The sequence below is a fragment of the Streptomyces sp. NPDC057474 genome (assembly GCF_042802555.1).
Classification (GTDB): Bacteria; Actinomycetota; Actinomycetes; order Streptomycetales; family Streptomycetaceae; genus Streptomyces.
The window spans coordinates 1-40,886 of the sequence record NZ_JBHVDX010000076.1 but is presented as its reverse complement, the minus strand read 5'-3'; the positions used below and the strand labels follow the sequence as shown (position 1 = coordinate 40,886).

General features: G+C 69.4%; 33 protein-coding genes and 11 pseudogenes. 18 read left to right on the top strand and 26 right to left on the bottom strand.

Annotated elements, in window-relative coordinates; genetic code table 11:
- Positions 1–98: 98 nt before the first annotated feature.
- Positions 99–721 (top strand): annotated as a pseudogene (locus ACFU53_RS22170) (NAD-dependent epimerase); the annotation flags it as partial.
- 47 nt (positions 722–768) lie between these two features.
- Here ACFU53_RS22170 and ACFU53_RS22165 read toward each other — a convergent pair.
- Both ACFU53_RS22165 and ACFU53_RS22160 read right to left on the bottom strand, forming a co-directional pair.
- Positions 769–1,152: a hypothetical protein gene (locus ACFU53_RS22165; protein WP_383994938.1), complete on the bottom strand. Its 384-nt coding sequence runs from the start codon at positions 1,150–1,152 to the stop codon at positions 769–771.
- Positions 1,149–1,355, bottom strand: a complete 207-nt coding sequence (locus ACFU53_RS22160; RefSeq protein ID WP_383994935.1) for a hypothetical protein — start codon at positions 1,353–1,355, stop codon at positions 1,149–1,151. The genes ACFU53_RS22165 and ACFU53_RS22160 overlap by 4 nt, the downstream gene beginning before the upstream one ends.
- Before the next feature lie 1,219 nt (positions 1,356–2,574).
- On the opposite strand from ACFU53_RS22160, the gene ACFU53_RS22155 reads away from it, so the two are divergent.
- Complete coding sequence (locus tag ACFU53_RS22155; RefSeq protein WP_383994932.1) at positions 2,575–2,961, top strand: hypothetical protein; 387 nt, start codon at positions 2,575–2,577, stop codon at positions 2,959–2,961.
- A 242-nt stretch (positions 2,962–3,203) separates the two neighbouring features.
- Here the strand turns inward: ACFU53_RS22155 and ACFU53_RS22150 are convergent.
- Positions 3,204–3,416: pseudogene (locus tag ACFU53_RS22150) on the bottom strand (transposase family protein); the annotation flags it as partial.
- 113 nt (positions 3,417–3,529) lie between these two features.
- Between ACFU53_RS22150 and ACFU53_RS22145 the strand changes: the two are divergent.
- Entirely contained in the window at positions 3,530–4,279 is a 750-nt protein-coding gene (locus ACFU53_RS22145; protein WP_383994929.1) for a hypothetical protein, read from the top strand.
- An 83-nt stretch (positions 4,280–4,362) separates the two neighbouring features.
- Here the strand turns inward: ACFU53_RS22145 and ACFU53_RS22140 are convergent.
- Positions 4,363–4,653: pseudogene (locus tag ACFU53_RS22140) on the bottom strand (DUF6193 family natural product biosynthesis protein); the annotation flags it as partial.
- A 465-nt stretch (positions 4,654–5,118) separates the two neighbouring features.
- Between ACFU53_RS22140 and ACFU53_RS22135 the strand changes: the two are divergent.
- The 4 genes from ACFU53_RS22135 (at position 5,119) to ACFU53_RS22120 (ending at position 7,554) form a co-directional block, all read left to right on the top strand.
- Entirely contained in the window at positions 5,119–6,027 is a 909-nt protein-coding gene (locus ACFU53_RS22135; protein WP_383994926.1) for a class I SAM-dependent methyltransferase, read from the top strand.
- 372 nt (positions 6,028–6,399) lie between these two features.
- Complete coding sequence (locus tag ACFU53_RS22130) at positions 6,400–6,903, top strand: TnsA-like heteromeric transposase endonuclease subunit (protein ID WP_383994923.1); 504 nt, start codon at positions 6,400–6,402, stop codon at positions 6,901–6,903.
- Between the two features lie 124 nt (positions 6,904–7,027).
- The gene (locus ACFU53_RS22125) at positions 7,028–7,195 is read left to right on the top strand and encodes a hypothetical protein (RefSeq protein WP_383994920.1); all 168 of its coding nucleotides are present in this window, start codon (positions 7,028–7,030) and stop codon (positions 7,193–7,195) included.
- A gap of 92 nt (positions 7,196–7,287) precedes the next feature.
- Positions 7,288–7,554, top strand: coding sequence for a hypothetical protein (locus ACFU53_RS22120; protein ID WP_383994944.1), 267 nt, complete (start codon positions 7,288–7,290; stop codon positions 7,552–7,554).
- Between the two features lie 34 nt (positions 7,555–7,588).
- Here ACFU53_RS22120 and ACFU53_RS22115 read toward each other — a convergent pair.
- Together ACFU53_RS22115 and ACFU53_RS22110 are read right to left on the bottom strand one after the other, a co-directional pair.
- A pseudogene (locus ACFU53_RS22115) lies at positions 7,589–7,932 on the bottom strand (class I SAM-dependent methyltransferase); the annotation flags it as partial.
- Between the two features lie 191 nt (positions 7,933–8,123).
- On the bottom strand, positions 8,124–8,639 hold the full coding sequence (locus tag ACFU53_RS22110; protein ID WP_383994917.1) for a hypothetical protein: 516 nt from the start codon (positions 8,637–8,639) through the stop codon (positions 8,124–8,126).
- 1,084 nt (positions 8,640–9,723) lie between these two features.
- On the opposite strand from ACFU53_RS22110, the gene ACFU53_RS22105 reads away from it, so the two are divergent.
- Positions 9,724–11,790 carry a SpoIIE family protein phosphatase gene (locus ACFU53_RS22105; RefSeq protein WP_383994914.1) on the top strand — a complete coding sequence of 689 codons (2,067 nt, stop codon included), beginning with the start codon at positions 9,724–9,726 and terminating at the stop codon, positions 11,788–11,790.
- Positions 11,791–12,197: 407 nt separating this feature from the next.
- Here ACFU53_RS22105 and ACFU53_RS22100 read toward each other — a convergent pair.
- Positions 12,198–12,565 (bottom strand): annotated as a pseudogene (locus ACFU53_RS22100) (glycoside hydrolase family 6 protein); the annotation flags it as partial.
- 383 nt (positions 12,566–12,948) lie between these two features.
- On the opposite strand from ACFU53_RS22100, the gene ACFU53_RS22095 reads away from it, so the two are divergent.
- Positions 12,949–13,806, top strand: a complete 858-nt coding sequence (locus ACFU53_RS22095; RefSeq protein WP_383994910.1) for a hypothetical protein — start codon at positions 12,949–12,951, stop codon at positions 13,804–13,806.
- A 371-nt stretch (positions 13,807–14,177) separates the two neighbouring features.
- Here ACFU53_RS22095 and ACFU53_RS22090 read toward each other — a convergent pair whose 3' ends face one another.
- From ACFU53_RS22090 to ACFU53_RS22080, 3 genes are all read right to left on the bottom strand, one after another.
- Positions 14,178–14,309 carry a hypothetical protein gene (locus ACFU53_RS22090; RefSeq protein WP_383994906.1) on the bottom strand — a complete coding sequence of 44 codons (132 nt, stop codon included), beginning with the start codon at positions 14,307–14,309 and terminating at the stop codon, positions 14,178–14,180.
- 1,372 nt (positions 14,310–15,681) lie between these two features.
- Positions 15,682–15,855, bottom strand: coding sequence for a CsbD family protein (locus ACFU53_RS22085; protein WP_383994903.1), 174 nt, complete (start codon positions 15,853–15,855; stop codon positions 15,682–15,684).
- Between the two features lie 262 nt (positions 15,856–16,117).
- A complete protein-coding gene (locus tag ACFU53_RS22080; protein ID WP_383994901.1) occupies positions 16,118–16,465 on the bottom strand; it encodes a helix-turn-helix domain-containing protein in 348 nt (115 codons plus the stop codon).
- A gap of 146 nt (positions 16,466–16,611) precedes the next feature.
- On the opposite strand from ACFU53_RS22080, the pseudogene ACFU53_RS22075 reads away from it, so the two are divergent.
- Positions 16,612–16,945: pseudogene (locus ACFU53_RS22075) on the top strand (aldo/keto reductase); the annotation flags it as partial.
- Between the two features lie 64 nt (positions 16,946–17,009).
- A pseudogene (locus ACFU53_RS22070) lies at positions 17,010–17,432 on the top strand (winged helix-turn-helix transcriptional regulator); the annotation flags it as partial.
- A 110-nt stretch (positions 17,433–17,542) separates the two neighbouring features.
- Here ACFU53_RS22070 and ACFU53_RS22065 read toward each other — a convergent pair.
- Positions 17,543–18,240 (bottom strand): annotated as a pseudogene (locus ACFU53_RS22065) (XdhC family protein); the annotation flags it as partial.
- Positions 18,241–18,359: 119 nt separating this feature from the next.
- Here ACFU53_RS22065 and ACFU53_RS22060 point away from each other — a divergent pair.
- From ACFU53_RS22060 to ACFU53_RS22035, 6 genes and pseudogenes are all read left to right on the top strand, one after another.
- A pseudogene (locus ACFU53_RS22060) lies at positions 18,360–18,849 on the top strand (hypothetical protein); the annotation flags it as partial.
- 124 nt (positions 18,850–18,973) lie between these two features.
- Positions 18,974–19,381 carry a YciI family protein gene (locus ACFU53_RS22055; protein WP_161066178.1) on the top strand — a complete coding sequence of 136 codons (408 nt, stop codon included), beginning with the start codon at positions 18,974–18,976 and terminating at the stop codon, positions 19,379–19,381.
- 8 nt (positions 19,382–19,389) lie between these two features.
- Positions 19,390–20,535 (top strand): RNA polymerase sigma factor, encoded by a 1,146-nt coding sequence (locus ACFU53_RS22050; RefSeq protein ID WP_383994897.1) that lies wholly within the window; start codon positions 19,390–19,392, stop codon positions 20,533–20,535.
- Between the two features lie 74 nt (positions 20,536–20,609).
- Positions 20,610–21,140 (top strand): annotated as a pseudogene (locus ACFU53_RS22045) (DUF6924 domain-containing protein); the annotation flags it as partial.
- A gap of 10 nt (positions 21,141–21,150) precedes the next feature.
- Positions 21,151–22,050 carry an LLM class flavin-dependent oxidoreductase gene (locus ACFU53_RS22040; RefSeq protein WP_383994894.1) on the top strand — a complete coding sequence of 300 codons (900 nt, stop codon included), beginning with the start codon at positions 21,151–21,153 and terminating at the stop codon, positions 22,048–22,050.
- A gap of 129 nt (positions 22,051–22,179) precedes the next feature.
- Positions 22,180–22,272, top strand: a pseudogene (locus ACFU53_RS22035) (peptidase inhibitor family I36 protein); the annotation flags it as partial.
- Between the two features lie 239 nt (positions 22,273–22,511).
- Here the strand turns inward: ACFU53_RS22035 and ACFU53_RS22030 are convergent.
- Both ACFU53_RS22030 and ACFU53_RS22025 read right to left on the bottom strand, forming a co-directional pair.
- Positions 22,512–23,018 (bottom strand): hypothetical protein, encoded by a 507-nt coding sequence (locus tag ACFU53_RS22030; protein ID WP_383994891.1) that lies wholly within the window; start codon positions 23,016–23,018, stop codon positions 22,512–22,514.
- A gap of 30 nt (positions 23,019–23,048) precedes the next feature.
- Positions 23,049–23,954: a trypsin-like serine peptidase gene (locus tag ACFU53_RS22025; RefSeq protein WP_383994889.1), complete on the bottom strand. Its 906-nt coding sequence runs from the start codon at positions 23,952–23,954 to the stop codon at positions 23,049–23,051.
- Between the two features lie 720 nt (positions 23,955–24,674).
- On the opposite strand from ACFU53_RS22025, the gene ACFU53_RS22020 reads away from it, so the two are divergent.
- Positions 24,675–25,244, top strand: a complete 570-nt coding sequence (locus tag ACFU53_RS22020; protein ID WP_383994887.1) for a hypothetical protein — start codon at positions 24,675–24,677, stop codon at positions 25,242–25,244.
- Positions 25,245–25,350: 106 nt separating this feature from the next.
- Here ACFU53_RS22020 and ACFU53_RS22015 read toward each other — a convergent pair whose 3' ends face one another.
- The 13 genes from ACFU53_RS22015 to pqqB form a co-directional block, all read right to left on the bottom strand.
- Positions 25,351–26,595, bottom strand: coding sequence for an SWIM zinc finger family protein (locus tag ACFU53_RS22015; RefSeq protein ID WP_383994884.1), 1,245 nt, complete (start codon positions 26,593–26,595; stop codon positions 25,351–25,353).
- Entirely contained in the window at positions 26,592–29,483 is a 2,892-nt protein-coding gene (locus ACFU53_RS22010) for a DEAD/DEAH box helicase (RefSeq protein WP_383994941.1), read from the bottom strand. Before ACFU53_RS22010 ends, ACFU53_RS22015 begins: the two co-directional genes overlap by 4 nt.
- 368 nt (positions 29,484–29,851) lie before the next feature.
- Positions 29,852–31,954: a PQQ-dependent sugar dehydrogenase gene (locus tag ACFU53_RS22005; RefSeq protein WP_383994881.1), complete on the bottom strand. Its 2,103-nt coding sequence runs from the start codon at positions 31,952–31,954 to the stop codon at positions 29,852–29,854.
- Positions 31,955–31,985: 31 nt separating this feature from the next.
- Complete coding sequence (locus tag ACFU53_RS22000) at positions 31,986–32,957, bottom strand: hypothetical protein (protein WP_383994878.1); 972 nt, start codon at positions 32,955–32,957, stop codon at positions 31,986–31,988.
- A gap of 36 nt (positions 32,958–32,993) precedes the next feature.
- Positions 32,994–33,791 carry an ABC transporter ATP-binding protein gene (locus ACFU53_RS21995; RefSeq protein WP_383994875.1) on the bottom strand — a complete coding sequence of 266 codons (798 nt, stop codon included), beginning with the start codon at positions 33,789–33,791 and terminating at the stop codon, positions 32,994–32,996.
- Positions 33,781–34,554, bottom strand: coding sequence for an ABC transporter ATP-binding protein (locus tag ACFU53_RS21990; protein ID WP_383994873.1), 774 nt, complete (start codon positions 34,552–34,554; stop codon positions 33,781–33,783). Before ACFU53_RS21990 ends, ACFU53_RS21995 begins: the two co-directional genes overlap by 11 nt.
- A complete protein-coding gene (locus tag ACFU53_RS21985; protein ID WP_383994870.1) occupies positions 34,535–35,647 on the bottom strand; it encodes a branched-chain amino acid ABC transporter permease in 1,113 nt (370 codons plus the stop codon). The genes ACFU53_RS21990 and ACFU53_RS21985 overlap by 20 nt, the downstream gene beginning before the upstream one ends.
- Positions 35,648–35,657: 10 nt before the next feature.
- Positions 35,658–36,515, bottom strand: a complete 858-nt coding sequence (locus ACFU53_RS21980) for a branched-chain amino acid ABC transporter permease (protein ID WP_383994867.1) — start codon at positions 36,513–36,515, stop codon at positions 35,658–35,660.
- A gap of 38 nt (positions 36,516–36,553) precedes the next feature.
- Positions 36,554–37,816, bottom strand: coding sequence for an amino acid ABC transporter substrate-binding protein (locus ACFU53_RS21975; RefSeq protein ID WP_383994864.1), 1,263 nt, complete (start codon positions 37,814–37,816; stop codon positions 36,554–36,556).
- Entirely contained in the window at positions 37,813–38,970 is a 1,158-nt protein-coding gene (gene pqqE / locus ACFU53_RS21970; RefSeq protein WP_383994861.1) for a pyrroloquinoline quinone biosynthesis protein PqqE, read from the bottom strand. The genes ACFU53_RS21975 and pqqE overlap by 4 nt, the downstream gene beginning before the upstream one ends.
- Positions 38,967–39,248, bottom strand: a complete 282-nt coding sequence (gene pqqD / locus ACFU53_RS21965; RefSeq protein WP_383994859.1) for a pyrroloquinoline quinone biosynthesis peptide chaperone PqqD — start codon at positions 39,246–39,248, stop codon at positions 38,967–38,969. Before pqqD ends, pqqE begins: the two co-directional genes overlap by 4 nt.
- Positions 39,245–39,979 (bottom strand): pyrroloquinoline-quinone synthase PqqC, encoded by a 735-nt coding sequence (pqqC, locus tag ACFU53_RS21960; protein WP_383994856.1) that lies wholly within the window; start codon positions 39,977–39,979, stop codon positions 39,245–39,247. The genes pqqD and pqqC overlap by 4 nt, the downstream gene beginning before the upstream one ends.
- A partial coding sequence (pqqB, locus tag ACFU53_RS21955) for a pyrroloquinoline quinone biosynthesis protein PqqB (RefSeq protein WP_383994853.1) occupies positions 39,976–40,886 on the bottom strand: 911 nt, incomplete at its 5' end. The genes pqqB and pqqC, both read right to left, overlap by 4 nt.

Genomic DNA, 40,886 nt, shown 5'->3' with positions numbered 1-40,886 from the left:
ACCAGGCCAGACCCTTCAAATGGACCAAGACTGCCGACCAGATCCTCGACCGCATCTGCCGCTACTGCTCACGCATCTCCGAACCAGATCACTAGCCGACTCTCCCCACGCCGCGATCCAGCTACGGGATCCAGAAGCTCGTCTGCGAGCAACTGATCGCGGACTGCACCCGCCGCGGGTGCATCGACGGACGCGTCGCCCGCCCGATGCCCGTGTCGGTGCGGCCGGGCACACCGAACGCGGCCGCTTCCGGATTCCTGTCCGCGATCATCCGCGATCATCCGCGAGCCTCTCGCGGGCCTTGCGGCCATCTGCCTCGTAGGTCCCGCCCTGAGGGTGGCCCTGGCCTCGCCGCGACGCACCGTCGAGGCAATCCTGCGCATCGCGAAAGTAGAGGGTGGGGTGGAGAGGGGTCGGCTCGACGGCGGACTGCCGGTCAACCTTCCGGCACTCACGGTCTCGGGCGCCGGGATGATGGCCACGCTGCGGCAGGTTGCCGACGACGCTGTCGCCGACCTGGTGACGGTCGCGACGACCCCTGCCGTCGAGGCCATTGTGGGCTCGTGGTCCTCCGCCTTCGACAACGCGCGCGCCGCCGCGCTCGGACTGGCTCCCGACCTGAGCTTCGCATCGGTGGTGCGGGACCACCCTCGCTGACTACCCCGACGCAGTCCTGGCCGACCCATCGCTCGCGGCGGGACAGCCGGTCCAGGGTCTGTAAACCGACTGGATCCGTTTTGCCGTACTTCCCGAGTCGGTAGTGCGCGGTTACGTGGCGCGCCAGGCGTCCAGACGCTGGGCGACGATTCTGAGATCGGCTTCCTGACCCCGCACGGCCTGGGCGAGCTCGTACAGTTCCTCGTCCTTCGCCTGGACCGGCTGGCCGGAGAGGTGCATGTACTGGTGGGTGCAGCCCCAGCCGATGACGAGGTTGTAGTCGGTGAAGGGACGCAGCAGCAGGGCCGAGTGCAGGAAGGTGGCGGCCCGGGCGGGTACCTCTTCGTAGTAGAGGGTTCCGCGCTCGCGTTCGAACTTGTGGCGGTCGGCCATGAAGCCGAGTGCGCCCCAGTCGGAGATCGGCACATTGAGCGGGGAGATCGCGGCCTGGATCTGCAAAACCCATCCGGTGTCGACGCGGATGATCGGGCTCACCGCATGCCTTCTGGGAAGCGCTCCGTCACACCGGGCAGGATGCGGGTGGCTTCTGCGACGGCGCCCTCGACGAAGGCGATCCGGTCGGCCTCCTGCACGGTGACGTCGTGGACGTGCTGCTTCAGGCTCTTGCCGGTGATCGTCGCTCGCTCACGGAGGCGTGCCATCTCGGCCTCGGAGAATTCGATGTTGAGTGCTGGCATACCCCTACGGTACCCGGGTTGGTACCAACTTGGGTACCAACCCGCAGGTAGGCCGGTTCCGCTCATATAGACAGCTGGGCACTCCGCGTGCGGCGGGTGCGGGTCGCAGGCCGCGCCGGTCTGGGTCGCCCAGGTTCTTGTCCCGGATCGCTGGGTGGCGTTCGTAGTCGTCGATCGCGACGGTCACCTCCACTGCACGGCAGGGACAGTCCGGGCGGTAGGAGGCGTCAGTGAGGTCTCCCACCGCGGCTGTGCAGTGGTTCTGCCCCTCGGTCGCGAGCAGTGCACGGAAGGCCGCGAGGTAGTCGGCTGGCCTCGATCGCAGGTGCCTGTCGAGCAGTTCACGGAACTCCAGGATCGCAACGGCGCGCCCCGCCGGCAGTTCGTCGCAGCTATACTGTCCTGCCGCACGCGCCATGATGTCGCTGGCCAGTCGGCGTGCGTCCGTCCTGTCGGGGGCAGGGCGGCGATGCCGGCGGGGGTACGAGGTCGTGCTCAAGGAGCAGTCTGTACTCCAGCTCTTTCACGCACGCGTCGGTGTCGCCCTCGCCTTCCACCTGGTCCAAGAGTCTGGGGACGCGGTCGGTGTCGAAGCGACAGTCGTACGTTTGCGCCCAGTCACCACCTGGGTGTGCAACCGCTCGCCGGGTGCCGAGGCGACTGTGTGCCCGGTGTCGTAGGCGGGACTGCGGTAGGACAAGATGGGCTGCGGCTACGAGATCGCGACCGGCACCCCTGTCGATCGGCGGGTTCGGGCGTGGGCGTCGTCTCGTAGCCTGTCGACGTGATCCGCCATACACCGCCGCGCCCTGTGGACGTTGAGAAGCTGTTTCCGGAGGTTGTGCCCTTCCGGAAAGAAACCGTGAGGCTTCACCCGCGTGCGGGCGAACCGACATACCGAGACAGCTCGGTGGGTGGTCCTCTGTTGTGGCCGGCCGAGGAGTCCTGGCCGCTGTGCCCCGAGCATGAGGGGGCGCCGATGGTTCCTGTCGTGCAGATCTACCGCACCAGCGTTCCTGGCATCGTTCCGTTTCCCGAAGGGTGCGACCTGCTCCAAGTCCTTTGGTGTCCGCGGAAGCACAGTGACCATCGCTGGGTCCTTCCTCACATCCAATGGCGGAAGGCCGAGGCGGTCCGGAGGGTGTTGGAGGCCCCACCAAGGCCGGCCGAGAGGTGGGAGAACTACGTCCCGCGTCCGTGCTTGGTACACCCGGAGCTGGTGACGGAATACCCCTACTGGGACCTGCGTGGCGACATGTGGGACGAGTTGGAGTTTCGGTTCTTGGAACTGGATCAGGAGACGGGCTGGGATTACCAGACCCACCTCTCCACTGCTCCCGGCACAAAGCTGGGCGGTTACCCGGGCTGGTGTCAGGAGCCGGAGTGGCCGGACTGCCCCGGGTGCGGGGACCGGATGGAACATCTGCTGACAGTTGAGAGCACCGAGGCCGATGCCCTGTCCCAGCACACCTGGACCCCGGTCGAGGACCGTGACCACGAGTACGACGGTCCTGGGCTGGTGCTCGGTGACCTGGGCGGGGTGTACTTCTTCGAGTGCCTCACCTGCCCCGGACGCCCATACACGCACCGATACGACTGCTCGTAGCCGGCAAGGTCCCGGCGCCCGGCATGGGTTCGGCGCGGCCTTGTCAGCGGTGGGTCGGGTCGGCGGCGTAGTGGGTGCGGCCGGTAGCGGTCTCGAGGAGCCGGATTCGGCGCCGGCCCTGCTGGAGCAGCACGGTGCGGATGTGGAGTGCCGACGGCAGGCTCAGGACGAGGCGATCAGTGACGCGCCGAGTCCTTCACCTCACGGCCCAAGGTGCGTCGGCACCTTGAGCCCTTTCAACTTCATGCTGCGCTGGCCAGACGCAGGCAGAGGATGGCTTGGACGGACCGGTGATGCGGGTGGTCGAGCACCGGACCTTGCGGAGGATCCGCCAGGCCTTGAGGGCCGCGACGGTCTGTTCGACGAGGGCGCGGATCTTCGCGTGGGACCGGTTGACTGCCTTCTGACCGGCGGAAGGCGTCTCTCATCCCGCCGCGGTAGGGAACCCGGACCGAGCGGCTCCGAGACACCCAATCCGCTTGTGTGATGGGATGCCCACCGGCGCTCACAGCGGGCACGCGGGTACGTCGCGACGGCCGCAAGAACGAGGGAAGAGGGAGAGGGGGCCATGACGAGCGGGCACGAGACTGACGCGGCAGCCTTCGGCCCGTGGCCGCTGCAGACGCGCGCCCTGACCCGTGAGGTCGGGCAGGCACGGCAGCTCCTGGCCGCCGGGGAGTGGCGCCCTGCCGCGGCGGACTCCGAAGCAGCAGCGGCCGTCCTGGACCGCCTCGCGGCCCCGCTCCCTGCCCGGCGGGCAGCGACCGCACGGACGCTGGCAACGGACCGGGACCGGCGACTCCAACGACTTTTGCGCACTACCCTCCACCACCTCGACGCAGGCACCGTCAGCTCGCCCGCAGCCGCCCTCTTGGCCGCCGTCGCCCGAGCTTTCCTGCCTTGGCACGCCACCCCGAACCGACCGGGCGCGGCGGCGGCCCCGAGATACGGGACCCCGGCGGGAACGGCAGACGGCCTGGCCGTGCCGGCGACAGAGGCCGGCGAGGCCCTGCTCCCCGATTTGATCGCACTGTTCGCCGTGCTGGCCTCGACGAGCCTGCCCGGGACTCTTCCGCTCACGCCCCCGGTCGAGCCCTGGCAGGTCCGGTACGCGGGCCGCTTCCGTCGTTATGGCAGACCCGCTTTCGGGGTGTGGACAGCTGAGACCGTCGCTTGCCCGGCGTGCGGGGGTAAGGCCGGCCCGTGGACCGTGACCTGCGACTGGCGCCTTATCTCGCTGGGCTGCCCGTGCGGGGTGGTGACCCACGAGCACGGCCTCGCCTTCTCCGAAGTCTGGCTTCTTCTACCGGACGTGTGACCAGGCGTCGTGGCCACCTCAGCCGACCAGACGCGCGGTGCCTTCGCCTGAGCTGCCCGCTGATCGCGGACCAGACGGGCTGCGAACGCGACCGCCTCGGCGGGATCGGCAGTCTCGAAAGCGACACGGTCTCCAGGATCCGAGCGGCCCACTACCACATAAGAATCCGGATGGGCGAACATCGCCGGGAGTGGTTCATGGCCCCACTCCTCCCAGCTGTCCGATGCCGACACGCTGAGCTGCTGCATCGAGATCCACGGATACATCGCACTCAGCAACGACTCACGCCTGGCAGCCTGAAGCAACAACCACAGGGACGGCGAGGACTGGTCGTCCTCAGCCGCCTGAGGACGATTCGCCTCCAGGAGTTGCATCCAAGCCTCTGCGTGACTGCGCTTCGCGCCTTCAGATCCCATAACCCCGACGATGTGGCACCTTCACTACCCCGTCAACGACGAAAGACCCCGGGGCACGGCCACGCAAGATGCGCGATCACCGTGCTTTTCCTGCTCCCCGACGAGTTCATGGCGGAACAGGAGGCCGTGAAAGAGGTCCCTGCAGTTCAGGTCGACTGAGACGAGAATCGTGCCGCTGTCTCAGTCAACCTGAACCAGCGCTGGTCACAGCGTTCCGATGGCCACCTTCACTGCGACAGGACAGGAGCACATCGACATCGAGCTGTAGTACAGGTGTCCCGTCTCTGGCGACCTGATTTCCGCCTCAGATGATCTGGTCTGATTCGTCAGTGGCCGCAGGTGATCTGGTCCACCGATGACGGCCGCTCGAAGTGCCGGAAAACCGGTGGAGCCGTCGGAGCATGAGTCCGTACCGTCCGTGGGATGACCTATCTGAGCCCCCTGGGATATCTGCTGGGCATCGAGGGTGCTGCTTTGCTGCGTGGCATCAGGGAAGGGAGGGCCGACCGGGCGTTCGTCGAGGCCCGGATCGCCGAGATCCGCACCCTGCTGGATGTGCCCGCCCTCGCGCATGCCGAGGGAGTCACGGCGAGTCCGGGCACGATCAGCGCGGCCGACGTCTACCAGGAGTGGGCGCCGCACTATGACGCCCCCGGCAACCAGATGATCGACGTGGAGCAGCCCGTTGTCCGGCGCATCCTGGACAGCCTGCCCGTCGGCGCGGCTTTGGACGCGGCCTGCGGGACCGGCCGCCACACCATCTATCTGCATGAACTCGGCCACGATGTGATCGGCGTCGACGCCTCGCCCGAAATGCTCGCCCAGGCCCGCAAGGGCCTGCCAGATGTCGACTTTCACGAGGCCGAGCTGCACCAGTTGCCGCTTCCCGACAACGCGGTCGACACTGTCGTCTGCGCACTCGCCCTGACTCACGTCCCCGATCTGGCCGCCGTGCTGGCCGAGTTCGCGCGTGTACTGCGCCCAGGCGGGAACCTTGTGATCTCGGATGCCCACCTGCTGGTGTCCTACCTCCGGCCGACCCTGGCCCGCCGTCCCGGCCCGGACGGCCGCCCCTCCCTCCTCGCCGAATACCACCGCCCGCTCAGCGCCTACCTCGCCGCAGCCCTCCCACTGGGCTTCCAGGTCCGGCACTGCGAGGAACCCCGCCGCCCGCGCCACTCCCTCGACTCCGGCACCGCCCCGGACCCACTCCCGACCTACATGTCCTGGGACCTGTTGCACTGGTGCTCGGAAGCGTCGGCCGCGGCCTTGGACGATTCCCCGATCGTGGTCATCTGGCACTTCCAACTCGACGGCACCGGGAAGGGCTGAGCTCGTTTGTCAGTGGGTTTGAAGCGGGCCATCCCTCGTTAGGTGACGCCTCCGCTTTCTGGACCTCGGAACGCTCGAAGTTGTTCCACGCTCGCACTACGGCCAGAGTGCTGGGGAGGGCACATGGGCGAGCCTGCGGAGGCGGTATCCGCCCGGGAGTACGCGTCGGACGTCCAGGTGGGTTCGTCGGTGCCGACGGCGCCCGTCGGCTCGGTCCGCTGACCCGCTACTGGGGCGAGCCCCTCCAACTTGTCTCACCGGCCCGGAAGTTCACGGCGTTCAAGGGGCAGAAGAACTTCACGGGTGAGTACTGGGCGGTGACCTCGCGTTCCCTGGTGGGCTACGAGTCATGGGGTGGAGCGGGACGCGGCGATGGCTCTGGACTTCGAACCCGCCGTCGTGGCTCTGGCCACCCAGCCGTTCCGCCTGGTCTGGCCGGATGGTGACCGGGAACGCGAGCACACCCCGGACTACTTCGCGCGGCTGGCCGATGGGACCGGCGGTCGTCGATGTCCGGCCGCAGGATCTGGTCGACCAGGAGGCCGCCGAGGTTTTCGCGTGCACCGCGCGGATCTGCGAGTCGGGGGGCAGTTCCGGCTGGTCGGGGACCTGAGCCACCCCTTGCGGGTGAATCTGCGCTGGCTGGCGCGCTACCGGCATCCGCACTGCTGCCGGGCGCCGGTGGCGGACCGACTGCGGGAGGTGTTCTGCGAACCGCGGCTGCTTCTTGCTGGGGCCGAGCGGGTCGGAGACCGGTTGGCGGTGCTGCTGGTGCTCTATCACCTGCTCTGGCAGCACGAACTGACGGCAGATCTGGTCTCGGCGCAACTGGGTGCGGGGGCGGTCGTCTGTCTGGCGGGCAGGGGGCGACCGTGAGGTCCGCGCGTCCGGGGCAGCTGCAGCTGGGCGACCGTGTCCGGTTCCAGGAACACACCTACACGGTGGTCGGGCTAACCGGGATGCAGGTCCGTCTGGCCGACGTCCACGGCACCGGCAGCTCTTGGACCAGGTCCATCTCCAGGCCGCCGAGGACTTCGCCGTCCTCGGCGCCGGTGAACGGGCTGGATTGGGGTCGGCCGCCCCCGCGATCCGCACCTCGCTGTCCGGGCAGACGAACCGCACCCTGGGGCACCTGCCCAAGGAGGTGGCGGACCGCGCACTGTGGTGACAGCGGCACCTCGTCGAGTTGCTGACCGGGGTGCCGCCAGACGCCCCGGCGGGCACCTGTCCCCGGCCCGAGTACGATCCGGCCACCCGCTCGTGAGCACCGGCGAGAACGACAATGGTCAGCTCCGGCTGCTGCCGGTCCGCCCCCGTCCAAGAACCGGGGAAGGTACGGACTCCTACGTCCGCCGACTGGCCCGCGCCAACCACCTCAGGCCCAGCTACCTACGCAGATACCTCGTCGGCTTTCCGGACTACGGGCGCGGCAAACGCCCGCCGACCGGCTCGCAGCAGTCACCGGACGCCGCCAAGACGCGCTGGAACGGGCATTGTCCGATCTGGTGCGGCAGAAACGCACCGTGACTCGATCGGGTTCGTGGTCCGCAGATGGATCAGTGTCGGCGCAGACGACGGTGTCGAACAGGGCATCGGAAACGGGAGGCGTCGCATGTCGTCGGCGGCGGCCGCGCGCAGGCTCAGGCTCCGGCAGGCGGCCTCACGGGCAGCGCGGGCAACGGCGCGGGGGCTGAGGTCGGTTCCGGCGATGCGGTGCGCCCGCGCAGCGCCAGGCCGATGGCCTGCGTGCCGATGCCGCAGGAACAGTCGAGTCGAGCACCGCGGCGCGATCCTGGCCGATCAGGGCGTCCCCCTGCCGACGGATACTGGCGTCCAGTCTGTGTAGATCAGGTGGTAGTCGTCGGCCAGTTCGTCGTAGAAGTGCGCCACCGATGTCTCGGGCATGGCCCGCGACTACTGTGTCTGATTCCCCGGACGCCCTCGTCGCCCTGTGATCGGCGCGAACCTCCTCGTTTACGTCAGCGCCGTCATTTCCCGTGAACATCTGCGAGCGCGCTGATCGCCGACTGCTGTTGAAATGAGCAATTGTCAGTATCTGTGGATGAGTTCTGATCCAAGCAGGGACCCCGCCGTCGCTAGTCTGCGGTGAGGTTGCTTGGTTTCTCACCTCGATACGGCATCCAACGGTATCCGGGCTGGAACGGAACGTAGTCGTCGCCAAGGCCAAGCTCGGCGTGGAGCCCCTCGCAGAGGACGAGTCCGTGGAGGCTGCCATTGGTCAGTTCCTCCGACCACTCAGTCTTGAGTTCAACGGGGTCGAGCAGCGGTTCCGGATCCCAGCCGACCCGTGCGGTGACATATCCGTCGAACTTTGCAAGCAGCTCGTATAGCTGGCGTCCCAGGTCGGTGAGCTCGGCTGCGGTGAGCCGGAATTTGGGGAGGCTACCGTCGAGGCCGACGCCCCAGCCGACGGCAACCGGCAGGATGGAGAGCTCGAGGTATGAGCCTGCCGTTCCGAGCATCGGGCGGTGGAGAGGGATGCGATGGGCACCCGCGTGAAGCACCCCTGGCTTGGGGGCGGTGAGAGCGGCACTTTGTGCTGACTCGATGTTGGCCCCGAAGTTCACTACGAGCTCGAAGCAGATAGCCACGGTTCGTCTTCCCCCTGGTTTCCTGTTCAGGACAACCCTGTTGGGCCCCTGTCCGGATACGCGCCAACGCATTTGCGTCCCGTTTGAACTTTTCCGAAAACCGCTTCGAGCGCTGACTACCCACCTCAGCACTACTTCCTCTGGAATCTCAAGTCCCAGTCTCCGGGTGTCCAGTCACAGGGGGAAGCTTCACCACCAGGGTTGCGTACGGGCGGGGGAGTGGGGCTCGTTACGATGCGCTGCGCGTCGCCCGCGAGGCGGCGCGGGTCCGTTTTCGGAGGGGGATACCTGTGTTCGTGCTGTCTATGCTGCTGTTCATAGCGGCGGTCGTGGTCTTTCTGGTCGGTCGTGGCCGTGACGGCGGGGGCTGGAAGCTCGGGGCGGTGTTCAGCGCGGTGGGGGGCGTGCTGGCCGGCGTCTTCGCCTGTGTCCATGTGGTGAGCGCCTGTTTCCCCGCACCAGGTGCCGGCCGGTCTTCGGCGACGGCGAACTCATCCGCACCCGCCCCTCCCTCGTCATCCGCCCTCGGCACAGGCGCTTCAAGCTCAGCGGAAAGTGCCTGCTGTGAGCGTTGACAAGCTCGCCGTGATGAAGCCGTCCACCGCAGCGTGGCGTTCGGGGATCAGCGCGCCGTCGTACCCACGATCGGGGCAGGGACCCTCCTCCAGAGTGGTCGGTACACAGGACCAGCGGGCTGAGGAACTCCGTCATCAGCGCTTCGATGCGTTGGAGTGTGGCTGTTCCTCGCCGACTGGATCAGCGCCTACCCCGCTGTCGGCTACCCCCTCGGCCACGACGTCACTGTGTGTCTGATCGCCGTCCCCTTCGCGCTGAGCTATGACGACATGGCCGAGGGTGACGCAGCATGTGTAGCGACAGCGTGCCCGTTTACCTCGCTGCCGCATCCCTCGCTCCGCTGTCCGCCCCGCGCTCGCGTTTCTCTCCAGGAAACTGCGCTGACTCGTGCGGCACAGGTGGCCAGGGTGTGCGGTGTTCGGTCGGTAGAGGTATGACTGACATAAGCCCGGCGGTGGGGAGGGGCCCAGAGCGCGCCCGTGTGCTGCCGCAGAAATGGAGCCCCGGAATGCCTGAGCAAAAGGCCCGGACCGGGAGCGGCGGGCAGGACCAGGTCACTGCCGCGCCGGGTGGGCTGCTGGACGTGCTGCGAGTGGCGGCCCTCGTCCTGGGGAGCGATGGCCGGATCGTGCTGTGGAGTCCCGAAGCCGAGTCGTTGCTCGGTTTCTCCGCCGCAGAAGCGCTGGGTCAGGACGCGGGTGCACTGCTGGTGGCCCCGGAGAACCGGTCCCGGGCACACGAACTGTTCGACCGCGTGCGCACGGGCGCGCGCTGGGCGGGGGTCTTTCCGGTGCGGCACAAGGACGGCTCCACGCGCCGGGTGGAGTTCCGCACCATGCAGCTGCGCGATGCCCGTGGCGACGTCCATGCCCTCGGTCTGGGTACCGACGCCGAGACCGTACAGAACGTGGAGCGGGACCTGGCCCTGTCCCACATCCTGGTCAGCCAGTCGCCGGTGGGCATCGCGGTCTTCGACACGGACCTGCGGTGGGTGCGTGTCAATCCGTCACTGGAACGCATCAACGGCGTCCCCGAGGAAGCGGTACTGGGCCGGCGCGTCGGCGAGGTGCTGCCGGCTCTCGACGTGGAGGCCATCGAGTCGCGGATGCGGCAGGTCCTGCGGACCGGTGAGCCACTGCTGGATCAGCAGACGGTCGGCCGGACGGCCGCCGACAGCGAAGATCACGCCTACTCGGAGTCGTACCACCGGATCGAGGGTGCCAATGGGCGTGTGCTGGGCCTGGCGATGGCAATCCTCGACATCTCTGAGCGGCAGCGGGCGGCGGCCGAGATCGCGAAAGCACGCGAGCGCCTGGCGGTGATAGCTGACGCCGGCGTCCGTATCGGCACCACGCTCGACCTGCGCCGGACGGCATACGAACTCGTGGATGTGGCCGTTCCCGAGCTCGCCGACCTCGCGGCCGTCGACGTACTCGACTCGGTGGTCAACCCTGGCGGCACGGCAGCACCACGGGCGGACGGTTCCCTCGACTTCTCGGCGCTCGCCCTCAAAGCAAGTCATCCCGCCGATGCGATCGAGGCCGCGGACCCGGTCGGGGAGCCTGCCCTGTACAGCTCGTCTCGGATTGTCACCCAGTGCGTACGTGAGGCACGGCCGATCCTGCTGGAACATGTGGACGACACTGCGATACGGCGTATCGCGAGGGACGATTCAGCAGCCGAGACGCTGCGGCACGCCGGTGTCCACTCCTATCTGGCCGCTCCCCTGATGGCCCGCGGCGAGGTACTGGGCGCGCTCAGCCTGTGCCGCACGGTCAGCCCCCGGCCGTTCGACGACCAGGACCTCACCCTCGCCACCGAGCTGGCCGCGCGCGCCGCCATCTGCATCGACAACGCGCGGCTGTACGGACGCGAACGCGACACTGCTCTCACCCTCCAGCGCAGCCTGCTGTCCCAGGAGCCGCCACCGCATCACGGCGGCATCGAGGTCGCCTCCCGCTATCTGCCCGCCGTCAGCGAGGTGGGTGGGGACTGGTTCGACGTGCTCCCGCTCAAGGACGACAAAGTCGGACTCGTCGTCGGCGACGTGATGGGCAAGGGCGTTCACGCCGCGGCGATCATGGGCCAGCTCCGCACGGCCACTCGCGCCCTCGCCCGGCTCGACCTGCCTCCGGCCGAGCTGCTGCACCACCTCGACGGCCTCGCCGCGTCCCTCGGCGACTCCGACATGCTGGCCACCTGCCTCTACGTCGTCTGCGACCCCCGGCACGGCCGGTGCGAACTCTCCCGCGCGGGCCACCTGCCGCCGGCCCTGGTCGACCCGGACGGGAAGGCCGAACTCCTCGACACCGTCGGTGGAGTGCCACTAGGGGTGGGCGGCGTGCCGTTCACCGTCGAGGAGCGGGAACTCGCCGAAGGGGCAATGCTCGCGTTGTTCACGGATGGCCTGGTGGAAAGCCGTGCAACACCCGTCGAAGCAGGACTGCAGCGCCTGCTCCGCCTGCTGGAGGGCACCCGCCTCCCCCTGGAGGAGACGTGTGACATGCTCCTCGGCGCCCTGGACCGTGAGCCTGAGGACGATGTGGCGCTGCTCCTCGCCCGGTACGGGAGCTGATGCCCGTCCCGTACCCCGGACTGGCTCCCGACAGCGCCTGACCGACGCCGGGGTGCCGCTGTACGACGTCGCAGACAGTGTGGTCACGAGCACCTTGCAGGGTATTGGTGCAGAACCGGTCAGCCACCATCCAGGCAGGACGCGAGACCCGTGTGTAGATCCGGATGCGGAGGCATGAGGTATCCGCATCACTCCCAGGGACCCCCATGCCTCAGCCGGAGAAAGAGCTCAGCCCAGACGCCTCGCCACAAGACTTTTGGTGCGGAACTACGGGGAACGCGCCCGCCGCCCCGGCCGGCCGCCGATAGCCTGGGCGGGAGGTCGTGAGCGGTGACCCCGGCTGGAGGCGGACGGTGCCCGTGGCCCGGTCGCGGGGCGGGGATGACCCAGGCCACGGGAGTCCTGGATCAGTAGCCGTAGATCATCCTGTAGGCGACCTCGGGGAGGAACTGCCCGGCCGAGGAGCCCGCTCCGGCGCCGCAGTTGCCGTCAAACTCGCCCGGGACTTTGATCCACGGGAACATCTCGGCGCCTCCGCCCAGCCGGGTGGGGGTGCCGATACGGCGGCCAAGGGGGTCGCACCACTGGCCGTGAGCCGTTGCCGTTGCGGCTGGTGTCCACGACGAACGGCTTGGTGTAGCCGTAGCGGGCGCCCAGCTCCCTGTTGACGGCGTTGCCGTAGGCGGTGTTCTCGGCGGGATGAAGCGTGGAGGCGCCGGGCCATGGTCGCCGGGTGCGCCCAGCCCGGGTTGCCGGCGTCGAGGTACGCCCACGTCTTGGCGGGACCAGAGTGGGCACTGATCGGACACCAGCCAGGATCACCGCTGTCTGCCGACGGATCGAGGCGATCGCCCCGGCAACTGTTCCCGCAGGCACCCAGCGGCATCGGGCCCGCCTGCCGCCGCAGCCGGGCCCGAACCGTCTCGTCTGTTCTGACCGCTCACCCTGACCGCCTGCCCCCGACCGGCCGTCCCCGGACTTCTCAAGCGAGTCGGCCCGCAACAGCAAGCACTGCACCAGCGGCAACAGTGACCGCTCAGCAGGTAACCAGCACGGCCCGGCTCCACCCGCCTTCGCGATCAACGACGAGCAGGCATACCCGGCCGGAACACACCCTGTGCGAGGATCGCGGCTGGCTGGTCAAGGGAGGGACAGGGCATGGGCGGTTGGCGGGTCGAGGTGCTCAGTCACCATCGGCTGGACGGCCCCATGGCGCCAGCGGCGCGAGAGGTGGTCCTGCCCCTGGAACCCACGGTTCGAAGGGTGGTCCTGGCCGATGTCGGTGACGGTCGGATCGTGGGGGAGGGCCAGGACCTCGCCAGTATCGGCGCGGACGGACGCGAGCGGTGGCGTCACCGCTGCGCGGGGAAGCCGCACGAGGCCCATGTCTCGGGAAACCGTCTGCTGGCACTGACGTATTCGCCCGACTACCACGCATGGGGATTCCTCGGCCCCGCGCTGCTCTTCGACCTGGACAGCGGACGGCAAATCGCCGAACTGCGCGGCGAGCGAGGCTCCCCTGTGGGCGGTGGACGGTTCGTCCTCGGCCTGGGGGGCTACGACGTCTTCGACACCTGGCTCCACGACCGGGACGGCACCTTACTGACAACCTGGCGCAGTTACGGGCATTACGTCCCCGACCTGGATGGAACGGTCCGTGTGGTGGAGCGCGGCCGGAGCAAGGCATCACGCGTCGTGAGACTGCTGCCAGACGGCGGCATCGAGCGCGGTCCCCGGCTGTCGCACGGCCAGGTCTCCCGCCCCGTGGTCCTGGCCGACGGGACGATCGTGGTGCTCGACGCGGGCGTGCTGCGTGCGGTCGACCGCCGTCTTCAGGACACCGTCCTGGCCGAGCTGCTGCCCGTACCACCGGATGAGGCGTGGCGCTTTCACGGCGAACTCTCCCTCGTGGACGACCGGTTGACAGTGACTGTCCAGGAACGATCACGCGAGGTACCGATCAGCCATGTCACAAGGACATGGTCCTTGGCCGTCCTCCGCCCGTCGCACGGCTGATTGCCGGACAGCCGCCGATCGCCGCCGTGACGCAGGCCCGTCCCGATCGTCGCTGGTGTGCACGTGGAGCTGAGGGGCGGTCGAATCGCGGACCGCCCGATCTACCTGGTCCTGGCGATCACGGTCGAGGAAAGGCCGTGGCAGGACGGGCGGCCATGAGCGGTACGGGGGAGGAAGAGGCGGCCGAGGCTTCGCTCGTCGGAACGGCCACGGCGCCCGGCACCGTTGATAGCGGCCAGTTGGGATTCCCCGCTCGCGGCCAGTTGCTGGGAAGTCAACTGGCCGCGATTGTCACTGGATGTAACGGCACAATCGGCCCGGCCGATCCGCGCAGGCATGGCGATTGCGATCCGCGCGACAGTGCCGACGAGCTATGGGGTGGTGATGGTGGCGACGGGTGCCAGGAACCGCCGAACGCATTCGGCGAAGGCGTCGGGCTGGTCGTGGTGAACGACGTGTCCGGCGGGCAGCTCGATGAGACGGATCGATCGCTTCGCTGCCATGTCGCGGGCGTGGGGGCCGACAGTTCGTCGCTGCGCGTGCCCCGGGTCAGCAGGGTCGGGCATCGCACGCTCAGCCAGTTGTGCCCATGGTCACCGGACAGTGCTTGCTGGGACCGGACCGTGTCGGCCGCGTCGAAGGAGAAGCCCCCGCCTTCTGCTCGCTCCCTGGTTCTGCCAGACCTTTTTTACCGACCGCGGGAGTCCATAGATGGCCTTCGACCTGCGGCGATGCGTTGCTTACATGTTCTCGACGGAGGATCGAGAAAGGCCGGGAAGTCTGACCCTCGGAGCGAGGACAGGTCGAGAGAGGACAGGTCGGATGGACGGGGCCGCATTGATCAATGTGGCCTCCCTCTGCGAGGATGTCGTCCATGACGAACCAACGAAAGGCCTATGGCGCGTAGACGGCCAGGCCAGGTGCGCGCCAAGCTGTCGCGCAGGCTCCGCCCGGAGCGTGGCAGGAAGACCGTTTCTGGGGTCTCGGCGCGCGCACAGAGCGAGATTGCCGCGTTCGAGGATTCACATCTGTGGCCAGGGGCCATCGCCGACGCGATGACGCGGTGGGTCGGCACCGTTCACGGGCCGGCCCGCAGGCTGACAGATCCGCAGCTCCGTGGCTGCGGGGTCGAGGCGTGCTGCCCCCCTGACGCTCATCCACGAGAGATGCTGGAGCAAGCTCTGTGCGGGCTTCCGCCAGGCGCGTCGCGGGAGCTCCGGCGACGGGTGCATCCTCTTGACGAGTTCTACTGGTCCCGCACGATCGTGGACTGCTATGGCGATCCGTCTCAGCCATGGTGGTTGCGGAGATGCTGAACCTCGGACAGGGGGATGCCTCGTAAGCGCCCCTCCGCCCTCCGGCCGAAGTCCGGATCATGCATGCGGTGCGGCACCAGGCAGGGCTACTGCGAACGGTATGACGCAGCGCTGTGCGTGGTGTGCGACCAGTGGCGTGAAGGCGTCTGCGGTGATCCTGATTGCACGTATTGCCGACAACGGCCCGAACGACCAAGCCTTGCCCGGGAGCACGCCCCTGTTGAAGCCGTCTTGCGTCGGGCGGCCCGGCTGGCCGACCGGCGATCGCTGTGGTCCCGACCGAGGGACCCCGTCACCTGATGGGTGATCGGGCCCCTCGGCCGTGCGGCCTTCAGCCGCTCCTCCAGGGTCCGGTTGTCGGTAGTGAGTTGCCGTACTCGCTGCTTGCGAGTGGTGTTCTCGGTGGTGATCCGCTGGCCGGCCTCCTGGGTCCATTCGGAGCCGATCTTGCCTCTGTCCGCTGGCGTGGGTGCTGACGCTCGCAACAGCGGACGTACGGCCGGGAACAGCTGACTGACCCCCGCCTCTCGTCGGGGGTCAGTCCAAGGTTCGGCGTTCGTCAGTGCCGGAAGACGTCCTTCGTCTTCTCCTTCGCCTGGCGTGCATCACCCTTCGCCTGGCCGCCGCGGCCTTCGGCCTCCATCTTCTCGTTGCCCATGGCGCGGCCCGCCGCCTCCTTGGCCTTGCCCTTGACCTCTTCCTTCTTCGCCTTCGCCTTCTGCTCGCGTGCCACCGTTCATCACTCCCTGACAAGTCTGACCTCGGTGTCACTACGCCAAGTGGCCCTCAGCGTGGCGCCCAAACATTGCTCGGGCCCCCAGTTTGCGGTGTCCGCGTACCTGTCCGTCGGCGAGGATGGGGAGGCAGGGCCGAGGGTGTGGTGGTCCGCTGATTCCGAAGCGAAGGCGACGACGCGGGGCTCCGCGAATCAGTGTCTGGTCCCGCTCACCGATCTCGGACGGCGGCGCTACCCGGCACGTCGGACATGGTCTCGATCAGTTGCGCTGCCCGCTGGGGCAGCCGCGTCGGCCGGGGCTTGCCACGACGTTTCGGGGCGCCCTCGGAGGCTGTGCGGGCGAGGTCGAAAAGTGCTGGGTCTCTGTGTCGTCCATGCGCAGGGTGCGGGCCAGCGACCGCAGCACGCTCTCAGAGACGCCGCGCAGGTTCCCGCGTTCCATGCGGGTGTAGTAGGCCGTGCTGACTCCCGCCAGCTGGGCGACCTCCTCGCGGCGCAGCCCGGGGACGCGGCGCTCGCCGCCGAAGACGGTCACGCCGGCTTCCTCCGGAGTGATGCGGGCGCGCATCTCGGTGAGGAATTGCTGCACGTCACGGCCAAGGTCCATGCGATCCACCGTAACGCGCGAGGTCCCGTGTGTGGGGGTGGCTGCCAGTAGCCCCCAGCGCCGGCGTGCCTGCATCCGGGGGATGGCCGGCGGGGGACAACAACGGGGACTCCCACCCCCGCCGCCCACGCGCCTACGGTCGAAGCATGGCCAAGAACACGATCACTCTGAACAACGGTGTGGAACTGCCTGCCCTCGGGCTCGGCGTCTTCCAGACCCCGCCCGACGTCACGACCGCGGCGGTCCAAGAGGCCCTGCGCGTCGGTTACCGCCACATCGACACCGCTGCCGCGTACGGCAACGAGCGTGAGGTCGGTGAAGGCATCCGCCGCTCCGGCATAGCCCGCGACGAGGTATTCGTCGAGACGAAGATCTGGATCAGCGACTACGGCTACGACGCCACGCTGCACTCCTTCGACAAGAGCCGCCGGCAAGCTCGGCGTCGACCAGCTCGACCTGCTGCTGCTCCACCAGCCCCTATCCCTGAGGCCTGAGGCCGGCACTCTCGGCAGACGAAGTCGGGGCACCGTGCTGAAAAGCCCGTTCGTTCGACGGCTACTCCCGCTCGACCAGCTCCAGGAGAACCTCGGCATCTCCTCCAGCATGCTCACCACCCGGCTCAAGGCCCTGGTCGCCGACGGCCTGCTGGAGCGCCGCGCCCACCAGACCAATCCGGGCGTCACGAGTACGTGCTCACCGATCTGGGGCGCTCCCTGTGGCCGGTCACCATGGCCCTGACCGTCTGGGACAACTCCCGCCTCGCATCGGAGTAACGCAGCATGGTCCTCAGCGACGCGACCTCGGCGAGGAGATCGACCCCGTCGTCGTCGACGTGTCGACCGGCCACCGCCTCGATGACAGCGACGCTTACGTCCTCACCGGCGGACCTGCGGCGAGCGAAGCCATGCGGGTCCTCTACCGCCACCGCAGGCGGGGCCCTGGCGGAAGCCCTGCTCAACCGAACTGAACTCTGTGGCCGCGGGATCCAGTTGCGGCGCCGTCTCCTTCGGCCCTGCGAGTCGTCCGTGAGCGAAACCCGCGCCGATCATGTCGGGCAGGAGACCGGCCACGGCACGCTCACGATGCGGTGCGTCGCCGATGGATCGGGCCGGTGCTCCAGGACAGCGGTGTCCCCGAGCCCTGATGCGTGTGGGCGGTGATCTCCGCCGCGATCGAGATGGCCGTCTCTTCGGGCGTGTGGGCGCCGAGGGCGAGGCCGATCGGGGAGTGCATGCGGGCGAGGTGCTCCTCTGGGACGCCCGCCTCTCGCAGTAGTTCCAGTCGATGCGCGTGGGTGCGGCGGGAGCCCATCGCGCCCACGTATCGCACCGGCAGGCTCAGTGCCAGGCGCAGCAGGGGGACGTCGAACTTGGCATCGTAGGTGAGGACGCAGATGGCGCTCCGTGCGTCCACTTCGGTGGTGGCGAGGTAGCGGTGCGGCCAGTCGGCCACGACCTCGTCGGCGTGCGGAAAGCGGGCCGGGGCGAAGACGGGGTGAGTGTCGCGCACCGTGACCGGTAGCCCAGAAACCGGCCGACCTCGCTGAGTGCGCCGGCGAAGTCGATGGCGCCGAAGATCAGCATCCGGGGGCGGGACGCATGGGTGTGGACGAGGACGGACAGCCTCTTTGGAAAGGTGCTCGCGTCTCCGCCGACCTCGACCCGGCCGCTACGGCCTGCGTGCAACAGCGCGCGAGCCTGCGCTGCGACCGCCCCCTCCCAGCCCTCGCCGCCCGCTACTCCGCCGTGAATGCCGCCGTTGCCGGTGACGCTGAGAAGCTGTTGTCGTTCCGAATCTGAGGGCGACGTTTTCGCTGGTCAGGCATAGGTCCGGTGATTCGGTGGGAGTGGTGGCGTGTCGTGTCGTCGTGTCGTTGCTCCCCAGGAGGTTGCGGATACCGTCGGTGGTCGGACTGCTGGAACAGCACGAGCTCGCCGTTTGCCGTCGAGTCGAGGGATTGCGTGAGGAAGCCGATCGCATTCAGCCGAGCTGCCGCGGCCGAGGAGGAATGGCAGGAGTGGGCGATCGCCCGCAGGCGAGTGGGCATGGTCCTGGCTCCGGACGTCGGCAGCATCGCTGTTGAGGAGGTCGCCTCCGGCCCGGACGCGTGCTCGGTGTCCGGGCGGGCGGCGAGGTCGCAGGTTCCGGTGTGGTGTGAGGGGCTGGCCTGGTCGGTGCTGTCGGTGGACTATCAGCGCATCCTCACCGCGCTCGCGGACCGGGACCGGCTCCATCAAGGGCCGTAGACCTGCCAGGAGTTGGCCGTGATGTCCGGTCTGGACGCGGTGTCGGCCAAGGTGGAGGCACTGCGGTCGAAGGCGAGACGTCTGGTCGCGCGGGGCTGGCTGGCCGAGCGGCAGCCGGGCCGGTTCACGCTCGCGCAGGTGTCGCCGTACAAGTGGACGTGCGCCAAAAAAATCGGACGGCGATGTCGAGAAACCGCGTCCGGCTCCGTCCCCGGGGTGAACGCGACCACAATGGGTCGCACGAGCACGGAGGAGAACGACGATGGCCAAGTACCTGCTGCTGAAGCACTACCGCGGAGCCCCGGCTTCGGTCAACGACGTGCCGATGGACCAGTGGAGCCCGGAGGAGATCTCGGCGCATGTGCAGTACATGAACGACTTCGCGGCCCGGCTGGAGAAGACAGGCGAGTTCGTCGACGGTCAGGCGCTCGCCCCCGAGGGAGCGTGGGTCCGCTACGACGGTGAGGGGCGCCCGCCGGTCACCGACGGACCGTTCGCGGAGACCAAGGACCTCATCGCCGGCTGGATGATCATCGACGTCGACAGCTACGAGCGCGCCGTCGAACTGGCTGGGGAGTTGTCGGCCGCCCCTGGGGCGGGCGGCAAGCCGATCCACGAGTGGCTGGAGGTGCGCCCGTTCCTGGCCGCGCCGCCCACCATCACGGAGTAACGTCACCGATGGACGAGGTCCTGCTCAGAAGTCTCACGCCGAGCGTGCTCACCGTCCTCGTCCGCCGCGGAGCCGACTTCGCGGCGGCCGAGGACGCCGTGCAGGACGCTCTGGTCGAGGCGCTCCGGGTCTGGGCGGCCGACCCGCCGCGGGATGCCAAGGGCTGGCTGGTCACCGTGGCCTGGCGCAAGTTCCTCGACGCGACGCGCGCCGACGCCGCCCGCCACCGGCGTGAGGACCGCGTCGAGGAGGAGCCGGCGCCCGGGCCGGCGCCCGCGGTGGACGACACGCTCCAGCTCTACTTCCTGTGCGCCCACCCGTCGCTGACCCCGGCATCGGCGGTCGCGCTCACGCTGCGCGCCGTCGGCGGGCTGACCACCCGCCAGATCGCCGAGGCCTACCTGGTGCCCGAGGCGACCATGGCGCAGCGCATCAGCCGGGCCAAGCGCACCGTCTCCGGCGTGCGCTTCGACCGGCCCGGCGACGTCGCCACCGTGCTGCGCGTCCTCTACCTCGTCTTCAACGAGGGCTACTCCGGCGATGTCGACCTCGCTGCCGAGGCCATCCGGCTCACCCGGCAGCTCGCGGCCCGGATCGACCACCCCGAGGTGGCCGGGCTGCTCGCCCTCATGCTGCTCCACCACGCCCGGCGCGTCGCCCGGACCGTGTCCGACGGCAGCCTGGTGCCGCTCGCCGAGCAGGACCGCGGCCGGTGGGACACTGTGTTGATCGCCGAGGGCGTCGGGATCCTCCAGGCGGCCCTCGCCCGCGACCGGCTGGGCGAGTTCCAGGCCCAGGCCGCCATCGCGGCACTCCACGCTGACGCGCCCACCGCCGAGGAGACCGACTGGGTGCAGATCGTCGAGTGGTACGACGAGCTCACGCGCCTGACCGACAGCCCGGTCGTCCGGCTCAACCGCGCGGTCGCCGTCGGGGAGGCCGACGGGCCGCGCGCCGGCCTGGCGGCGCTCGAGGCGCTGGACGCCTCACTGCCCCGCCACGCCGCGGTGGCGGCGTACCTCCACGAGCGCGACGGCGACCTGGCGACGGCGGTACGGCTGTACGCCGAGGCGGCCCACAAGGCACCCAATCTCGCCGAGCGCGATCACCTGACGCGCCAGGCCGCCCGGCTCAACGCCCGCCGATGTCGCTGACGGGTCGCGCTCGGATTTTCCCGCGGCACGTGTCTGCACGTTGACGCCCGCGTCGACGTGCGCAGGAATCGGAGCACTACGAGTCGATCACCGTCATCGACAACCGCGCCTACGCGGGCTTCACCGGGGATCGGATCCAGGCGCGGATCGGGCGCGATGACGAGGACTGGCCCGACAGCACTCTCGTCCTCATCGCCGACGAGCGGGCACTGGCCTCCGCAGAGTTCCCGCTGCTGGCCGTGAACAACCTGCCCGACGATGACGACGATCCCTTCAGAATCACCTCGCAGCGGCCGGTTCCTTCGTCGTCAACATGGAACTGGCGAACACGAGTTTCGGTGAGTGGGGTAGTGGTGTCGGCGCCGACGGCGTCTACCGGGAAGAGCACTACTGACAGTGTCAAAGATCGTGCGTCCCGTTTGTATCCTCATGCCCGGGTCGGCGGCATCACCCACGACCCATGGCCGCGCCGTTGGGGTCGGTCAAGACCATGGCCTGGCAGACAAGCTGCGTCAGCGGGCTTCATACCGAGCGCCATAGGCCTTGCCGGTGGGGCGTTCGCCAGGTGGGATACGCCCTTGATCCTCTCGTCGTTGGCCGCATAGGTTCCCCCACATGACAAACGTACGGATCGGTGTGATGCACGACCGCGACTGGGCCCCGGAGGGGTTGCCCGAGTTCGCGCGGCGGGCCGAGGCGCTCGGTGTGGATGACCTGTGGGTGGTGGAGGACCTCGGCTGGAACGGCGGCGTGTCGGCGGCGGCCGTGGCCCTGGGCGCTACACACCGCCTGCGGGTGGGCATCGGCATCACCCCGGCCCCGTTGCGCAGCCCGGCGCTGCTGGCGATGGAACTGGCTACGCTGGCCCGGGTTTTCCCCGGCCGGCTGGTGGCCGGCATCGGGCACGGCGTGCGGGAGTGGATGGCCCAGGTCGGCGTCGCCCCCCGCTCCCCACTGGCTCTGCTGGAGGAGACGATCACCTCCGTGCGCGCGCTGCTGCGCGGTGAGCGCGTCGAACTGACGGGGCGTGAAGTACAGCTGGACGGAGTGAAGTTGGTGCATCCGCCGACCGAGGTCCCGCCGGTCGTCGCGGGCGTGGTGCGCCCTCGCTCCCTCGAACTGTCCGGCCGGGTCGCCGACGGCACGCTGATCGCCGAGGGCCACGGACCGCGCGATCTGGAACACATCCGTGAGCTGACCGCCAAGGGCGGCGCCACTGCCGACCACACCCTGACCGTCTTCGCCTTCGCGTGCGTCGGCAACGATCCCGACGAGGTGGCCCGCACCCTCCACCCCCACACAGAGGGCCACGGCGCCTGGCTGGGCCGCCCCCAGGGGGAGGTCTTCACCGTCTCGGGCGACGCCGCCCGGGCCGCCGACGGCATCCGCGAACTCGCGGCGGCCGGCGCGGACACGGTCGTCCTGCGCTTCGTGGGCGAGGATCCGCTGGGGCAGTTGGAGGCCGTGCTCGGAGCCTGGCAAGCACCCTCGGACCTGAGTGCTTCGTCCGAGTGATCCTCCGCGCCTCCTTCGGTGTGACTGATGCAGAATACGCAATTGCCCGTCACGGGGCGGGGTCACGATGCTGGGGGCGGTACGCGCGCCGCGCGGTGACCAGGCCCCGCCGACGCTGCGGGGAAGGATTTGCCTTCCGCGATCCGTGACCGCGCAAGCTCGGTCAGGAACAACTCGGAGCGTGCGGCCAGGGTGTGCGAGAAGAGGAATTACTCCGGCAGGTGGGTGTGCGTGACCCGCAGCGGAGGTTCGATTCACGACCTGCGCTCCTACAACCCCAACGACCAGACCCGCTCCCTGAAGATCAACAGCAACGACTGCGGTTGAACGTGATCTGGTGCTGCAGCGGACCAGATCCTCTTTGCTGGTGCGGTACCTTGCCGCGCTTCACGGCCCGACCAGGCGGCGGGCCGCTGGCCGGCGCAGCGATGCGAGCCGTGGATGGTGCGGCAGGGTGGTTCTCAGCCAGGGAAGCGTTGCTGGCCGGGCGCCGCGAGGTGGTCTCCACAACCTGGCCAACGACGCTGGCGACCTGTGGTCAGCCGTCTGTACCGATGCCCCGGAAATCCCGTCGTGACCACGGTTTCTTCCCTCGCCGTCGGCAGTCCGAGGCGCCGGCGCGCGTCGACGGTGGCGGCCCTCACCGGAGCGAGGGCCGCCGCGATATCCGGTCCGAGTACGGACAGCGCGTCGGCGAGGACGTCAATCGTGTCCAGGCCGTCGTCTGCGGCTGCCGCGTTCCAGCTCTCCGGACCGTTGATGCCGGCGAGATGGCAGGCACTCTCGACAGCTGTCTCGGCGTACTGCTCCACCCCGGGCGCGGCGTTCGGCGCCAGTTTCATGCCCGTCCCGAATCCGGGGCGGAAGAGATCACCAACGGTGCAGGGGACCGGCCGCCCGTGTGGGTGGGCGAGGGTGACCTCGGTGGTCACGTTCGGGCAGCCGTCGAGGACTTCCCGGGACGGCACGCCGCTCCAGCCCGGCCGGAACTCCGGTGCTCAGCCGCGTTGGGCGGCGTCGTGGACGGCGCGCGCGGTCTTGCCGAGCGTGGGCCCGTACATCGGGCTGCCGCCGTTGCCCTGGCCGTGGCTGTTGACCGACACCACGGTGCCCTTGCCGGTGGCGGAGTTGAAGCCGGCGAGCCAGGGACCGCCGCTCGCGCCGCCGCCGAGGTCGCACGGGACGCGTTGCTCGCCCTCGGGGGCGCGCTGGGTGGTACCGACGCAGTACAGCAGTTTCTCGCCCCGCTGGGGAGTGGTGGCCGGATAGCCGAAGGCGGTGACCCGCTCACCGGCCGGACGGCCGAAGGCGATGTTCTGCGCCCCCACCGCGTCGGTGAGCCGCTTGCCCTTGGCCGGGGTGGCGACGACCATCGCCGCAATGTCATTGACGGTGTCCTCGGCCCAGGAGCGCGGTGTCATGGTCGCCTTGACGGCATAGCGGCCGTACGGCGCCTTGCCCTTGGCGTAGCCGGGGACGAAGACGATGTCACTGTAGGTGTTGGCGGGTGAGGAGCCGAGGCGCGCGCAGTGGGCGGCGGTCATGATCACTGAGCGGTTGCCGCCGGCGACGGCGCTGGCAGTGCACCATGTGTCCTGCCCCCTTGAGTTGACGAAGAAGAGCCGGCCGATGCTGGGGATGTCCTTGCCGGTCCAGGGCTTGCTGAGCGGTCCGGTCGGCCCCAGGTCGACGGAGCGGCCGACCTGCTTCATGCGCGCGGGCGTCCAGTGCGAGAGGGCGGCGGCCCGCTCCGCCGCCGTGTAGGTGACCTTACTGACCTGCCCGGTTCCGGCGGCGGCCACCGCGGATGAGGCCGGGGCCGCCAGGGGGCCGGCCAGGGCCAGCAGGGCGGTGGCGAGACCGGAGACGGTGCGGCGCGCGCCTCGGTACGGGCTGGGCGACATGGGTGTCCTCTCGGATGATCGGGATCGGGCCATCACCCGGAAGGATGCGATTCCGGCGAGTGGCGTGCATCCGCTGTCTGATCTTTCGTTGCCACGGCCATCTCGTCCGAGGTGATGTTGTTCTTGACCACCACCTCGAAGGTGTGAAGGTCCCCACCCACGTAGGCGGCCGAGTACCGGCATCCCGCCGACCTGGTTGGCGAATCACGCACACGACGGCGCGCTGCTCGTACGGGCTGGGACTGCCCGCAGTGCGAGGACCGGCAGGTCGACCGCCGTGCTCGTGGCAGCGCGGTCGGGGTCGTCGTCGACGCTGTGATGCCGTACGCCTCGCCGGAGGAGCTCGTACGGCGACCGAGCGGCAGCCGCACGAGAGCGTGACCGCCCAGGCGTGGGACCGCGAGCACCGCTGGGTGCAGGAGCGGGCCCGGAAGGCGGCGTGACGGACGCCGCCTTGGACACAGGGGGCTGGGGTATGGATCTCATGACGGCACGGCCGCGGCGGGACTTGCCGCGGGCGGGTACATCCTGCGTCCTTGGTCACCGCTGGATCGAGTTCCGCGCGCAGATCCGGCGCGCGGAACTCGACCAGCACGGGCTGTCGGAACGGACCCGGTCGCTGCCACCGGGCAGCCGACTCATCGAGAGGACCGCGCCTCACGACGTCGACATCTTGATCGGCGGCACCGCTGCCGGCCGTTCCACGAGGTGATGCGCGACATGACCACCGAGCAGCCGCTCTCACTCGTCCACGCCACGGCCGAGGAGCCACCGACCGGGCCTGCCCCTTTCCGGCGTGATGACTTCAACGCCTTCTACACACAGGAGATGAGCGCGGTTACGGTGTTCCTGATGCACCAGGGCGCCACCGCCTACGAAGCAGCCGACGCCGCCCACGAGGCCATGGCCAAACTCCTGCCGGATCTGTGGCGCGTTCTGGACCATCCACGGACCTGGCTACGGGTCACCGCTCAACGCTGCTACTGGCGCCAGAGCAACACACGGACCGCTCCCACGGACCCGGTCCCGGCCCGCCGCGGCGGCACGTGCCCGCTCACCACCGTGGTCATCTCCGCCCTGGTCGTGTTGAGGTCAGCCAATGGTGTAGGTGGCTTGCCGAACTGCTTCTCGGTGCCCTTGGGTAGCTGCGGGTCGCCCCTGGCACTCACGCGTGCCCGTACGGGGGCTGCCGTTCGAAACTGGCGGCCCGTTCACGCGGCGGTCCCGGGCCAGTGGCTGTCGAAGCTGTTTGCTCCGACGTCCACTCCCAAGGTGATTGCGCCCTGCTGACAGGTCGTCAAAAGATATGAACTCCTCGGCGAACGGAACCGGGTGACAGAAGTTGGGAGACATGGCTTGTGGGCTGAGGAGGCGGTTCACGGGCCTGTCGTACGTGTCACCGCTCGGTCTGCTGCCAGATGGAGGTGAGCGCCGTCACGGGGTCGGGGTCGGCCGGCGCTGCTGGCCACCAGTCGCCGTCGTCATCCTGGAGGTAGGGGTACCAGCGGGTGTCGGGGCCCAGGCGCAGCTGGATGCCGTGGTCGGTGAGGGTGAGGCGGTTGCGCCAGGCCCTGAGGGCGACCGGGGTGGTGGTCATTTCGGTGAGGGCCTCGGTCAGGGCGGTGCGGGCGGCTGTCATCGCCGTCGGGTCGGGGGCGTGGGGGTGCTCGGCGACGGTGATGCCGGTTGGGCCGCCATACCGCCAGGCGCGGGTGAGGCGGGCGAACGCGGTCGGTTTGGCACCGGTGTTCTGGATGAGGTGGTGGAACCACTCGGGTCCGCAGTTGCTCGCGGCGATTCGTGCCGCGTCCTCGTGCTGGGACAGGTACAGGCTGGTGGTGTCGCCCGTGAGCAGCCGGGCGGCGCGTGCGGCGGTGTCCGCCATGAGGCGTTCGAGGTCCGTGGTGGACAGTCCGGTGCCGGATGGCGGGGCGGCGGGCAGTGCGGCGGTGTGGGGGGCCGGTTCGGGGAGTTCGGGAAGGGGTGGAGTGTGTTCGGCCGGGGCGGCCCAGGCTGCGTAGGCGCCGGCGGCCGGGACGCCGACCGGGGCCGCTGGGGTGGAGGTCGCCTGGGCAGCCGTACGGCGGGCGCGCAGCTGGGCGAGGACCTCCTCCCGTCCGCGACCGCGCAGGGCGAACACTACGAAGGGGTCGGCGTCGATGGTGGAGGCGATGGCGTAGCAGAGCGCGGCGGCGTGTTTGCAGGGGTAGCCCCAGTCGGGGCAAGAGCATTCGGGGTCGAGTTCGGTGGGCTGCGGGAGCAGGGGGACGCCGGCGTGGCGGGCGTCGTCCACGAGGTCGGCTGGCATCTCGCCGTCGAGGAGGGCGGCGAGATGCCCGGCCCGGGCCGCGATGGTGTCGAGGAGGGTGTCCCACTGGGCGTCGGTGAGGCCGGGCAGGTGGACGGCGGAGCGGTAGGGGCGGGGCCTGCTGCCCTGGACGGCGGCTTTGACCTGGCCCGGGGCGATGGTGACGGGACCGACCATGCCCTGGCGCGCGTAGCTGCGTCCACGTGACAGGCGTCCGGCGTCGAGGGTGGAGTCCTCCAGGGCCGTCACCCATGCCTGCCCCCACCAGGTCGCGGCGAAGGCACGCCTGCCGCGGGCAGGCGTGCGGCGCTGGCCGGGGACCGAAGGGCTCATGACTGCCTCCCCAGGGCGATGAGTTCGGCGAGATCGTCGTCGGACAGTTCGGTCAGAGCGGCCTCACCGGAGCCGACCACGGCGTCGGCGAGCACGCGCTTGGATTCGAGGAGCTTCGCCACCTTGTCCTCCACGGTCCCCTCCGCGAGGAGTTTGTGGACCTGGACGGGCTTGTCCTGGCCGATGCGGTAGGCGCGATCGGTGGCCTGGTCCTCGACCGCCGGGTTCCACCAGCGGTCGTAGTGCACGACATGGGTGGCACGGGTGAGGTTCAGGCCGGTGCCCGCGGCCTTCAGGGAGAGCAGGAACACCGGCGCCTCACCGCGCTGGAAGCGGTCCACCATCTCCTCGCGTTCGGTGACGGGGGTGCCGCCGTGCAGGAAGAGAGTGGGGACGCCTCGTTGCGCGAGGTGCTTCTCCAAGAGGGTCGCCATCTGCTTGTACTGGGTGAAGACCAGAACCGACTCGCCCTCGGCGGTGATGGTGTCGACCAGTTCGTCGAGCAGCGCCAGTTTGCCGGATCTGCCGTGCAGCGGTGTGGACTGGCGCAGGTACTGGGCGGGGTGGTTGCAGATCTGCTTCAGCGCGGTGAGGAGCTTCAGGATCAGGCCGCGGCGGGCGATTCCCTCGGCTTCCGCGATCTTCGCCATGGTCTCCCGGACCACCGCCTCGTACAGACTTGCCTGTTCGGCGGTCAGTGGTACGACACGGTCGGTCTCGGTCTTGGCGGGCAGTTCGGGCGCGATGCCTGGATCGGACTTCCTGCGGCGCAGCAGGAACGGGCGGACGAGACGGGACAGACGCTCGGCAGCCTGCGGGTCCTTGCCCGACTCGATCGCGCGGGCGTGGCGGTCGCGGAAGGCGGTGAGCGGTCCGAGCAGGCCCGGGGTGGTCCAGTCGAGGAGCGCCCAGAGTTCGGACAGGTTGTTCTCCACGGGGGTACCGGTGAGGGCGACGCGGGCGCGGGCGGGCAGGGCGCGCAGCTCACGGGCGGTGACGGCGTAGGGGTTCTTGACGTGCTGGGCCTCGTCGGCGGCGATCAGCGACCAGGCGTTCTCGGTGAGGGTCTCCCGATCTCGGCGCAGGACTCCGTAGGTGACCAGGACGATCTCGTCGGCGGCCAGATCCTCGAGGTGGCGGTCGCCGCCGTGGTAGCGGCGCACCGGCGTGGCCGGCGCGAACCGGGACGCCTCGCGCTGCCAGTTGCCGAGCAGCGAGGCGGGGCAGACGACGAGTGTGGGGCCCGCGGTGGCGGGGTCGGTCTGGCGGTGCAGGTGCAGGGCGAGCAGGGTGATGGTCTTGCCCAGACCCATGTCGTCGGCGAGACAGCCCCCGAGACCGAGCTCGCACATCTCGGCCAGCCAGGCGAGGCCCCGTTTCTGGTAGTCGCGCAGTGTGGCCTTCAGAGCGGCGGGCTGGGCGGCGGATGTGTGGGATTCGGGGTCGCGGATACGGGCGGCGAGGTCGCCGAGCGCCCCGACAGCCGCGCAGCGAAGAGTCTCCCCGTCCCGCTCCACTTCGCCGGTCAGCGCGGCGCCCAGCGCCTCCATGGGGGTGAGCGGTTCCATCCGGCGGCGCCTGGCGCGGGCGACCAGCTTCGGGTCGGCGACCACCCACTGATCGCGCAGCCGGACGAGGGGGCGGCGTGCCTCGGCAAGGGCGTCCATCTCTCCCTCGGTGAGCGGGTCGCCGCCGAGAGAGAGCTGCCAGCGGAAGTCGAGGAGGGTGTCAGCGTCGAGCATGCCGCCCGCGCTGGAGCCTGGCGCGGTGCGGTGCCCGATCTCCGCGGTCGCGGTGAGTGCCTTGACCAGCTCGCGCGGCCAGTGCACGTCGATACCGGCAGCGCGCAGTGTGTCGGTGGCGTCGCCCAGCAGGTCGAACGCCTCGTCGTCGGTCAGCCGCAGCTGGTCCGGAGCCGCGTCCTTCAGCAGCCGGTCGAGCGGTGGCCAGACGCGCGCGCCGCGGCGCAGCGCGAGCAGCGTCTCGGTCTCGGCGCGCGGGCCGAGCAGCCGCTCCACTTCGGTCGGTTCGCTCCACAGCCGTGCGGCCTCCACGACGAGGGCCGGGTCCATCGCGGTGTGCAACTGCAGGACGGCCCGGAACTGCCGACGTCGCCCCTCGGGTACGTCGACCCGCAGTGAGACCCTGATGTCGGCGGTGAACGCGGCGGCAGTCTCCTCGGCCCACTCGCGCAGGGCGGGCACGGCACGCGTCTCGCGCCAGGCGTACGGCAGCGCTCCCATGGCGAGCGGCGCGGCCGGAGTACGGACCAGTTCGTCGGCGACCGCGTCGCAGAACTGGCGTACCAGCGCGGCCGGTTCCGCGATTCGCAGCGGGCCCGGGCCTGGTTCGGGCAGGCAGTGGGCGTGCGGCGGGAACGCGGCGGCGAGGGCGTCCAGCGTCTGACGCTGGACGGCGGTGAAAGAACCCGCCAGCCAGGTGTCGTAGCCGGCGGGGGTGAGGGCCGGGTGGAGGCGGCTGTCGGCGAGCAGCCGCAACGCGAAGCGGGCGGCGGCCTGCCAGGCGATGGCGGAGGGATGCGGCGGCTGTGCCCCTGACAGCGCGGCAACGGCGAGGGCGACGGGCAGCGCGTAGCCCTCCACCCTGCGCCGCCTGACCGAGCGGCCGTGCGGCAGCACGAGCTCCGCCGCCTCGGTCTCGACGCCCGTGGGTGCCATGCCCTCGGCGGCGGCTGCCCCGGCGGGTTGCCAGAGCAGCAACCGGCCGAGGCGGGCAGGCTCGCCGGGCAGGAACACCGCCGCCCAGCCGTGGTTGAGCAGACTCCGCGCCCATGCAGCCGACTCCGGTGCGGCCAATGGTGGCACGATCCTCGTGCCTGTGCCCGGCTCCCGTACGAGGGCTCGTGCCACTCTCTTTTGCCTCTCCATCGTCAAGGCGGTCTTCACCGCGCCTTCGTCCACCAGCAGGTTCTTCGTCTGCTGGTGGTACATCTTCTATGGCGCTGGTGACCAGGCCAAACGGAGGCTGGATCTGCGGCGGATGGAGAGTTGACCCGCGTATGGTCCGGATCCTGGTACTGATTGAGGCGGTGGGCGTGCCGGCCCGGAGGTAGGTCCCGCACAGAGGGTCTCCCAGATGACCGATGATCACCCCCCTGGGGGAGTTGAATCTCCTCACCGGCGACTACACGCTCTCCGCTGAGGACGTCTCCGCCTCCGGGCTGTCGGTGTCCCGCACGGCCTCAACGGGAGACCGGCCGCTGGGGGTGCGAGCTGCCCACACCCCCAGCGCAGTCTCAGGGAGAGGAAACCTTCAGGTCGCGAAGCCGTCCGGTGTTGTCGAACGACCCGAAGCCCACCCTGCCGGAGGTGAGGGTGGTGTCGACGGCGGTCATCAGTGGGCGTTTCGAGCCGTCGACGTAGACCGCGGTCTCGCCGGTGGTCGCGCAGCGCACCACCCGCACCTTGTGCCAGGCGGTGTCGGTGATGGCCGGTGGGGCGCCCGTCGTGCCGTTCCACTGGTCGTCGATGCGCAGGCGGTCGGCGTCGTTGACGACGAAGACGCCGTTGTGCGGGTAGATCATGTTGTCCTGGGACAGATGGGCGTAGGAGAACTTCGTGTCCGACTGGTAGTCGAAGACGATGATCACGTCTCGGTTGGTCGTCTCGACGGGGGTGTCTATGCGGACCTCGGCGTCGATCCGTACGTCTCCGTACTCCGGGCCCGCCGTCAGCACTGCGTACTCGAAGGGGCGGCGCGGGCCGGGGCGCTGGACGCCGGCCTCCGCCAGGACGGCCTTTCGGCCCGGGAAGCGCCACTTGGACGGGGTGACGGGAGCCCAGTTCCGGCCGTCCATTACGTGGGTGAGGCGGGAGCCGGCGGTGTCGCAGGAGGCGAATTCGCGTGTGCCGGTGATCTTCCAGATCCTGCCGTTGGCCTTTGAGAGGAGGTACAGCTCGCCGGCGGCGTCCCGGCCGAAGTGCAGGTCCACCCGGGTGTTCCGGGCCAGGTCCCGCATCGTGACGCGCTTGCCGCTCGCGTCGTACAGCATCAGGTCGTACAGCTGCGCCAGTTTCTCGCTGCCGCGCCTCATGTCCTTGGTGTCGGCGAAGAGGAGACGTCCGTCGACGATGTCTCCGAAGATGTATTTGCCGCGCAGTTCGGGGAGGTCATGGCCTCGGTAGACGAAGCCGCCCACGACTGCCCGGCCGACGTCGGAGGTGCAGTTCCAGTCGGCGGGCGGGTCGTGGTCGTAGGCGGCTACGGGGTAGGTGTAGCCGTACTTCTCGTCGTCCTCGGGGAGGGGGAGGATCTGGTCGCAGGGGTTGGTAGCCGTCTTGTCGAAGACGAACGGGCCCTCGCGTTCGCTCCAGCCGAAGTTGTCGCCCGCGCGCACCTCGTAGACCGACTCGACGGCGTGCTGGCCGATGTTGCCGACGTACATACGGTGGCTGCGCGCCGGGTCCCAGCTGAAGCGGTGCGGGTCGCGCAGGCCGTACGCGTAGATCTCGCCGAGTGCGCCGGGAGTGGCGGTGAACGGGTTGTCCGCCGGAATCCCGTACTTGCCGTTGGTGCTGTTCGTGCCGCGCGGGTCTATGCGCAGGATCTTGCCGTGCGGTAGTGAAAGGCTTTGCGGCTCGGTGTTCCTGGCGCCCTGGCCGCCGTCGCCGACGGCGAGGTAGAGCAGTCCGCGGTCGCGGTCGTGGGGACCGGCCGTCGGGTTGAAGTCGATCTGCTGGATGCCGTGGACCGGGCTCGCGAAGCCGATGCGCAGGAGCTCCCGGCGGGTGCCGGTGAAGGTGTCGGCCGAGGGGTCAGTGGCGGTCCACTCGGTGACGACGCCGTGGTAGACGGTGGCCGCCTGCTGCCGGTAGTCGGGTACGGCGGTGGTGGCGGAGGCCAGTTCGGTGTGCACGGTGTAGAAGCGGCCGTTGCGCCGGAAGCCGGGGTCGAAGGTGACGAACCCGAAGCCCTGGCCGAGGCCCCGGCTGGCGAAGAACGCGGGGGAGAAGGTGGCGGCGATGTCCAGGTAGAGGTGGGGGCTGCTGCCATCCCTGATGAAGTAGAGCTTGCCGTTCAGGTCGGGTACGGCCTTTCGGCCGGAGCGGTCGGGGAGTTCGCTGAGGTGGTTGATGCGGGCGTGCCGCATCAGCCGGGGATCGGTGACCGGGCCGGGCGGCGGATCGGTCTTCGGGAAGGAGGCGTACTCCTCGACGGTCAGCCCGATGCCGGAGGCTGCGGGCCGCTCGGGGATGGGGTCGGTGACGGGGTCGGCAGCCGCCGCGAACGCCGTGCCGGGGAGGGCGACGAGGGCCGACAGCAACAGCGCGAGGACGACCAGGGGGACCAGTGGGATCAGTGAGGGGGTTCGGCGTCTTGGGCCAGGAGATGCGGCCATATGAAGGTCACTCCTTTGTGAACGTGGGTCGTCAGTGGGCGGCCGCCAGTCGGTACTGGGCCCGGATCCGGTCGCCGCCCACCGCGCTGTCCAGGAACATCAGGCTGTCCATGCGGCAGGCGCAGGGATTGCGTTCGGCGGTGTTCTGCGGGAAGCTGCCGCCGATCTTGATGCCTCGGGGGTTGGTGGGCGAAGTGCGGTGCGGGCCCGGCCCCGAGAGGTCCCAGGGGTCGCCGGGAACGGTGTAGAAGCCGTCCAGCCGCTGCCCGTCGCGGTACAGCGCCATCGCTCCCGTGCCGAAGTCGAAGGTTGCGGCGAGGAAGACCCACTCGCCTACCGGCAGCAGGGTCCGCCAGTTCTCAGATGCGGCGAAGGTCTGCGAACTCGCCCCGTCCACGCGTCGGCCGAGGGCTACGAGCCGTAGTTCGCCGTTCACCTCGATGATCTCCAGCAGGCCCCGCACCGCGTGGCCGTCGGAGTCCCCCGACAGCACTCCGGCCAGGCCCACGGCGCCGTAACGGTCGTCCGGGGCAACCGTGTTGGTGTTGAGGGCCGGGTTCGGGCCGGTCATCTTGAACCAGCCCATCACGGTCATCCCCTCGACCGCGTTGAACGCCTGGAGCGTCGGCACGCCGGAAGGCCCGTACACGCCTGCCTTCCAGTCGTCGTTGCCCTTCGCGTCCGGGGTGACCTGCCGCACCTGGAGCGAGGTCCGGCTGCCCCGGTGCGCTCCCTCCTTCGTGCGCATCCGTGCCCCGCCGCCGATCAGGTCGATGTCGGTGCGGGAGAAGCCCAGGTCACGTTCCCTCGCCGGGTTGCCGGGGACCGAGTGCTCGAAGTCGTAGTACGCCGCCAGGTGGGGGCGGAGGGAGGGGAGTACGGGGCCGGCCCCAGCTCCTTCCCCGGCCCCCGCCCCTGCTCCGGAGGGTGCCGCTGCCGTGGTGGCGAGGGCGGTCAGCAGTGCGGCGACCGTCGCCGTGAGTGTGTTCCGTCTGCTGCGCATGAACGGTCTCCTTGGAGTCCAGCGGCGTGATCGGAGTCATCGGCGTGCGGGCCGACCGCCCAGATAGAGCTCACCGAGCTGCGGGTCGGCGAGCAACTCGCGTGCCGGGCCCGCGATATGGACCCGGCCGAGATCGAGGACACAGCCGGTGTCGGCGGCCTCCAGGGCGCGCCGCGCGTTCTGTTCGACCAGCAGCACGGCGGTCCCCGCGTCCCGCATCCGTACGATCTGCTCGAAGACCACCCCGGTCGCCTTGGGATCGAGACCCATCGACGGCTCGTCGAGGAGCACGACCCGGGGTTTGACCATCAGCGAACGCGCGAACTCCACCTGCTTCTGCTGTCCGCCGGAGAGCAGCCCGGCCAGGCTCGTCCACCGCTCGGCCACGACCGGGAAGAGCGCCCGCACAGAGTCGGCCCGTTCGGCTACGAGTGCCGTGTCCCGCAGGGTGTAACCGCCGAGCAGGACGTTCTCGGCGACAGTCATCTCCCTGAAGACACTGTGACCTTGGAGGACATGGGCGACTCCGGCGGCGAGCATCCGCTGCGGTCCACGGCCGGTGACGTCCTCACCGTCGACGAGGATCCGGCCCGAGCGAGGGGCGAGGAGACCACTGGCCACCCTCAGCACGGTGGACTTGCCCGCCCCGTTGGGCCCGACCAGACAGACGATCGCCCCGGCTGGTACGCGGACCGTCAGCCCGCGCAGGACCAGCGCCGCCCGGCCGTATCCGGCGCGGATGTCGTCGAGTTCGAGAAGGAACGCCGGGTCGGAGCCGGAGCCGGAGCCGGTTCCGCTGTCGGTGGCGGAGTCGGTGTGAGAGTCAGACGCCAAGGTATGCCCCGAGGACTCGTTCGTCGGACTGGATCAGTGAGGGCGGCCCCTGTGCGATCGGCCGACCGCGGTCGAACACGACGACGTGGTCACTGAGGCTCATGACCATGTCCATGTTGTGCTCGACGATCAGGAACGTCCGTCCCTCGGCGTTGAGTTCGCGCACCAGGTCGCCGATGCGGTCGATGAGCGCCGGGTTGACCCCGCCCGCGGGCTCGTCCAGCAGGATCAGCTCCGGCTCGCTCGTCAGTACGCCCGCCAGCTCCAGCAACTTCTGCTGCCCCCAGGAGAGTTGGCGGGCCTCGGCCTGCTCCAGGTGCTCGATGCCCATCCGGGTCAGCCAGTAACGGGCCCGCTCGGTCTCCGCACGCGTGCCCGAGCGCGCGAGCTGTCCGGTGAGACCGCGTGGCCGGACGGCGGCCAGGAGGTTGTCCAGCACGGTCATCCGGGGGAAGACCCGGCAGAGCTGGAAGGAACGTCCGATGCCGGCGCGGGCGATCCGGTGCGGGGGTCTGCTCGTCAGGTCGTGTCCGCGGTACGTGATGCGACCGGAGTCCGGGCGGATCATCCCGGTGACACAGTTGAAGAAGGTCGTCTTTCCCGAACCGTTGGGCCCGATCAGGGCGTTGACCTTGCCGTGGTGGAAGGTCACGGTGGCCGAGTCGAGTGCGGTGACTCCGCCGAACGCCTTGGTGAGCCCGGTGGTCGCGAGGCTCGGTTCGGGCTCCGCTTCGGGTTCCGCCTCAGGTGCCGCTTCGTTCACTGTTCCTCACCTCCGTCGCGTCGCGCCCGTCGGTCTCCTCGCGTTCTTCGTTCTCCTCGCGCCGCTCCCGCAGTTCGGCCGCGGTCACCTCCCGGATGGAGGCGTCGCCGGTCCGGCGGAACCGGCGCAGCAGAGCGCCGGCGGCCGGGATGACGCCGTCCGGCATGAACGTCACGACGACGCCGAGGAGCAGCCCCGCCACGACCAGATGCAGGGGTGTGTCTCCGTACTCGACCTTGGAGTACTCCAGGGCGTACCCGACGATCAACGCTCCCAGCAGCGGTCCGTACAACTGGCGTACACCGCCGAGCAGTGCCATCAGCACCATGTACGACCCGCTGAGGATGGAGAACTGGAAGACCGGGTCGAGGTCGCCGAACCACAGGGCGTACAACCCGCCGGCCAGCGCGGTGAAGGCGGCGGAGACGACGAAGACCACCAGCTTGTACGTGAACGTGGGGATGCCGAGTGACTGGGCCTTGTCCTCGTCCTCGCGGATCGCTTTCAGGCCCATGCCGAACCGCGACCGGTCGATGACCCACCACACCAGCAGGGCCAGCGCGAGCAGTGCCAGGAAGAGGAAGTAGAAGGTCCGGTGGTGCTCGGCACGCAGCATGCCGGGGAAGGGCCGCGGTACGACGAGTCCCCGGGAACCGCCGGTGAGGGAAGCCCAGCTCTGGAAGACCAGCAGCAGGATGAGGACGAGGGCGATCGAGACGATGACGAAGGAGGCACCGCGTACCCGCAGGGCGGCGTAGCCGACCGGGACAGCGAGCGCCGCCACCATCAGCGCGGCGACGAACAGCGCGGCGAAGGGCGGGAGTTCGCCCTTGGCGACCAGCAGTCCGGTCCCGTAGGCCCCGAGTCCGGCGAACGCCCCGTGCCCGAGGGAGACATAGCCCGTGAATCCGCCGACGAAGTTCCAGGAGGTGGAGAGCACCGCGTAGTTGAGGATGGCGATGCCCACGGTGATCTCGTAGGGGCTCGGGGCGATGGACGGGAAGGTGAGCGCTACGGCGGCTGCCAGGAGCAGAACGCCGAGATGTACGTACCTGGGTTGTACGTATCTATGTTGTACGTATCTGGAGTTCATGAACCTGGGGTCAGAACCTCTGCGCAAGCCGCCCCCCGAAGAACCCTTGTGGCCTGACGGCCAGCGTGGCGAAGAGCGCGACGTAGAAGACGGTCTGCGCCCAGGTGGTGGACAGCTCCAGTTGCAGCAGGCTCTGCAGAATGCCCAGCGTCATGGCGGCGATGGCGGCGCCCGGCACACTGCCGAGTCCGCCGACGACGATGATGGCCATCAGTGGGCCGATCCAGTGCCAGTGCAGCGAGGGGTAGATGGTGGTGTCGAGGGCGAGCGCCGCGCCGCCGACGGCCGCCGTGGCGAGACCGAGGCCGAACCCGTATCCGGCGATCCGGTCGGTGTCGATGCCGAGCAGCCGGGCGGCGTCCCGGTGCTGGATGGTGGCGCGCAGTGCCTGGCCGAACCGGCTGTGCTTCATGAGGAGGTAGAGGCCGAGCAGGGCGAGTGCGGCCATGCCGAAGGCGATCAGCTTCACCACCGCCACGCGTGCCCCGAGGAACTCGATGCTCGCGGAGCTGTAGCCGAGCCGGATACGGCGCTGGGTGCCGCTGAACGCGTACCCGAGCAGCCCCTCGATGACCAGCGCCACCGCGAACGTGAGCAGCACGGACATCATGGTGAGCGTCGCCGGGCGGAGCCGGGTCAGAAGCAGCCGTTGCATGGCGACGCCCGCGGCGAAGAACAGCGGCACGGTGACGAACAGGGTGAGGAGAGGGTCGACACCGGTCTCCCGGTGCGCGAACCAGGCGAGGTAGGCGGCGAGGATCAGGAAGGCGGAGTGGGCGATCATCACGACGCGCATCACGCCGAAGTAGAGGGTGAGACCCGCCGCCAGGAGGGCGTACAGCCCACCCCAGCAGCACGCCGAGGACAAGGCTCTGGAAGACGAGGCTCGCGGAGGGCATGCCGGCCTCACCACGTCGGTTTCGGATAGATCAGATCGGCTTCCCTCTGCGCCTCGGGGAGCACGATCTGTATCTCACCGCCGACCCACTGCTGGATCATGTGCGCGCTCTGCGGTCTGCCCTTGCCGTCCCACTTCAACGGCCCCACGACGGTCTCCACCTGATGGCCGCGGAGCCACTCCACCAGTTTGCTCTGGCAGTCCGGGTCCTGGGAGGCGCACTGGGCGGCCTCGACGGCGGCGGCCACCACCTGACCGGTCGTGTAGGCGTTGGCCTCGTCCTCCTCCGGCGCTTTGCCGAACTGCTCGGTGTACTTCTCGACGAACTCCTTGTTGCTCGGGTAGTCGGCCTTCTGGGTGTAGCCGGTGGGCGCGAGAATGCCCTCGGTCTTGTTGCCGATGGCCTTGGCGAACTCCGGCTCGGTCGGCGCGGTGGAGAAGGCGGCCAGCGTCGGCTGGTAGTCGAGCTGCTGCAGGGCGACGATCAGGTTGACGCCGTCCTGGTACTGGGTGCCGCCCACCACCATGTCGGCCTTCGAGTCGGCGATCTTGGCGGCGATGCTGCCGAAGTCGGTGGTGTTGGGCGGGTAGACCTCGTCGGCGACGGTCCTGATGCCGCCCTTCTCCAGCTTCTCCCTCAGCCCGTACGCGGTTCCCTGGGCGAAGGGGTCGTCCATGGCGGCGTACGCGACCGTCTTCGGACGCTCGCTCTCCGGCATGGCCAGGATGTGGTCGGCCAGGAGGTTGTAGTGGTCGTCGGCGACGGCCGGAGCGGCGTAGAAGAGGTTCTTGAAGCCCTGCTCGAAGACTTCCGGGGCCGCACCCGCCGGTTCGACGAAGAGCATCCCGTACTCCTCGGCCAGACGCGCGGACGGGACGACTAGCCGGGTGGAGAACGGCCCGAAGAGCAGGTCGACCTCGTCCCTGCCGATCAGTTGCTCGTAGTCGGAGACGACGCGGTCGGCGTTGGACTGGTCGTCGAGGATCTTCAACTCGACCTCGCGGCCCAGCAGTCCGCCATGGTCGTTGACGATCTTCGCCCAGGCCTTGTAGCCCCGTTCGACGCCCTTGCCGGGTTCGGAGAAGTCCCCGGTGAGCGGTAAGGAGACACCGATCACGATGGGGTCGTCGGCCGAGTCCTGTGAACCGGAGCCCGAGCCGCAGGCACTGGCGGAGAGCAGCAGGGCGAGCGTGCCGGCGGCGACCCCTACTTGTCTCCGGTCTTGTCTGCGGCCTTTCCGTCGGCCTTGTCTGCGGTGCGTTCTGGTCATCGCTTGACACCCCTCGTGGCTTCCGTGTGGTGGCGATCGGGCCCGCGGTAGACGTAGCGCGAGGCGTCGGTGTCGGCGGACGGGGCGTCCGTGCGCGGCGTCCGCGACAGGGTGCGTACGAGAGCGTGGTCGGGGGAGAGCGCGCAGGCGGGGTCGGTGCGGGCGGCGTCACCGGTGAGCGCGTGGGCCTGACAGCGGCAGCCGCCGAAGTCGATCTCGCGGCGGGGACAGCCACCGCAGGGTCCGCTCATCCATTCGGTGCCGCGATAGCGGTCGAAGGCCGGGGAACTGTTCCAGATCCACTCCAGGGACCGGTCGCGTACGTTCAATACGTCCGGGCCCAGCAGGTCCCGGGACGCGGGGCACGGCAGGACGGCGCCGTCCGGGGCGACCGTCAGCGACACCGCACCCCAGCCGCCCATGCACGGCTTCGGCACGCCGTCGAAGTAGTCCGGCACGACCCACACCAGTTCGATGGTGCCCGCCAGTTGCTCCCGTCGGCGCTCGACCGCCTCCCGGGCGCGGGACAGCTGGTCACGGGTGGGCAGCAGCGCGGTGCGGTTACGCAGGGCCCACCCGTGGAACTGGACGTTGGCCAGCTCGACCCGCTCGGCGCCCCAGGCCACACCCAGGTCCACGATGTCGTCGACGGCGTCGAGGTTGTCGCGGTGCAGGACGACGTTGAGGCCCAGCGGCAGACCCGCGTCGCGTACGAGAGCGGCGGCCCGTTCCTTCGCCTCGAACGACCGGTGACCGGCGATCCGGTCGGATGCCACCGGATCCGAGTGCTGTACTGACAGCTGTACGCTGCGCAGTCCGGCGGACACGAGCGCGGACATCCTCGCCGTGCTCAACCCGACGCCACTGGTGACCAGTTGGGTGTAGATCCCGGCCGATTCGGCGGCGGCGACAACGGCTGTGAGATCGCGGCGCAGCAGTGGCTCGCCACCGGATAGGTGAGTGTGTACGACGCCGAGGTCCGCCGCCTGCCGGAACACGTCGTCCCATTCCTCGGCGGAGAGTTCGTGTGAACGCCGGGTGAGTTCCAGGGGGTTGGAGCAGTAGGGGCAGTGCAGCGGGCAGGCGTGGGTGAGTTCGGCCAGCAGGGCCCAGGGCGCCGGCGGAGCTGTGCCTGACGGCAGCGGACTCGTCATCGCAGCCAGCCCTCCTCGCGTACGCGGTGGAGGAATCGGGGGACTTCGGCCGCTACGGGGGCGCCGGGGAAGCGTGCCGCCAACTCCTCGACGATCTCGTCCACGTGCCGTCGCCCGTCGCACAGCCGGAGGACCTCGGCAGCCCGGCCGGCGAGGACCACCACCCGTTCCGGCAGGACCAACAGGTCCGTCCGGCGCACCCGGTCGTGGCGGAGTACCACCGAGCGCGCCAGGGCCGGCCGCCATTCGGTCGCACTCGCACTCGCAGTCACGGTCACTGGCGCTCCTTCCGGTCGCCGTGGTCGATCGCGTCGAGCAGCGACCACAACACGTCACACTTGAAGGCGAGGGCCGCCACGGCACGCTCCTGATCGGCCTCCGTGCCGGCCCAGTCCAGGACGAGGCCCAGTGCCTCGCCGCTGTCCTGCCGGCCCTGGGTCTCACGGGTACGGAAATAGGCGAGACCGTCGGCGTCGATCCACCGGTAGTGACGCTCGAACGCGGCGATGCGCGTGCGCATGATGCCCGGTGCGGACAGCTCGGTCAGGGACGCCGCGACGGCCTCCAGCGGGGAGCGGAGCCGGCAGAAGTTGACGTATCCGTCCACCGCCAGCCGTACTCCGGGCAGTACTCCCTCACCGGACAGCAGATCCGACCGGTCGAGCCCAGCGGCCTCGCCCAGCCTCAGCCACCGCTCGATGCCGCCTTCGCCCTCGGTCCGGCCGTCGTGCTCCTCGATCCGCCGCAGCCACATACGGCGCAGCCGCGGGGTGCCCAGCTTGGCCAGGACCAGGGCGTCCTTGACGGGGATGTGCCGCTGATAGTGGAACCGGTTGAGGATCCAGCGGCGCAGCTCGTCGGGGGTCAACTCCCCCTGATGCATACGTACGTTGAAGGGATGGCGGTCGTGGTAATGGTCTCGGGCCACGGCTCTCAGCCGTTCCTCGAAGCCCGTCGCGACACCTGTGCCGACGCCTGTGCGGATACCTGAGCCGATATCTGTGCTCACAGTTGGATCACCATTCCGTCTCCGGCCACCTCGATGCCCTGGTCGGCCAGCCGTTCGTACTGCGGTGCGCTCGGATCGACGAGGGGATTGGTGTTGTTCAGATGGGTGTAGAGACAGCGGGCGCGAAGCGGCGCCAGGCGCTCCGCGGTGCCGCCCGGCCCGTCGATCGGGAGGTGCCCCATACCGGTCGCGGTGCGGGTGGAGATGCCTGTGCGCCGGGGTTCCTCGTCGTCCCAGAACGTGCCGTCGACGATCACGCAGTCGGCTTCGGCGACAGCGGACCGCAGGGCGTCCGGCCAGGCGGCGAGTGCGGGCGCGTAAACGGCTTTCGCTCCGGTGGTGCGGTCGGTGAGAAGCAGCGCGACGACCCAGGTGTCGCTTTCAGGACCGGCATCGCCTTCAGGGTCGGGCAGGTGCACCGCGTAGCGGGGGCGTTTGCCGGAGACGGGGATCGCGCTGATCGTGACGGTTGAGTCCTCGGTGAGCGGTACGGGCCGCTCCTGGGACAGTTCGCGCCAGGTGAGCGGCGTGTACGGGCCGAGGACGGCCTCCAGACGCAGCCCGGTGAGCAGTGCCTCGCGCACGGACGCGCTGGCGAGCAACTCCAGCCCGTCGGCACCGGCTTCGCGCAGCCGGGCGATGCCGAGAGTGTGGTCGAGTTCGGCGTCGGTCAGGATCAGCCCGGCGATCGGCGTCCGCCGCGAACCGGCCCGGGGGCCGGAAGCGGAGCCGCGGATGGGTACGGGTACGGGACGCAGTGCGGGGCAGTCTTCGATCTGGTCGCCGATGTCCGGCGTGGCGTTGATGAGATACCAGCGGTCGTCGGACGCCTGTACGGCGAGTGAGGCGTGGCGGCGGCGCCACGTGGGGTGGGCGCGGGGCCCCCCGCACCCCCGGCCCCCGCCCG

Coding starts and splice junctions, on each gene's coding strand:
- ACFU53_RS22040 (WP_383994894.1), top strand. CDS start 21,151: ATGACAAACGTACGGATCGGTGTGATGCACGACCGCGACTGGGCCCCG.
- ACFU53_RS22080 (WP_383994901.1), bottom strand. CDS start 16,465: ATGGACCTTGGCCGTGACGTGCAGCAATTCCTCACCGAGATGCGCGCC.
- ACFU53_RS22130 (WP_383994923.1), top strand. CDS start 6,400: ATGGCTCTGGACTTCGAACCCGCCGTCGTGGCTCTGGCCACCCAGCCG.
- ACFU53_RS22050 (WP_383994897.1), top strand. CDS start 19,390: ATGGACGAGGTCCTGCTCAGAAGTCTCACGCCGAGCGTGCTCACCGTC.
- ACFU53_RS22005 (WP_383994881.1), bottom strand. CDS start 31,954: ATGGCCGCATCTCCTGGCCCAAGACGCCGAACCCCCTCACTGATCCCA.
- ACFU53_RS21975 (WP_383994864.1), bottom strand. CDS start 37,816: ATGACCAGAACGCACCGCAGACAAGGCCGACGGAAAGGCCGCAGACAA.
- ACFU53_RS22055 (WP_161066178.1), top strand. CDS start 18,974: ATGGCCAAGTACCTGCTGCTGAAGCACTACCGCGGAGCCCCGGCTTCG.
- ACFU53_RS22020 (WP_383994887.1), top strand. CDS start 24,675: ATGACCACCGAGCAGCCGCTCTCACTCGTCCACGCCACGGCCGAGGAG.
- ACFU53_RS22105 (WP_383994914.1), top strand. CDS start 9,724: ATGCCTGAGCAAAAGGCCCGGACCGGGAGCGGCGGGCAGGACCAGGTC.
- ACFU53_RS22095 (WP_383994910.1), top strand. CDS start 12,949: ATGGGCGGTTGGCGGGTCGAGGTGCTCAGTCACCATCGGCTGGACGGC.
- ACFU53_RS22090 (WP_383994906.1), bottom strand. CDS start 14,309: ATGGCAGCGAAGCGATCGATCCGTCTCATCGAGCTGCCCGCCGGACAC.
- pqqE (WP_383994861.1), bottom strand. CDS start 38,970: ATGACGAGTCCGCTGCCGTCAGGCACAGCTCCGCCGGCGCCCTGGGCC.
- ACFU53_RS21985 (WP_383994870.1), bottom strand. CDS start 35,647: ATGAACTCCAGATACGTACAACATAGATACGTACAACCCAGGTACGTA.
- ACFU53_RS22160 (WP_383994935.1), bottom strand. CDS start 1,355: ATGCCAGCACTCAACATCGAATTCTCCGAGGCCGAGATGGCACGCCTC.
- ACFU53_RS22145 (WP_383994929.1), top strand. CDS start 3,530: ATGACGAGCGGGCACGAGACTGACGCGGCAGCCTTCGGCCCGTGGCCG.
- ACFU53_RS22025 (WP_383994889.1), bottom strand. CDS start 23,954: ATGTCGCCCAGCCCGTACCGAGGCGCGCGCCGCACCGTCTCCGGTCTC.
- ACFU53_RS22015 (WP_383994884.1), bottom strand. CDS start 26,595: ATGAGCCCTTCGGTCCCCGGCCAGCGCCGCACGCCTGCCCGCGGCAGG.
- ACFU53_RS22135 (WP_383994926.1), top strand. CDS start 5,119: ATGACCTATCTGAGCCCCCTGGGATATCTGCTGGGCATCGAGGGTGCT.
- ACFU53_RS22000 (WP_383994878.1), bottom strand. CDS start 32,957: ATGCGCAGCAGACGGAACACACTCACGGCGACGGTCGCCGCACTGCTG.
- ACFU53_RS22010 (WP_383994941.1), bottom strand. CDS start 29,483: ATGGAGAGGCAAAAGAGAGTGGCACGAGCCCTCGTACGGGAGCCGGGC.